Source organism: Bacillus inaquosorum KCTC 13429, assembly GCF_000332645.1.
Classification (GTDB): Bacteria; Bacillota; Bacilli; order Bacillales; family Bacillaceae; genus Bacillus; species Bacillus inaquosorum.
The window spans coordinates 1-57671 of the sequence record NZ_AMXN01000004.1; the positions used below are offsets into that span (position 1 = coordinate 1).

General features: G+C 42.5%; 58 protein-coding genes and 1 pseudogene (1 of these 59 running past the window's edge). 13 read left to right on the top strand and 46 right to left on the bottom strand.

Annotation, left to right across the window (positions count from 1 at the left end):
* The 5 genes from ade to abhA form a co-directional block, all read right to left on the bottom strand.
* Positions 1-1661, bottom strand: a 1661-nt coding sequence (gene ade, locus BSI_RS0121195; protein WP_032732094.1) for an adenine deaminase, incomplete at its 3' end; no start/stop codon positions are given.
* Between the two features lie 157 nt (positions 1662-1818).
* On the bottom strand, positions 1819-2484 hold the full coding sequence (gene ktrC / locus BSI_RS10710) for a Ktr system potassium transporter KtrC (protein WP_003222311.1): 666 nt from the start codon (positions 2482-2484) through the stop codon (positions 1819-1821).
* Between the two features lie 71 nt (positions 2485-2555).
* Complete coding sequence (locus tag BSI_RS10705) at positions 2556-3383, bottom strand: gamma-glutamylcyclotransferase family protein (RefSeq protein WP_003238861.1); 828 nt, start codon at positions 3381-3383, stop codon at positions 2556-2558.
* Between the two features lie 15 nt (positions 3384-3398).
* Positions 3399-4685 (bottom strand): two-component sensor histidine kinase KinC, encoded by a 1287-nt coding sequence (kinC, locus tag BSI_RS10700; protein WP_003238862.1) that lies wholly within the window; start codon positions 4683-4685, stop codon positions 3399-3401.
* A gap of 191 nt (positions 4686-4876) precedes the next feature.
* A complete protein-coding gene (gene abhA / locus BSI_RS10695; RefSeq protein ID WP_003238863.1) occupies positions 4877-5155 on the bottom strand; it encodes a transcriptional regulator AbhA in 279 nt (92 codons plus the stop codon).
* Positions 5156-5437: 282 nt separating this feature from the next.
* Here abhA and mreBH point away from each other — a divergent pair, with 282 nt between their 5' ends.
* From mreBH to BSI_RS10680, 3 genes are all read left to right on the top strand, one after another.
* On the top strand, positions 5438-6445 hold the full coding sequence (gene mreBH, locus BSI_RS10690) for a cell shape-determining protein MreBH (protein ID WP_029316824.1): 1008 nt from the start codon (positions 5438-5440) through the stop codon (positions 6443-6445).
* A gap of 99 nt (positions 6446-6544) precedes the next feature.
* Positions 6545-6679 carry a protein YkpC gene (locus BSI_RS10685; RefSeq protein ID WP_003238865.1) on the top strand — a complete coding sequence of 45 codons (135 nt, stop codon included), beginning with the start codon at positions 6545-6547 and terminating at the stop codon, positions 6677-6679.
* Positions 6680-6790: 111 nt separating this feature from the next.
* Entirely contained in the window at positions 6791-8023 is a 1233-nt protein-coding gene (locus BSI_RS10680) for an aminopeptidase (protein WP_003238866.1), read from the top strand.
* 28 nt (positions 8024-8051) lie between these two features.
* Here BSI_RS10680 and BSI_RS10675 read toward each other — a convergent pair whose 3' ends face one another.
* Together BSI_RS10675 and BSI_RS10670 are read right to left on the bottom strand one after the other, a co-directional pair.
* Positions 8052-8963, bottom strand: coding sequence for a ketopantoate reductase family protein (locus BSI_RS10675; protein ID WP_003238869.1), 912 nt, complete (start codon positions 8961-8963; stop codon positions 8052-8054).
* A 59-nt stretch (positions 8964-9022) separates the two neighbouring features.
* The gene (locus BSI_RS10670) at positions 9023-10642 is read right to left on the bottom strand and encodes an ABC-F family ATP-binding cassette domain-containing protein (RefSeq protein ID WP_003238870.1); all 1620 of its coding nucleotides are present in this window, start codon (positions 10640-10642) and stop codon (positions 9023-9025) included.
* A gap of 178 nt (positions 10643-10820) precedes the next feature.
* On the opposite strand from BSI_RS10670, the gene BSI_RS10665 reads away from it, so the two are divergent.
* Positions 10821-11090 carry a hypothetical protein gene (locus BSI_RS10665; protein ID WP_003222329.1) on the top strand — a complete coding sequence of 90 codons (270 nt, stop codon included), beginning with the start codon at positions 10821-10823 and terminating at the stop codon, positions 11088-11090.
* A 35-nt stretch (positions 11091-11125) separates the two neighbouring features.
* Here the strand turns inward: BSI_RS10665 and sipT are convergent, their stop codons facing one another.
* From sipT to BSI_RS10585, 16 genes are all read right to left on the bottom strand, one after another.
* The gene (sipT, locus tag BSI_RS10660; protein WP_003238872.1) at positions 11126-11707 is read right to left on the bottom strand and encodes a signal peptidase I sipT; all 582 of its coding nucleotides are present in this window, start codon (positions 11705-11707) and stop codon (positions 11126-11128) included.
* A 144-nt stretch (positions 11708-11851) separates the two neighbouring features.
* Entirely contained in the window at positions 11852-13759 is a 1908-nt protein-coding gene (locus BSI_RS10655) for a PTS fructose transporter subunit IIABC (RefSeq protein WP_003238875.1), read from the bottom strand.
* A gap of 14 nt (positions 13760-13773) precedes the next feature.
* Entirely contained in the window at positions 13774-14685 is a 912-nt protein-coding gene (gene pfkB / locus BSI_RS10650) for a 1-phosphofructokinase (protein ID WP_003238876.1), read from the bottom strand.
* On the bottom strand, positions 14682-15437 hold the full coding sequence (locus BSI_RS10645; protein ID WP_003218720.1) for a DeoR/GlpR family DNA-binding transcription regulator: 756 nt from the start codon (positions 15435-15437) through the stop codon (positions 14682-14684). The genes pfkB and BSI_RS10645 overlap by 4 nt, the downstream gene beginning before the upstream one ends.
* Positions 15438-15716: 279 nt before the next feature.
* Entirely contained in the window at positions 15717-16910 is a 1194-nt protein-coding gene (gene skiZ, locus BSI_RS10640) for a sporulation-delaying-protein transporter subunit SkiZ (protein ID WP_003238879.1), read from the bottom strand.
* Positions 16907-17599, bottom strand: a complete 693-nt coding sequence (gene yknY / locus BSI_RS10635; RefSeq protein WP_003238881.1) for an ABC transporter ATP-binding protein YknY — start codon at positions 17597-17599, stop codon at positions 16907-16909. The genes skiZ and yknY overlap by 4 nt, the downstream gene beginning before the upstream one ends.
* Positions 17600-18733, bottom strand: a complete 1134-nt coding sequence (locus tag BSI_RS10630) for an efflux RND transporter periplasmic adaptor subunit (protein WP_003238883.1) — start codon at positions 18731-18733, stop codon at positions 17600-17602.
* 4 nt (positions 18734-18737) lie between these two features.
* Positions 18738-19433 (bottom strand): YknW family membrane protein, encoded by a 696-nt coding sequence (yknW, locus tag BSI_RS10625; protein ID WP_003238885.1) that lies wholly within the window; start codon positions 19431-19433, stop codon positions 18738-18740.
* Between the two features lie 112 nt (positions 19434-19545).
* A complete protein-coding gene (locus BSI_RS10620) occupies positions 19546-21360 on the bottom strand; it encodes an ABC transporter ATP-binding protein (RefSeq protein ID WP_003238886.1) in 1815 nt (604 codons plus the stop codon).
* 10 nt (positions 21361-21370) lie between these two features.
* Positions 21371-23128: an ABC transporter ATP-binding protein gene (locus BSI_RS10615; RefSeq protein ID WP_003238888.1), complete on the bottom strand. Its 1758-nt coding sequence runs from the start codon at positions 23126-23128 to the stop codon at positions 21371-21373.
* Between the two features lie 222 nt (positions 23129-23350).
* Positions 23351-23584, bottom strand: coding sequence for a molybdopterin converting factor subunit 1 (gene moaD / locus BSI_RS10610; protein ID WP_003238889.1), 234 nt, complete (start codon positions 23582-23584; stop codon positions 23351-23353).
* Positions 23577-24050 (bottom strand): molybdenum cofactor biosynthesis protein MoaE, encoded by a 474-nt coding sequence (locus tag BSI_RS10605; protein ID WP_003238892.1) that lies wholly within the window; start codon positions 24048-24050, stop codon positions 23577-23579. The genes moaD and BSI_RS10605 overlap by 8 nt, the downstream gene beginning before the upstream one ends.
* On the bottom strand, positions 24050-24571 hold the full coding sequence (gene mobB, locus BSI_RS10600; protein WP_003238894.1) for a molybdopterin-guanine dinucleotide biosynthesis protein B: 522 nt from the start codon (positions 24569-24571) through the stop codon (positions 24050-24052). The genes BSI_RS10605 and mobB overlap by 1 nt, the downstream gene beginning before the upstream one ends.
* On the bottom strand, positions 24532-25824 hold the full coding sequence (locus BSI_RS10595) for a molybdopterin molybdotransferase MoeA (protein ID WP_003238895.1): 1293 nt from the start codon (positions 25822-25824) through the stop codon (positions 24532-24534). Before BSI_RS10595 ends, mobB begins: the two co-directional genes overlap by 40 nt.
* 17 nt (positions 25825-25841) lie before the next feature.
* Complete coding sequence (locus tag BSI_RS10590) at positions 25842-26861, bottom strand: molybdopterin-synthase adenylyltransferase MoeB (protein ID WP_003238897.1); 1020 nt, start codon at positions 26859-26861, stop codon at positions 25842-25844.
* A 50-nt stretch (positions 26862-26911) separates the two neighbouring features.
* A complete protein-coding gene (locus BSI_RS10585; RefSeq protein ID WP_003238898.1) occupies positions 26912-27511 on the bottom strand; it encodes a molybdenum cofactor guanylyltransferase in 600 nt (199 codons plus the stop codon).
* A gap of 135 nt (positions 27512-27646) precedes the next feature.
* On the opposite strand from BSI_RS10585, the gene BSI_RS10580 reads away from it, so the two are divergent.
* Positions 27647-28612 (top strand): coiled-coil domain-containing protein, encoded by a 966-nt coding sequence (locus BSI_RS10580; RefSeq protein WP_032732099.1) that lies wholly within the window; start codon positions 27647-27649, stop codon positions 28610-28612.
* A 41-nt stretch (positions 28613-28653) separates the two neighbouring features.
* Here the strand turns inward: BSI_RS10580 and rok are convergent, their stop codons facing one another.
* The 3 genes from rok to ahpA all read right to left on the bottom strand — a co-directional run bounded on the left by rok (position 28654) and on the right by ahpA (position 30761).
* On the bottom strand, positions 28654-29238 hold the full coding sequence (gene rok / locus BSI_RS10575; protein WP_003238902.1) for a transcriptional regulator Rok: 585 nt from the start codon (positions 29236-29238) through the stop codon (positions 28654-28656).
* Positions 29239-29690: 452 nt separating this feature from the next.
* Positions 29691-30149, bottom strand: coding sequence for a TlpA disulfide reductase family protein (locus BSI_RS10570; RefSeq protein ID WP_003238903.1), 459 nt, complete (start codon positions 30147-30149; stop codon positions 29691-29693).
* Between the two features lie 69 nt (positions 30150-30218).
* Positions 30219-30761, bottom strand: coding sequence for a biofilm-specific peroxidase AhpA (gene ahpA / locus BSI_RS10565; protein ID WP_003238905.1), 543 nt, complete (start codon positions 30759-30761; stop codon positions 30219-30221).
* A gap of 244 nt (positions 30762-31005) precedes the next feature.
* Here ahpA and mscT point away from each other — a divergent pair, with 244 nt between their 5' ends.
* Positions 31006-31809 (top strand): small-conductance mechanosensitive channel protein MscT, encoded by an 804-nt coding sequence (mscT, locus tag BSI_RS10560; RefSeq protein WP_003238907.1) that lies wholly within the window; start codon positions 31006-31008, stop codon positions 31807-31809.
* 37 nt (positions 31810-31846) lie between these two features.
* Here mscT and BSI_RS10555 read toward each other — a convergent pair whose 3' ends face one another.
* From BSI_RS10555 to fadH, 14 genes and pseudogenes are all read right to left on the bottom strand, one after another.
* A complete protein-coding gene (locus BSI_RS10555) occupies positions 31847-32092 on the bottom strand; it encodes a YkuS family protein (RefSeq protein WP_003238909.1) in 246 nt (81 codons plus the stop codon).
* Between the two features lie 60 nt (positions 32093-32152).
* Positions 32153-33277, bottom strand: a complete 1125-nt coding sequence (locus BSI_RS10550; protein ID WP_003238911.1) for an N-acetyldiaminopimelate deacetylase — start codon at positions 33275-33277, stop codon at positions 32153-32155.
* Positions 33278-33346: 69 nt separating this feature from the next.
* Entirely contained in the window at positions 33347-34057 is a 711-nt protein-coding gene (gene dapD / locus BSI_RS10545) for a 2,3,4,5-tetrahydropyridine-2,6-dicarboxylate N-acetyltransferase (protein WP_003238912.1), read from the bottom strand.
* Between the two features lie 104 nt (positions 34058-34161).
* The gene (locus BSI_RS10540) at positions 34162-34617 is read right to left on the bottom strand and encodes a flavodoxin (RefSeq protein ID WP_003238914.1); all 456 of its coding nucleotides are present in this window, start codon (positions 34615-34617) and stop codon (positions 34162-34164) included.
* 15 nt (positions 34618-34632) lie between these two features.
* Positions 34633-35526, bottom strand: a complete 894-nt coding sequence (locus tag BSI_RS10535; protein ID WP_003238916.1) for a WD40/YVTN/BNR-like repeat-containing protein — start codon at positions 35524-35526, stop codon at positions 34633-34635.
* Positions 35516-35992, bottom strand: coding sequence for a flavodoxin (locus tag BSI_RS10530; RefSeq protein WP_003238918.1), 477 nt, complete (start codon positions 35990-35992; stop codon positions 35516-35518). The genes BSI_RS10535 and BSI_RS10530 overlap by 11 nt, the downstream gene beginning before the upstream one ends.
* A 110-nt stretch (positions 35993-36102) precedes the next feature.
* Positions 36103-36984 carry a transcriptional regulator CcpC gene (ccpC, locus tag BSI_RS10525; protein ID WP_003238920.1) on the bottom strand — a complete coding sequence of 294 codons (882 nt, stop codon included), beginning with the start codon at positions 36982-36984 and terminating at the stop codon, positions 36103-36105.
* A gap of 146 nt (positions 36985-37130) precedes the next feature.
* A complete protein-coding gene (cbpB, locus tag BSI_RS10520; RefSeq protein ID WP_003238922.1) occupies positions 37131-37574 on the bottom strand; it encodes a cyclic-di-AMP-binding protein CbpB in 444 nt (147 codons plus the stop codon).
* Positions 37575-37712: 138 nt separating this feature from the next.
* The gene (abbA, locus tag BSI_RS10515) at positions 37713-37904 is read right to left on the bottom strand and encodes an AbrB antirepressor AbbA (RefSeq protein ID WP_003218673.1); all 192 of its coding nucleotides are present in this window, start codon (positions 37902-37904) and stop codon (positions 37713-37715) included.
* Between the two features lie 139 nt (positions 37905-38043).
* Complete coding sequence (locus tag BSI_RS10510; RefSeq protein WP_003218672.1) at positions 38044-38562, bottom strand: ribonuclease H-like YkuK family protein; 519 nt, start codon at positions 38560-38562, stop codon at positions 38044-38046.
* Positions 38563-38673: 111 nt separating this feature from the next.
* Complete coding sequence (locus BSI_RS10505) at positions 38674-38913, bottom strand: YkuJ family protein (protein WP_003218671.1); 240 nt, start codon at positions 38911-38913, stop codon at positions 38674-38676.
* Between the two features lie 268 nt (positions 38914-39181).
* Positions 39182-39367, bottom strand: a pseudogene (locus BSI_RS23210) (manganese catalase family protein); the annotation flags it as partial.
* Between the two features lie 258 nt (positions 39368-39625).
* Positions 39626-40849, bottom strand: coding sequence for an EAL domain-containing protein (locus BSI_RS10500; RefSeq protein WP_003238927.1), 1224 nt, complete (start codon positions 40847-40849; stop codon positions 39626-39628).
* A 63-nt stretch (positions 40850-40912) separates the two neighbouring features.
* On the bottom strand, positions 40913-41677 hold the full coding sequence (gene fadH, locus BSI_RS10495) for a 2,4-dienoyl-CoA reductase (RefSeq protein WP_003238930.1): 765 nt from the start codon (positions 41675-41677) through the stop codon (positions 40913-40915).
* 142 nt (positions 41678-41819) lie between these two features.
* Between fadH and BSI_RS10490 the strand changes: the two genes are divergently transcribed.
* From BSI_RS10490 to BSI_RS10475, 4 genes are all read left to right on the top strand, one after another.
* Positions 41820-42680 carry a metallophosphoesterase gene (locus BSI_RS10490; protein ID WP_003238932.1) on the top strand — a complete coding sequence of 287 codons (861 nt, stop codon included), beginning with the start codon at positions 41820-41822 and terminating at the stop codon, positions 42678-42680.
* A 56-nt stretch (positions 42681-42736) separates the two neighbouring features.
* Positions 42737-43231 (top strand): L,D-transpeptidase family protein, encoded by a 495-nt coding sequence (locus BSI_RS10485; RefSeq protein WP_080030847.1) that lies wholly within the window; start codon positions 42737-42739, stop codon positions 43229-43231.
* 75 nt (positions 43232-43306) lie between these two features.
* Positions 43307-44599 carry an MFS transporter gene (locus tag BSI_RS10480; protein ID WP_003238936.1) on the top strand — a complete coding sequence of 431 codons (1293 nt, stop codon included), beginning with the start codon at positions 43307-43309 and terminating at the stop codon, positions 44597-44599.
* 125 nt (positions 44600-44724) lie between these two features.
* The gene (locus BSI_RS10475) at positions 44725-45189 is read left to right on the top strand and encodes a YkyB family protein (protein ID WP_003238939.1); all 465 of its coding nucleotides are present in this window, start codon (positions 44725-44727) and stop codon (positions 45187-45189) included.
* Between the two features lie 42 nt (positions 45190-45231).
* On the opposite strand, the gene cheV is transcribed toward BSI_RS10475, so the two are convergent.
* Positions 45232-46143: a chemotaxis protein CheV gene (cheV, locus tag BSI_RS10470; RefSeq protein WP_032732103.1), complete on the bottom strand. Its 912-nt coding sequence runs from the start codon at positions 46141-46143 to the stop codon at positions 45232-45234.
* A gap of 206 nt (positions 46144-46349) precedes the next feature.
* On the opposite strand from cheV, the gene BSI_RS10465 reads away from it, so the two are divergent.
* Complete coding sequence (locus BSI_RS10465; RefSeq protein WP_003238943.1) at positions 46350-46511, top strand: protein YkzT; 162 nt, start codon at positions 46350-46352, stop codon at positions 46509-46511.
* Positions 46512-46712: 201 nt separating this feature from the next.
* On the top strand, positions 46713-47894 hold the full coding sequence (locus BSI_RS10460; RefSeq protein ID WP_003238945.1) for an aminotransferase A: 1182 nt from the start codon (positions 46713-46715) through the stop codon (positions 47892-47894).
* Between the two features lie 9 nt (positions 47895-47903).
* On the opposite strand, the gene kinA is transcribed toward BSI_RS10460, so the two are convergent.
* Together kinA and BSI_RS10450 are read right to left on the bottom strand one after the other, a co-directional pair.
* The gene (gene kinA, locus BSI_RS10455; RefSeq protein ID WP_003238947.1) at positions 47904-49724 is read right to left on the bottom strand and encodes a sporulation histidine kinase KinA; all 1821 of its coding nucleotides are present in this window, start codon (positions 49722-49724) and stop codon (positions 47904-47906) included.
* Between the two features lie 163 nt (positions 49725-49887).
* Positions 49888-52008, bottom strand: a complete 2121-nt coding sequence (locus BSI_RS10450; protein WP_003238949.1) for a peptidoglycan D,D-transpeptidase FtsI family protein — start codon at positions 52006-52008, stop codon at positions 49888-49890.
* Positions 52009-52346: 338 nt separating this feature from the next.
* Between BSI_RS10450 and BSI_RS10445 the strand changes: the two genes are divergently transcribed.
* Entirely contained in the window at positions 52347-53153 is an 807-nt protein-coding gene (locus BSI_RS10445; RefSeq protein ID WP_003238951.1) for a CAP domain-containing protein, read from the top strand.
* A 522-nt stretch (positions 53154-53675) separates the two neighbouring features.
* Here BSI_RS10445 and BSI_RS10440 read toward each other — a convergent pair.
* The 3 genes from BSI_RS10440 to mcpC form a co-directional block, all read right to left on the bottom strand.
* On the bottom strand, positions 53676-54566 hold the full coding sequence (locus BSI_RS10440) for a Vgb family protein (RefSeq protein ID WP_003238953.1): 891 nt from the start codon (positions 54564-54566) through the stop codon (positions 53676-53678).
* Positions 54567-55157: 591 nt separating this feature from the next.
* Positions 55158-56024 carry an NAD(P)-dependent oxidoreductase gene (locus BSI_RS10435; protein ID WP_003238955.1) on the bottom strand — a complete coding sequence of 289 codons (867 nt, stop codon included), beginning with the start codon at positions 56022-56024 and terminating at the stop codon, positions 55158-55160.
* A gap of 148 nt (positions 56025-56172) precedes the next feature.
* Positions 56173-57671, bottom strand: the 3' portion of a protein-coding gene (mcpC, locus tag BSI_RS10430; protein WP_003238956.1) for a methyl-accepting chemotaxis protein McpC. The gene runs 469 nt beyond the window's last position; 1499 of the gene's 1968 nt are visible here — the last part of the coding sequence; its start codon lies beyond the right edge, outside the window; its stop codon occupies positions 56173-56175.

The following is a 57671-nucleotide window of genomic DNA, read 5'->3' on the forward strand; positions in this document are numbered from 1 at the left end:
AAAGAAAAAAAAAAAAACGACAGCAAAAAAAAGGAATAAACCCCGCCTGTGAAACCAACTAACGACAATTTATCATGCAGCGTCAGCAAGCTTTGATTCACATGCTCCGCAGATTGGTCGGATAATAACCCCGCAATCGGCAGCGGTACTGAATGAAGCTCTTCTTCATTTTTTATAATCGTTAATCCTCCGCCAATTTCCTGCAGCTTATTAACTGCAGCCGCGATATCGGCATCATTTGTTCCAACGGCAATAATATTGTGGGAATCGTGCGAAATGGTTGTTGCAATCGCTCCGCTCTTGAATCCAAATCCTTTCACCACACCAAGTCCGACTTCTTTTAATCCTTTATGCCGCTCAATGACTGCAATCTTTAACAAATCGAGCTCGGTGTCAGGCTCAAAAACGTGTACATCAGGAGCCGGAACATGTACCAATCGTGTTTCAAGCTGGTTTGGAATGATTTGAATCACATTGATTTGCTGATTTGAATTGATTGGCATATGAAAATTCTGTTCTTTAAGAGGAGCAGCAAGCTTAACAGAATCGAGCAGTGCCGGTTCTGGAGCTGCAGCTGGAGCGCTATCTTGATAGACTGCTTTTTTGCCTTCAGCAACAGTCTGTCCTTTTACCATCGTCATTGTGACTGTGACGTTTTCCAGATCAGAAACAAAGAGCAGATCAGCGTCAAAACCCGGGGCAATCGCTCCCCTTGTATCTAACCCGTAGCATTCGGCTGCGTTAAGGCTTCCTAATTGATAGGCTAAAAACGGGTCAAGTCCGGTTTGAATCGCCATTTTTACTTGATGATTTACACTTCCCTCTGACAATAAATCATCCACATGCTTATCATCTGTACAGAAAAAGAAACGGCGCGCGTTCTTTTCATTCACCGCGGGCAGCACTTTTAGAGTGTTTTTTGCGACTGATCCTTCACGCATCATGACATACATTCCCCTTCTAATACGATCAAGGGCTTCTTCCTTCGTCGTTACTTCATGATCGTTCAAGACAAATGCGGTTCTATAAATGTTAATGAGATCTGTTGATAAACCCGCTAAATGACCGTCAATCCGCTTTCCTGCAACGCGGGCATCGAGCAGTTTCTGAACCATATCTTCTTCAGCATGCTGAACCGACACATAATCCATGACTTCAGCCAGTCCCAATACTTCTTGCTCTTCGTAAAAAGGCTTTAAATCAGCAGCTTTGAGTACTGCGCCTGATCGCTCAAAGCTTGCAGCAGGCACACTGGAGGGAAGCATAAAATGGATATTCAGCGGTGTTTGCCGAGCCTGTTCAATCATAAATGCAATCCCTTTTTCGCCAGACACATTCGCTATTTCATGCGGATCGGTAACAACGGTTGTCACGCCATGCGGCAATACCGCTTTAGCGAACTCAATCGGTGTAACCATTGAAGACTCAATATGTACATGTCCATCAATAAAACCCGGAACAACCATTTGTCCCTCTGCATCAATGATTTTTTCGCCTTCATACTCGCCGAGGCCTACAATGACTCCATCTGTAATTGCAATATCTTCATATATCCACTCTTGATTAAATACGTCCATGATTTTTCCGTTCTTAATGACGATATCAGCTTTTTGTCTTCGGGCTGAAGCATTCAGCCTATTGACCAGCGTTTCTTTATTCAAATAGGCCCCTCCTCTTTTTTATTATATGGTACAATATGCTATCGGAACGCCTATGCTTAGTCAATAAAATTTTAAGAAATTGGCGCTCACTTCATTAAAGTTGTTATATTCTGATAATATTAAAAGCCGCCCCTTTGGGACGGCTTTTGTTTTACTGCTATTTTGTATGGAGAACTCTTTTTTCAAAACGGGAAATGTCTGTAACCGAACCAATAACGATGAGAATATCTTCTTGATGTATGACCTCGGTTGCAAGCGGCGATACGATAACTTCCTTGCCCCTTTTGATGGCTACGATGTTAATACCGTATTTCGCACGAATATCTAAATCGAGAAGCGTATTTCCGGCCAGGCGGCTGTTGGCTACGATTTCAACAAGACTATGCTCTTCAGACAGCTCTAAATAATCCAGTACGTTGTTGGATACGATGTTATGCGCAATTCGCTTTGCCATATCGCGTTCCGGATGGACGATGTGATCTGCACCAATTTTAGACAGCACTTTTTCGTGATAATCGTTCTGGGCCTTAACTGTAATGGTGTGAACGCCCAGTTCTTTCAGAATGAGAGTCGTTAAAATACTCGCTTGGATATTTTCTCCGATGGCTACAATGACGTGGTCAAAGTTTCGCAGACCTAAATTTTTCAGGACAGATTCGTCTGTTGAATCACCGATAACGGCGTGAGATGCGATCTTGGCATACTCGTTGACTTTATCTTCATCGATATCCATTGCCATAACCTCTACGCCTTCTTCGCTTAATGCTTTGCAAATACTGCCACCAAAACGGCCTAGTCCAATTACCGCAAATTCTTTTTTCATAGTGGTGCTCCTTTACCTGACATCATATTGATCAAATTTTATCATATTCTTTTGTAACAGTGTTAATTTCGTTAACCTTTTGGCAGCGAATTCATATGCCGCTTAAGCTTGTCAGCAAACCCCGGTGACAAATACAGCTCCGCTCCGCGTTCAATTTCAATCTGGTAGTGCTCAGGCGGGGCAGTTTCCGCTGCTTTTTGAAGGACGAGAAAGGTTAAACAGTCCGTGTAGCGCCTTCCGCCTGCTTCAACATCTACAAATGCCGGCCGATACGTAAGAGATTCAACGCCCTCCCTTTTATATAGATAGGAGAGAGCAGAAAAAGGGATACGGTATAAAAAACCTTCTGTTGTTCCTCCGTCTTCCATCAGATCCGCTCTTGAGCCATCCTCTCTTTTTAGCGTAAAGCGGGTTGTGTATCCTTTTAAAACAGCTCTTCCCACTGGATCTTGAAAATAGTGATCGACTCCCGCCTTTTGAAAGCGGGCATTGTCCATGCAGGACCCATAGGCAAAATAATAAACAGGATTTTGCGATTTACTGATCATCTGATGTTCTTTCCAGTCGCCGCTGCTTATTTTCGGAAAGCCGGCACACTTGTCTTTGTTCATAAAATAAATAAGCGCTTTTTTGATCCCGGTATCCGTTTCTACAAGCACCGTTTGTTGATCATAGCCTTGAAAAAACTGATCGAGCTTATGTATATACAATTCATCTGCTTCATATACTTCGCCGCATATATAGCCTTCATCTTCAAAAACGGCTGCGGGCCCCTCTATTGTAGCAAACAGACATCCCTTCGTTCTGGCCTGCTCATTGATACATGCCGATTGTGCCAGCAGATGATGATTTTTTTCATGCTTTCTTAATGTCCCGTATACAAACAGAAGCGAGTTCATTTTATTTTTCCCCTCTCAGCTGTCTGATGTTAAAGGCAAAACCACTTGAAAGACGCTGCCTTTTCCAGCTTCACTTTCGATTTTCAATTCCCCGTCATGTTCCTTCAAGATTCTCAAACAAATGGCAAGCCCGAGTCCGGTGCCCTTTTCTTTTGTTGAATAAAAAGGTTTGCCTATCTGCTTAAGCTTTTCCTGCGGCATGCCGTTCCCTTCATCTTTGACGCTTATGACTGCATGAGAGGCTGTCTTAGCAGTCGAAATGGTAACGACACCGCCTTTTGGCATTGCTTCAATCCCGTTTTTAATAATATTGATAAAGACCTGCTTCAGCTGATTTTCGTCCCCGTTAATGATACAGCCGTCTGTCTCTTCGAAATTTTTTTCTATGACAATATTGGACAAAATAGCATTGGTATCAAGCAGTGTCGTAACTTGTTTCAAGATCTCATTGAGATGATGTGTTTTAAATGTGACCGCCTGCGGTTTTGCCAGCAGCAACAGCTCGCTGAGCACCAAATCGATTCTTTTAATCTCTGAAAAGATGATGTCAAAATAGCCTTTTCTGTCCGGATATTGTGTTTTCATAATCTGAAGGAAACCGCTGACAGATGTTAAAGGGTTTCTGACCTCATGTGCAATACCGGCGGCAAGTTCACTTGTGATTGACAGTTTCTGTGATTCTCTTGCCAGCCGTTCATTAATCTCAATGAGCTCATCTTCAGCCTCTTTACGCTCTGTGATATCTGACATTGTGCCCAGGCTGCCTGTAAATTGGTCATCCCGGTCGTAGTAAAGCTTATAATGAACTTCTCCCCAAAAAATCGTGCCGTTCTTTGTCACGTATTTTGCCGTAAACATGCCAGAAGACGCTTTGTTTTGGATTTGGGTGTTAATGTGGTCGGCTACGTGCTTTTCTTTTATGAAGTAATCATTATACATCGTTCCCATACATTCATGGATTGAAAAGCCGGTTATTGATGCCCACGCTTGGTTTAGATATGTAATTTCGCCTTTTGCATTCGTTTGAAATACGATTTCCTGCAAATTATCCATGATGCGGTTCTTTTCTTCAGAGAGCTGCTTATACTTCCATTCATTATCCTTCATTTTCTTAACCAGCTGCTGTTTCTCATCAATATAATAAGCCAGCATCCAGACACTTACTATCGTGACCGCAGTATACACAATATCAACAGGCCAATTAATCGGGTTTTTGCCTATAAAATAAAATAAATAATCCCAAAACATAATAAAAATCATTGCCAAAATGATGGAAATGATACGTGCTTGATATTTTCTCATATGACCACCTGCCGCTTGTGTTTCTCTATTTATTGTACCATTCTTCGACAAAAAATTGAGTAAAATATGTAAAGTATCCCAAATCATTCATTACCTGATGTTCATGATGTCGTATCTTAGGCGGCGGTAATCAGAAATTGGCACGCAAAAAAGGCGGAGATTGTATCGCTCCGCCTTTTTTCAACATGATATTATTCTTTTAAAGCGGCTTGAATTTCTTCAAGAAGCAGCTGTGCACCTTCTGGGCTTAACGTAATTTTACCGTTGCCGTATTCTTTATTATCTGAAGTGATTTCTCCGGTCATTAAACAAACACCATGAGGTTTGTACTTTTTCAAGATAATTTTATCTCCGTCGACAAAAAATTCAATACTGTCTTTTATGGCAATATCCAGTGCCCGTCTTAATTCTATCGGCATAACAATACGGCCTAATTCATCTACTTTTCTCACAACACCTATTGATTTCATAAAAACCCTTCTTCCTTTAAATGTTTCTTTTCTCATGTAATGTTTAAGGATGTACCTCAATATATCGTAGACGTACGAAACTAAGAAAAAGTTTCCCGCTTTCTATAAGAATTACAAGATATTTTTTCCATAAAACCGAGAAATGTATTACTTCTGTTACACAGTTCCGCGTTTTTTTACAAAAACATTTCTTTCCCGACGCACACCCCCAAAAATCGCTTCATTTCTTAGAAACTTTAAATGTAGAATCATATAAAATCAGGATAGAGATTGGGTGAAGACATGTTTCAATCAACTGAAATCGGGATTGACTTAGGAACAGCTAATATACTTGTTTACAGCAAAAATAAAGGAATTATCTTAAATGAACCATCTGTTGTTGCCGTGGATACAACGACAAAAGCAGTACTTGCTATCGGAGCTGACGCAAAAAACATGATTGGCAAAACGCCGGGAAAAATTGTCGCTGTCAGACCGATGAAAGATGGCGTTATCGCAGACTATGATATGACAACTGATTTGTTAAAGCATATTATGAAAAAAGCCGCAAAAAGCATCGGCATGTCGTTCAGAAAACCGAATGTAGTCGTTTGCACACCGTCAGGCTCAACAGCAGTAGAACGCCGCGCCATCAGTGATGCAGTGAAAAATTGCGGCGCGAAAAACGTCCATTTAATTGAAGAGCCAGTAGCAGCCGCAATCGGAGCGGATTTACCGGTTGATGAGCCGGTTGCCAATGTGGTAGTAGACATCGGCGGAGGGACGACAGAGGTCGCCATCATTTCCTTCGGCGGCGTTGTTTCCTGTCACTCTATCAGAATCGGCGGAGACCAGCTTGATGAGGATATCGTTTCTTTTGTCCGGAAAAAATACAATTTGCTGATCGGGGAACGCACAGCTGAGCAGGTGAAAATGGAAATTGGCCATGCCCTGATTGAGCATGTGCCGGAAGCAATGGAAATTCGGGGACGCGACCTCGTGACAGGCCTTCCAAAAACCATTATGCTTCAATCTAACGAAATTCAAGATGCCATGCGTGAATCTCTCCTGCATATTCTTGAAGCCATCAGAGCTACACTTGAAGACTGCCCGCCTGAATTGAGCGGAGATATTGTTGATCGCGGCGTTATTTTAACGGGCGGCGGCGCGCTTCTTAACGGGATAAAAGAATGGCTCACAGAAGAGATTGTAGTGCCTGTACACGTGGCGCAAAATCCGCTTGAATCTGTGGCAATCGGCACAGGCCGTTCTTTAGAAGTGATCGATAAGCTTCAAAAGGCGATAAAATAGTCTTTTCCTGCAAAAATCTCACATGCAGAAATTTCTTGCTTCTTTTTTCCTCACTCCCTTCATATTGTGGGAAATGGAGAAACGTTAAGGAGGAAACAGATGCTAAGAGATTTAGGAAGAAGAGTAGCGATCGCAGCCATTTTAAGCGGAATCATTCTTGGAGGCATGAGCATTTCTTTGGCAAATATGCCCCATTCGCCTGCAGGCGGCACTGTAAAACTGAATCATCCATAATATCGAAAAACCCAAGACATGTTGTTTTGGGTTTTTCACTTTGGCCTCCTTTCTTTCCTTTATAGGATTATATTTGATATGATGAGAAAAAAGCTTGAGGAGGAATGATTCATGGATTCATTTTCACAGAAATTAAATACATATGCACAACTGGCGGTAGAAGTCGGCGTAAACGTCCAAAAAGGCCAGTATGTAGTCGTAAATGCTTCAACAGATGTACGGGATTTTGTCCGCTTAATTGTGAAACATGCATATGAAAAAGGCGCAAAAAATGTAACGGTGAATTGGCAGGATGACGAAGTCGCCAAATTCAAATATGAACTCGCGCCGTTTGAAGCATTTGAAGAATACCCTGAATGGGAAGCAAAAGGCAGAGAAGAGCTTGCTAAAAAAGGAGCTGCTTTCATCTCTGTCGTGTCGTCAAACCCAGACTTACTAAAAGGTGTAGATTCCAAACGGATTGCTGCATTCCAAAAAGCAGCAGGCAAAGCATTACATACATACAGACAATATATTCAATCGGACAAAGTCAGCTGGACTGTCGTAGGTGCGGCATCAGCAGGCTGGGCTCAGAAAGTGTTTCCTGGCAAATCAGAAGAGGAAGCGATTCAGCTTCTGTGGGAAGAAATTTTTAAAGCAACGCGCGTAAACGAAGACGACCCGGTACAAGCTTGGATCAAGCATGATCAAAATCTTCATGAAAAAGTTGACCATTTGAACGAGAGACATTATGCTGCTTTACATTATCAAGCAAAGGGAACTGATTTAACCATTAAGCTGCCGAAAAAGCATGTATGGGCAGGCGCGGGCAGCGTAAATGAAAGCGGCCATGAGTTTATGGCCAATATGCCGACAGAGGAAGTATTTACGCTGCCGCAAAAAGATGGAGTCGACGGAGTCGTATCGAGCACAAAACCGTTAAGCTACGGCGGAAATATTATCGAAAACTTCAGCCTCACTTTTGAAAATGGCCGTATAGTCGACATTAAAGCCGAAAAAGGCGAGGACATTTTAAAAGAACTGGTGGAAACAGATGAGGGTTCTCACTATTTAGGTGAAGTGGCACTTGTTCCTTACGATTCGCCTATATCACAATCAAATATTCTTTTCTATAACACATTGTTTGATGAAAATGCGTCAAATCATTTGGCGATCGGCAGTGCCTATGCCTTTAACATTGAAGGCGGAAAGCAGATGTCTCGTGAGGAGCTTGTCAAAGAAGGCTTAAATGAAAGCATTACACACGTGGACTTTATGGTTGGTTCTCAGGATATGAACATTGACGGAATTACAGCAGACGGTAAAAGAGAGCCTATCTTCAGAAACGGAAATTGGGCTTTTTAATAAACAAAAGGAGGCTTTCGCCTCCTTTTTATTTTTCTGCTTCATACATTTGCAGATTGGCATAAACCGTTTCTAATATAGGTGCCGCAAGAGATAAACGCTTTGCTTTTTCAAGTAAAAAGCCGTGCAGGTGGTGGCCTTCAGTCGTTTGTCCCTTTTCCATGTCACGAAGCATGGAGGACTTCATATGATAAGACATGCTTAACATCGTCCGGAAGCTCTCTTCCTCAAGACTCGGATCAGCCGGAACGCCGTCTTTTCGCAAAATAGAGCCAATCTCTCCAATAAGAGTTTGAGCCGTGTGACGTCCGCCTTCTGTTTCGAGGATCGGGCCAAGCGGCCTTTGAAATAACGTTGTGATCCCCGATTGCGCGGCAATAAACAGATACTTTTTCCAAATGTCCTTCTCGATATGATCGCTGATGATGACTTCTGCCTTCACGCCTGAAAACGCCTCTTCAAGCGCTGTTATTCGTTCCGTACGCTCACCGTTCCATTCTCCGAATACAAAACGATGCGATGCGCTCGTATGATGAATTTCTCCCTTGTTGTCTAGGGCACTTTCTATAAAACACAAACCGCCCAGCACCTGTTCTTTTGAAAATGCCGCAAACAGCTGCTCGTAGTGTCGGTACCCGTTTAAGAAAGGGATAATGACAGATTCGCGATTGATAAACGGTTTGACATCGTTTATCACTTGACCAAGTGAATATGCTTTAGAAGCGATGATAACGACATCAAACTGCCCTGTTTCTCCAGCACTGATTAATGCGGGCTGAAATGATACATTCCCCTTTTCACTATGAATGGCAAGCCCGGTTTCTTTTAACTGCTCAGCTCTCTTTTGGCGTACGAGAAATGTCACATCATTGCCTTTCTCTGCAAGCCGTCCGCCAATATACCCGCCTACTCCTCCTGCTCCGACAACTAAAAAATTCATGTCGTATCCCCTTTCATATTTATGTAGCAAAAAAAGCAGAGGAATCTCTGCTTTTTTTATCACGCGTATAGTTCAGTCAATTTTTTCTGCACATCAGCATTTTCAAGGAACTCATCATAGCTCATTTGCTTATCGACGATGCCGTTAGGTGTAATTTCTATAATTCTGTTGGCAATGGTCTGTACAAACTGATGGTCATGGGATGTAAACAGCATAGCGCCTTTAAAGCTGATTAAGCCGTTATTGAGCGCTGTAATGGATTCTAAGTCTAAATGGTTGGTCGGCTCATCCAAAATTAAAATATTGGCGCCAGAAAGCATCGCTTTCGAAAGCATACAGCGAACCTTTTCTCCCCCGGATAGTACATTTGCTTTTTTGTGGACTTCTTCGCCGGAGAACAGCATGCGACCTAAGAATCCGCGTAAAAAGCTCTCACTTTGGTCGTGAGGAGAATATTGGCGAAGCCAGTCTACAAGATTCAGATCACTGCCTTCGAAATATTCGCTGTTGTCTTTTGGAAAAAACGCTTGAGATGTTGTAACGCCCCATTTATACGTTCCGCTGTCAGCTTCCATTTCCCCGGAAATGATTTTAAACAGCGTAGTAACAGCCAGTTCATTGCGGCCAGTAAAAGCAATTTTATCTTCTCTATTCATAATGAAGCTGACATTGTCGAGCACTTTTACGCCATCGATTGTTTTCGTTAAGCCTTCCACCCGAAGAACATCATTTCCGATTTCCCGTTCCGGCGTAAAGTTAACGTAAGGATAGCGGCGGGAAGACGGTTTAATATCATCCAGCGTAATTTTTTCAAGAAGTTTCTTTCTTGATGTTGCCTGCTTAGATTTAGACGCATTGGCGCTGAATCTAGCGACAAACTCTTGAAGCTGTTTAATTTGCTCTTCTTTTTTCTTGTTCGCTTCTTGAGAAAGCTTTAACGCCAGCTGGCTTGATTCGTACCAGAAATCATAGTTTCCGACATAGATTTGGATTTTGTTAAAATCAAGGTCAGCGATGTGTGTACACACTTTATTTAAGAAGTGACGATCATGGGATACAACAATAACTGTGTTTTCAAAGTTAATCAGAAACTCTTCCAGCCACTGAATCGCCTGAAGGTCCAAGTGGTTCGTCGGCTCATCAAGCAGCAGAACATCCGGCTTGCCGAATAATGCCTGGGCCAAGAGCACTTTTACTTTCTCTGAACCGCCAAGGTCTTCCATCTTCTTCGTATGAAGATCTTCTGAGATTCCAAGGCCTTTTAGAAGGATCGCAGCTTCACTTTCCGCTTCCCATCCGTTCAGCTCTGCAAATTCACCTTCGAGCTCAGCAGCACGAATTCCATCCTCATCTGAGAAATCAGGCTTCATGTAAATAGCGTCTTTCTCCTGCATGACTTCATACAGGCGTTTGTGACCCATAATGACCACTTTCAGCACTTCATACTCTTCGTACTCAAAATGGTTCTGCTTCAAGACGGCAAGACGCTCGCCAGGACTCATATGAACGTCGCCTGTCTGAGGCTCAATTTCGCCTGATAACACTTTCAGAAACGTTGATTTACCGGCACCATTTGCACCAATTAACCCATAGCAGTTGCCTGGGGTAAATTTAATATTGACATCTTCAAATAACTTGCGATCTGCAAACCGCAAGCTTACATTATTTACAGCAATCATTTATTATCCTCCATCATGTCTATCATCAATAAAAGTATACCATGAATGCAGGGCAAGAGAAATGATTCCCTGATAAAACAGAGAGAAAACACTTATACACTCAAAGCGGCCAGCTATGTTACAATGAAGCAGAGAGAATGCATCCGGCTGGAAAATTACACTCTCATGGAGGAACACGTTGAGGCTTTTAACACTTACTGAATACTGCTTATTAATCTTTTTTACGGGCTTTTACCTTGCCGTAACAGGCTTTACCGCCAAAGATATCGGCTTATATATTGGCATAGCCCTTATTTACATATTTTCGCACATTTTCTCTAAACGACTTTTAGAAAAGCGCGGAAAAGAGAACAAACAAGTTCACCTTTTCTTCAGTGTGCTGGCCATTATCGGTTCAGTGTTCATCACGGTATTATGCATTGCATTAGTTGCTTCTTTTTCAAATTAAAAAATGCCTGCTGTCCAAAGGCCAGCAAGGCGTTTTTATTTTGTTTGACGCATTTCGTTAAACGGGAAAAAGACAAACTTCGATGTACCGACAATCCGGTCTTCCGCAATCAGTCCCAGCCCGTTTCGGCTGTCCATTGAATTCAGCCGGTTATCTCCCATGACAAAATATTTGCCTTTTGGAACCTTAACCGGTCCAAAGTCGCCTGTCAGACTGACACCAAGTTTTTCTGCTTCCTTTTTGTTTTTAGACAAGTAAGGCTCGGCTACTTTTTTTCCGTTTATATAAAGCGTGTCATCCTTCATTTGAACGGTTTCTCCAGGCTTTCCGATCAATCTTTTTACATAATGGATTTTTGACGTCTCACCGTTGATAATGACGATATCTCCGCGCTGCAGTTCGCCGATATAGTTGACTGTTTTATTCACAAACAGCCTTTCTCCATCATGTAATGTGGGATACATAGATGAACCTTCAACTAAATAAGGCTCAAACAAAAAGTGACGGATCAGGAGAGCCAGCAGAACAGCGATGACAATCGCTTTTCCCCATTCCAAGTACGTATTGGTTTTTTTCTTCGCCGTTTTTTCAGTTTTCGTGTTTTTTTCCTCGGTCAAAGTGTTTCCTCCTAGACGATTGCTATGTCAGTTGTTTCCCTTCTTTTACTTTATCATAAATGATGATAAAGTACATAACTTAACCGCGCTCCCGCCAGCAGGATAAAGAAAAAGCGTCCTTTCGAATGAAGGACGCTTTTTTTCTTATTTCTCTGTAACAGGTTTTTTTAAGATACCGAGGATAATTGCCATCACGACAGCACCGATCACGATACTTAATAGGTAAAGCAGCGGGTGGTTTGTAATGAAGGCTACGAATACTCCTCCGTGAGGGGCCGGAAGCGTTACACGGAAGAATTCTGTTAATCCGCCGGCAACAGCTGCACCAACGACAGCAGCTGGAATGACGCGAAGCGGATCAGCCGCAGCAAACGGGATCGCTCCCTCTGTTACGAAGGCAGCACCCATGAAGTAGCATGTAATACCTGCTTCACGGTCACGCTGAGAGAACTTGTTTCGGAAAATTGTTGTTGCAAGTGCGATACCAAGCGGAGGAACCATACCGCCGGCCATGATCGCTGCATGAGGCGCATAGTTGCCTGCATCGATCATCGCGATACCGAACGTAAAGGCTGCTTTATTAAGCGGGCCACCCATATCGATCGCCATCATACCGCCCAAAATAATACCCATTAATACTAAGTTTCCAGTACCAAGGCTTTCAAGCCAGTTTGTTAAGAAATCCATAAATGCCGCTACCGGTGTATTCACAACGAAACGCATGATAATACCAGTTAAGAAAATACCAAGCAGCGGATAAATTAATACAGGTTTCAGTCCGTCAAGTGACTGCGGAATAAAGACGAATGCTTTTTTCAAAAGAACAACGATATAACCAGCCAGGAATCCGGCAATTAAACCGCCTAAGAATCCAGCATTTGCTTGAGTTGCCATAAATCCGCCGACCATACCAGGCGCAAAACCAGGACGGTCTGCAATACTCATTGCGATGAATCCGGCAAGAACAGCCACAATTAATCCTAATGCATTGTCACCGCCGATAAACTTAAGAGCTGCAGCAAACGTATTGTAAGTAGGATCATCCGGATTGGATGAATTAATTCCCCAGAAGAATGAAATGGCAACGAGGATACCGCCGCCGACTACGAACGGAAGCATGTTGCTGACACCGCTCATCAAATGCTTATAAAATGCGCTTCCGATGCTGTTGCCAGACTTGCCTCTTGCTTCATCTTCATCGTTTGAAGCTGAAGAAGCACCGCCGCTTCCTTGATAAATCGGCGCATCTTGATTCATCGCTTTTTCGATAAGCTCTTGCGGGCGTCTGATACCTGCTGTAACAGGTACTTGAAGCACGCGCTTGCCTTTAAAGCGCTCCATTTCAACCTGCTTGTCCGCTGCGACAATGATTGCAGGTGCCTCTTCAATTTCTTGGGCAGTCAACTTGTGCTTAATACCGCTTGACCCATTTGTTTCGACCTTAATGTCCACACCAAGCTCTTTCGCTTTTTCTTTAAGGGCATCAGCAGCCATGAATGTGTGTGCAATACCTGTCGGACATGCAGTAACTGCTAAGATTTTTCCTTTTCCGGCAGGTGCTGGTGCCGCTTCTTCTTCCTCTTCCTCATCGTCATCATCTTTATCGTGCTGATTAATAATGTCGATGATGGCATCTTCTGACTCAGCTTCAAGGAGCTGCTTGCGGATTTCTTCACGCATTAGCAGCGTTGAAAGTCTTGACAATGCTTCAAGGTGAGTGTTGTTTGCGCCTTCAGTCGCAGCAATCATGAACACCAAGTGAGCCGGCTGACCGTCTAATGATTCATAATCGACACCGTCTTTAGAACGTCCAAACGCAATCGCCGGGTTGATAACGCTTGCCGTTTTCGCATGCGGGATAGCGATTCCTTCACCAATACCCGTTGAGCTCTGGCTCTCACGATTTAAAATGGCTTCTTTGTAGGCTTGTCGGTCATTTAACTTTCCAGCCTTATCAAGAACAGTGACCATTTCGTCAATAACATTTTCTTTTTCTTTGCTCTCAATATTAAGCTTTATCGTATGCTTCGTTAAAAGCTCAGTTATTTTCACTTTTGTTTCCTCCTCTATAGACGTGTGACCTTAACTTCAGGAAGAAGCTGCTGGACAAATTCTTCTGTTCCAAGTTCTTCAGAGAACGCGGTAGCGCTGCCTGATGTCACTCCTAAGCGGAATGCTTCTTCAAGCGGCAGCTGTTTGGAAATACCGGCAAGGAACCCTGCAACGACGGAATCTCCCGCTCCGACTGAGTTTACCAATTTCCCCTTAGGCACGTTAGCAAAGTAAACGGCTTCGTTCGTAAACAGAAGCGCTCCGTCTCCGGCCATGGATACGATTACATGTTCAGCGCCTTGTTCTACAAGCTTTTTCCCATAAGGAACTGCTTCTTCAACAGATGTAATTGTCGTGCCGAACATTTCTCCCAGCTCATGATGGTTAGGCTTCATCAAAAACGGTTTCATTTCTGTCGCTTTTAAAAGCGCCTCGCCTGAGATATCCAGAACAACTCGCGCGTTCTGCTGTTTGCTGGCCTCTGCGATTTTTTCATAAGTATCGTGAGGCAGTGAAGATGGAATGCTTCCTGCAAGGACGACGATATCTCCCTCTTGCAAAGATTGGAACTGTTCTAAAAAGGCTTTGAAATCTTCATCCGAAATTGTCGGTCCCTGCCCGTTAATTTCAGTTTCATCACCAGTTTTCAGCTTTACATTGATACGGGTATCTTCTTTTACTTCAGAAAAAGCTGTTTCCAGGTTTTCTTCCCGCAAAAACGTTTTGATATATTCTCCGGTAAATCCGCCGACAAATCCGAGCGCTTTAGACGGTACATGGTGTCTTTTCAGCAGTCTCGATACGTTGATGCCTTTGCCCCCTGGATACTTTGTATCGTATACGGAACGGTTCAGGCCTCCTACAGTAAAATCTTCAACGTGAACAATATAATCGACAGATGGATTAAGTGTTACAGTGTAAATCATGGTTTCACTACCTTTACGACAGTTTTTTCTTGGTAATTATCGAATGTAAGCTCTTCAGCGTCAGTCGTAATGATTGTTGCGTCGCCTATTCCGGCGAATGCCGAAAATGAAATTTCTCCGAATTTCGAAGGGTCTGCTAAGACGTAAGCGTGTTTTGCCTGTTTGACAGCTTTCTGTTTTAAAAGGGCCTCATCAGGGTCCGGCGTTGTGAATCCAGCCTCTGTATGGACACCGTTTGTCCCCAGAAAACTCTTATCGAATCTGTACTGATCCATGGCAATCAGTGAAGCGCCTCCAATAACCGCGCCCGTTCTGTGCTTTACGTATCCTCCAAGCAGATAAAAAGAAATTTCTTTCCTTATTAATGCTTCGATATGCATCACCCCGTTTGTAACAACGACAATATCTTTGCTTTTATCCATAAAATCAATCATGTGCAAAGTCGTCGTGCCTGCATCAAGATAAATGCAATCCCCTTCTTCTAAAAGTGAAGCCGCTTTTTCAGCAATCTTCAATTTATCGTGAAGGTTTTTGGATGATTTTTCAAGCATATCGGGTTCAAGTCTGATATCGGAAAGCTTGGCGGCTCCCCCATGAACACGCTTTAAAAAACCGCGTTCTTCAAGTGTCGATAAATCTCTTCTGATTGTTGATTCAGAAGCATTTGTCAGATTTATGAGCTCTTGAATTTTTACCACATCATACTTTTCTATTTGATCAATAATCAATTGATGCCGTTCAGGAGTTAGCATGCTTCACCTCCTAATGAAAACGTATTCATTTTGAATACAATTTCATTGTAAACGCTATTTTCAGTTTAGGCAACTAAAATCATTCAAATTCATTCAATAACTATCAAAATCTTTCACGTTTCTCCATATTAACGCATGTCTATAGGGTTTGTAAACTGTAAATTCGACAAAAATAAGGACAATTGTACGACATTTTCTTCTTATTTTAATGAAAAAAGTCTTTTATATTCGTAGTAGAAATCACTAAACATAAAAAAGCCTCATGCATGTTGCATGAGGCTACTCGTAACGCAGAGCTTCAATCGGATCAAGCTTTGCGGCTTTATTTGCAGGAAGCATGCCGAAAATAACACCAATGAGCATACTGAAAAGCACGCCCCCGCATACAACCTGCCAGGATATGAGTGACGGCCAGCCCGCAATGGCAGAAACAAGCGCGGCCCCTCCGTATCCGATTCCAATCCCAATCAGTCCGCCGATAAGCGTCAATACGACTGATTCAATTAAAAACTGAGTCAGAATCTGCCCCCTCGTCGCACCGAGTGATTTTCTGATTCCGATTTCTCGCGTCCGTTCTGTGACTGATACGAGCATAATATTCATAACACCGATTCCGCCGACCAAAAGAGAGATGCCTGCAATTGAGCCGATAATTGTCGTCATAATCGCCGTTACTTTGCCAATTCCGGCAGCAATCTCTTCCATGTTCATCACTTGATAAGAATCCTCTGTCCCATGATTGTTATTTACCAGCTGTGCAGCTTCTTTTCCAGCTGACTTTATGTTGTCTGCTGATTCGACTTGCAATGATACGTTACTGAAATCACTTGTGCCAAAAGAGGATTTCATCATATTAAATGGCACATACATTTCACTTAAACCGAAAGAAAGCAAGCCTGTTTCTTTTTTCAGCACGCCGATAATTTCAACAGGCTGTCCGTTGACCCAGACTACTTCACCGAGAGGGGAGGTTTTATCAAACAGCTCTTCTGCCATCTTTTGAGAGATGACTCCGGCTCTTTTCCCCGCGAGAAAATCATTGTCGGTAAAGGTTCTGCCACTTTCTATTTTTAAAGAATTGACATTCATGTATCCATCGTTTATTCCGTTAATCGTAACATCCGTTTCTTCCTCATGATAACGCGCTGTCATACTCTCAGAAGTGGAGGCAACGACTTGTTTGATGCCCTCTATCTCTTTTAAACCTTTAATATCGTTTTCTGTAAACGTAGATTCTGCTGCGGCGTTCGGATTGCTTGCAAGCTCCTCATCGCTTGGCATGTAGTACAGCTCCACGGTATTTCCCGGACCGCTGATCGACTGCTTCAGCATTTGCTCGCCGCCCTGCCCTACCGCAACGACAACAATGACAGAGCCTACACCGATGATAATACCGAGCATCGTTAAGATCGAACGCATTTTATGAGCAAGGACAGAGCTTAGAGCCATTCTGATATTCTCTAACAGGCTCATTCTCCCACGCTCCTTTGCCCGGAGCTTGCAGGAACAATGTTTCCGTCACGCACCATGATGATCCGATTCGTGCAATCTGCAACCTCCGGCTCGTGAGTAACAAGAACGATTGTCGTCCCCTCGGCATTTAATGCTGTAAATTGATCCATAATCGCCGCGCTTGTTTTCGTATCAAGCGCGCCGGTCGGTTCATCAGCTAAAATCAATTTTGGCTCATTCACGATCGCCCTCGCAATCGCCACCCGCTGCTTCTGCCCGCCCGACAGCTCATTGGGCATGTGGAGCATTCGATCAGCTAACCCGACTTTTTCCAACGCTCTCTCAGCCCGCTCTTGACGTTCTTTTTTGCCTATCCCGGAATAAATCATTGGCAGCTCGACATTTTTTTTTGCATTCAGCCGCGGGAGAAGCTGAAATTGCTGAAATACAAAACCGATGGACCGGTTACGGACTGCCGCCAGTTCTTTATCTTTATAAGAAGAAATATCTTCGCCGTCCAATTTATACGTACCGGAAGTCGGCCGGTCAAGGCAGCCGATAATATTCATGATCGTCGATTTCCCTGATCCAGACGGCCCCATAATCGAGACATATTCCCCTTGATGGATGTCCAAATGAATAGAATGGAGGACATCAAACGTTTCCCTGCCGATCTGATAGCTTTTTCGCACATTAGAAAGCTGAATCATTTATGCTTTCACTTCCGTTCCATCGGTCACCTGATCAGAAGGATTCAAAATGACTTGATCATCTTGAGAAATTCCTTCTTTAATTTCGGTCAGATCATCTGTTACTTCACCGATTTTGACATCAACTCGTTTTGCTTTTCCGTCTTTTACTGTATACACATAATATTGATCATCTTCTTTTTTAACTGCCTTTGAAGGAAGCGTATTTGCTTTCCGCTTATCTGTTTCAATATTCATGATGAATTTAAAGCCAGGCTTTCCTTCTGGAAGCCTCCCTTTTATTTTCACTTGAAGAGGGTATTGGACTGCTTGTTCTGTTCCTTGTGCCGCAGTGCTTTCCTGCTGATCCGGAACAAGTCCGACAGCTGAAACTGTGCCTTTCCATGTTTTATCCTGGATAACATCTGAAGTGAGTGTGACCTTCTGGCCTTTTTTGACTTTCAGTGTATCGTATTCAGACAATTTCCCTGAGACGACAAGGTCTTTTGGGTTGCCGATATGTATGACAGGCTCTTGAATATCTGATTTTTTGGATGCCGCTTCTTGGTTGACAGAAATAACAGTGCCTTCGATTTCGCTTTTCACTTCAAGATCTGATACCCGACTGGCAAGTGACTGCCGCTGAAGCTCGGTTTGTTTTAATTCGATCTCAGCGGTTTTTTCCTGCATTTGAAGCTCCGTTCGCTCAGATTCAATTTGTTTTGCTGCTTCTTTCTTTCCAACCTGTTTTGCCAGTTCTTTTTCTTTATTGTCTAACGCTTTTATCTTTTCTTGAATTTGGTCAATTTGAAGCTGATTCGATTCAGCCGTTAACTGGTTCTGTTCTTTTTCCAAGCTCAGCTGCTCATTTGTATAGGTGACTAAAGGCGTGTCCTTTTTAACTTTATCGCCTTCCTTCACTTTAATGTCTTCTAATGTCCCTTTATCCGCTTCATAGAACACATACTGTTCATTTGAAAATTTAAGTGTGCCGGGAACCATAACCGTTGACGAGATTTCTTTTTCTTCGAGTCTTCCCGTCTGTATATTCTGGCCGGCGCTGCCGCTTGTCGGAGCGGCAGACCGGTATATATTTATTCCAATAAAAAGAGCGACTAAAGCGGCGATTCCAATTCCGATCCAAACTTTTTTCATGAGTTTATGCACCCGCCACAGAATTGATTAAACCTGAAAAGAACGAAAATGCGACCAAAATCCCGAAAAGAACAATCACTGAAATCCATCCTGCTTTTTTTGAGATGCCGCCTGTTTTGTGAAGTCCGATTGCTAGTAATACATAGCTCCATATGCTGAATATCTCAAAGGTGTTCAACACACTGGCGAGAGCTCCGTCAGACGGAATAATTCCTGCCAATGACGTCATACTGTAAAGAGAGCTCGCATCAGTTGTAAAAGCAACGATTCCATTAATCAATAATCCAAGGCTGCTAATCAAAGAGACAAATAGACCGAGAGAAAGCATTTTTTTGTATGACGTAACCCCGCCTGATATTTTCACACAGAGCCAATAAATAAGAGGGGCAATAAATAACGCTGCGATACCGCCTAAAATAGCCCCTGCCATTCCTCCAAATTTGGTTATGGTTGCGACAGTTTCAATTTGTTCAGCTGATAACCCTTGAGTGTCCCCGTTTTTCAAAAGCTCACTATAATCCGTACCGAGTGATTGCAACACCGCGCCAACGATGATAATCGCTGCAACAATAAAAAGCGGTCCCCATACAGCCGGCCTTTCTCTTATTCTTTCAAATTGAACGGCCGGATTTGTGATCACTCCGAAAAGTGACGGCTTTTCAGTCACCATTCCGCTGTTTTTTTCTACATTTGTTTCCATTCCAAAACCTCCTTGAGAATATCTAACAGATCATACGGGAGAAGTATCAAAAAGTTTCATGTTTTTCTAATAAAATTCGAAAAGCCTGCAGTATAACTGAAGGCTTTTGCTCTTATTCTATCGCTGTACTGTATTGCGCTTTCACAAGCCCGGCATAGATGCCTCCTTTAGCGAGCAGCTGCTCATGGTTTCCTTCTTCCATTTTCCTGCCGTGATCAAGAACAATGATGCGGTCGGCGTCGCGGATCGTGGACAATCTGTGGGCGATCATCACTGCTGTACGCCCTTTCAGCAACGTTTTCAAAGCTTGCTGAATTTTCACCTCCGTCTCTGTATCAATACTTGCCGTTGCTTCGTCGAGGATGATAATAGCCGGATCGGCAAGCAATGCTCTTGCAAAGGAAATGAGCTGGCGCTGTCCGGCAGACAGTACGCTGCCCCTTTCCTCCACCTCTGTTTTGTATCCTTCTGCTAAACCAGATATAAACTCATCCGCTCCGACCGCTTGGGCAGCTTTCATCACCTCTTCGTCTGAAGCACCCGGCCGTCCAAAACGAATATTTTCCATGATGGTCCCGGAGAAAATAAATGTATCTTGCAGCACAATGCTAATCTGAGAGCGCAAACTGGCAAGAGAAAGATCCTGAATCGGAATACCGTCTATTTTAATCGCGCCTCCCGTGGCATCATAAAAACGGCTGATTAAGTTGGCGATCGTCGTTTTCCCGCTTCCCGTATGCCCGACAAGCGCAAGCGTCGAGCCCGCCGGGATAGAGAAGGAAACAGCGTGAAGGGCTTTTCGTTTTTCATCATAGGAAAATTCAACCTCTTCAAAGCTGATCTCTCCATTTATCGTTTTCTTATGAATGGCATCCGGCTTCTCCTTGACATTTGGCTGTTCGTCCAGAAACTCAAAAATCCGCTCTGATGATGCCATCCCCATTAACAGCTGGTTGTAGACCTGGCCCAGTCTCGAAATAGGTTCCCAAAACATGCCCAGATAGAAGGCAAAAGAAACGAAGACGCCAATCGTGATGGTTTCATTCATGATGAGTGTGGCGCCATACCAAATTAAGACAGCTGTTCCAATCGCATTCGTCATTTCTACCAGAGGACGGAACATGGCATTTTTTCTTGTTGCTTCCTGCCAAGATTGATAGTTCTCGTGATTAACGCCGTCAAAATACGCCATGTTTTCTTCTTCCTGCGTAAATGCCTGTGTGACACGGATGCCCTGAATGCTTTCATTCAAATGAGAGTTTAGCTTCGATTGCTTTAGACGCACCGATTGCCAGGAGCGGCGTATTTTTTTCCTTAGACTTGTTGAAATAAAAAACATAATCGGCAGTGTCACCATGATGGCGATAGTCAGCTCAGGACTCAGCGTAAACAAAATGATAATAACGCCGGCCAAAAGCAGCAAGTCCGTCAATAAGTTGATGACTCCGCTTGTAAAGAGCTCCTGAAGAGAGTTAATATCATTCATAACCCTGACCAAGATCGACCCGGCCGACCGCTGATCAAAAAATCGGTGGGATAAGCGCTGCACATGGGTAAATAAATGCTGCCGCAAATCGTATATCACATGCTGGCCAAGCTGATTCATCCACCTGATTCTTAACACATTGGCGGCATAATTGAGGACATATAAACCGCTAATGATGAAAATGAGCTGGATCAGCAGTCCCGAGTTTCTCGCTGTAATGGCTTGATCGAGAACATAAACGCCGATCAGAATAGGAATCACAAGCTTTACAGCAGTCCCAATCAATACGGTGAGAAAGGAAAGCGGCAAAATTGTTTTTCGATATGGTTTGACATAGCTCAGCAGCCGCCACATTTGAGCCCAGTTAAACGGCTTTTCAATGATTTCATCTGAAGAATAATAGAAACGCTCCAAAATCCCCTGTTTTTTTGCTTGTTTCATATGGCCCTCCCTATCCGACCTGATGCGGCTCATTGATCAATTTGACATCACGGTATTGCAAATCGTAAATCTTTTTATAATAGCCGCCTTTTTCAAGAAGCTCTTGATGTGTTCCCCTTTCACAAATGCGCCCCTTATCAAAAACGAGAATTTCATCGGCGTGTTTCAGTGAAGAAATGCGGTGAGCGATGATAAAGGTTGTGCGGTTTTTCATGACTTCTTTTAAGGCAAGCTGTATGCTGTGCTCCGTTTGCATATCTACTGCACTTGTGGCGTCGTCCAATATTAAAATGCTCGGGTTCAAGCAAATGGCTCTCGCAATGGCAATACGCTGTTTCTGTCCGCCGGAAAGCCCCATTCCCCTCTCTCCCAGCATGGTGTCATATCCGTCAGGAAGCTCCATAATAAAGTCGTGAGCCTGCGCCCTTTTTGCGGCTTCGATGATGTCTTCCATTGAGGCATCCGGCCTCCCGTACGAAATGTTTGCTCGAATCGTAGATGAAAACAGAAAAGATTCTTGAAGTACGACCCCGATATTGGAGCGAAGGGTTTTTAATGAATAATCTGTGAGGGGCTTGTGATCAATGGTAATCATTCCGCCAACAGGGCTGTAAAATCTGGTGAGGAGCTGTGTAACTGAGCTTTTGCCTGAACCTGTCGGGCCCAATAGTCCGATTACCTTCCCGCTGTTTGCCTCAAAGCTTACATTGCGCAGCGCGTTTGTTTGTTCTTTTCCGTATGCAAGAGAAACATTTTTGAAATGGACATTGCCGGTTAATTTTTGTTTATGCAAAACATGAGCATGGTCTGTGATGTCTTCTTCTTTTTCCAGAATTTCCAGCAGGCGTTCACCTGACGCTTTTGCTTGAGAGAACATATTGATTACAAAACCTAAGTTCATAATCGGCCACATCATATAATTCACGAGGCTGAAAAAAGCGACAAGCTCGCCGGGATTAAGCTGATTTTGCATGACCAAGTAGCCGCCATATGAGAGGAGAGCTACAATACAAATATTACCGATGAACTCCATTAAAGGGAAATACGCAGACCAAATGGATGATGTTTGTAAATACTGTGCCCTGTATTCCGCATTAGCCTTATTAAAAGTGCTGATCTGAAAATCTTCTCTGGAAAGAGATTTCACCGTATTGATGCCGCTGATATTTTCCTGAACTTTTGTATTGAGTGTTGCAAACGATTTGCGGATGCCTCTAAAGGCCGGATGGACCCTTTTGTCAAACTGATATACAGCAACAGCGAGAAATGGCAGAACAGCTATTGTTACAAGCGTAAGTGGAACAGAATAGTAAAACATGACCGACAGGCTGATGGCGACCAGCAGGACGAATCGAATGAGCTCAGCGAGACCGTATGATAAGAAAAAACGAAGCCCTTCAACATCAGCTGTCAGCCTGGACATCAAATCACCTGTTTTCGCGTTATCATAATAAGAAAAAGAAAGCCGCTGCAGTTTTTCATAGAGGCCATTTCTCAGCCGATAAACGGATTTGATCCCGAACATATCACCTAAATATTGGTGAAAAAAAGTGGCGGTTCCTTTCATGGCCATTACCGCAATAAATCCTAAACTGACCCATGCTGCAAGCTGATACTGCCTCCCCAGCACGATTTCATCAATCGTAATTTGCAGGATAATCGGGTAAACGACAGTAATCGCAGTCATCAAAAGCATGGCGAGAAGCGACCACATAAACACCTTTCTGTACGGCCAATAAAACATTTTTAATCTTTTAAATGTCTCCATATCCAGCACCTTTCTCGTTTATATCTTCTTTACTATATCGATACCCGAAATAAATTTCTATTGTTTTTCAAAAATTCAGTCTAATGTTGGAGTGAGTCTCTTACTTTATAGGGAGTCCCTTATGTAAAATAAACGCTTACAGAAAATCATTGTATGCTGGGAGTACTTGGGGATATGCGAATGAAGCACAAAAAAACCGGACGGCTGAGTGCCGTCCGGTTTTCATCCACCGCTGACCGGCGGAATGATGGCTACCGTGTCACCTGAAGATACAGAAGTATTTTCCTTTACATAGCTTTCATTAACAGCAATCATAGCTGTATCAATGGATGCAAGGCCGTATTGTTCTTTTAGATTCGCTTTTATTTCGTCTGTAGTTGCTTGTTCCATATCTATTTCCAATGCTTGTTTGCCAGCCTGTTCAGCAAGCCCTGCAAATAAAAGAATTTTAATCATGCTGCTCTCCCCCGCTTAGATCTGGTTTTCCGTTCGGATAAGCTGTTGTTTCAAGCTGATCGCCGATCCATTGCTCACCGTCTTCCCAAATTTCTTTTTTCCAAATCGGCACAATCTGTTTAATTCGTTCGATCGCATACTCATTGGCTTCATAAGCAGCTTTTCGATGGGGAGATGATACAGCGATCACTACCGCTGCTTCACCGATATCCAGCACACCTATACGGTGCGTGATCGCAGCTGAAGCACCTTCCCATTTTTCTTCGATTTCAGCGCCGATTTGAGCCAGCATTTGTACGGCCATCGGTTCATATGCCTCATATTCCAGCCGAACCGTTCTTTTTCCGTTTGTCCATTCCCGAACCGTGCCAATAAATGTCGTAATTGCCCCTGCTTCCCGTTTCTCCACTTTTTTGATAATGTCTTCAGTAATAATAGGTGTTTTCGTGATCTCAAACCGTTCCATTATGCAGATTCCCCCTTCAGCTGTGAAAGCACAAAATCCACGGCAACCGGATCATCCGCATGAAAAACGGGTAATCCCTGATGCTCTATCATATGCTCTTTTTTTCTATAGATGATGGCGATTGTATTTACTGCCTGCAGCGCTTCTAGATCTTCCTCTTTGCTTAGTATAACCACTTTAGGATAAGGGGCTTTTTTAAAGCCTTCAATCAGAAGGCAGTCTGTTTCTAAAAACCGATATAACTCAATCAGCCGCGGCAAATCCCAATTGCGGCGGGCTGTCAGCTGTAACACACCAGCACCTTCTACTGCTGTCACATCAGCACCTGCCGCTTGATAACGGTCAGTGTCTTTTCCTTCAGTGAACGTTTGCGGTTCACCGCCATGACCGTGATGCTTCAGGCAGCCTAATTTGAGCCCCTGTTCAAAGGCTTTTTCAAGGATGCGCTCGATAAATGTTGTTTTCCCGCTGTTTTGAAATCCTACAACTTGGACGATCGGGAAAGGACGGACCAAGGCCATTCACTTCCATTCTCTTCTCTGATGAGCAGCACTTGAACCGTTCTGCCTGATTCATATCCTCTCGTGCCGCCCGGCAGGATAATAAACGCATTTGCTTCTGCAAGTGACGTGACGGAGCTGGACTTATCTAATCCGACGGGTTCCGCCAACAGCTTTCCCTCCTGATGATATACGAAAGCACGAACAAATCGGGTAAAGGGGTTCGGCTTTGGAAAATCCTTAGTCAAAACAGCTTCCGCACAAATCGAATGAGGTTTTTCATTGAGAAGCCATGTCTGGATCATCGGTTTGACAAACAGTTCAAAGCCGACATAGCATGCCGACGGATTACCCGACAGGCCAAACAGCAGCATTTCGTTTGCATGCGCCACCGTCGTCACGCTGCCCGGTCGCATGGCAACTTTATTAAAGAGCACGTCCGCTCCGAGTTTTTCATAGATCGCAGGCAAAAAGTCAAAATCACCAACCGACACACCGCCAGTTGTAATCAGAAAATCAACCTTTTTCATCGCTTCTTTGACCGCGGCAAAGCTTTTATCCAGATCATCAGAAATTTTCCCTAAATAAAGCGGTGATGCGCCTGCTTCTATTACTTGCGCATACACCATACTGGCATTGCTGTTGCGGATTTTCCCCGGCTCCAGCGGATCACTGACATTCAGCAATTCGGTACCGGTTGCGATAATCCCGACAACAGGCTTTCTCACGACAGGCACAGATGCGTATCCGAACGTTGCCAAAAGCGCAGTCACTCCTGGTGTCACTCGGGTGCCCTTTCTCAATAAAACACTCCCTTTTTGAGCGTCTTCACCTGTTTTTGAAATATTATCCCCTGGCTGAAAACGGCGTTTTAAAGACATAAACGCCTTCCCATTCTTCTCAAAGGGTTGAGTCAGCTCAATCATGACGACAGCATCAGCCCCTTCAGGGATTTGCGCGCCAGTCATAATCCGCACGGCCTCAAACGGGCCAAGTTCTTTTTCAGATACAGCCCCCGCTCCGATATGGTCAATGACTTCAAACCGAACCGGGTTCTCACGTGAAGCTTCAGCCGTATCGCACGCTCTGACGGCAAAACCGTCGTATGGTGAACGGTCAAATGCGGGTACGTGGTGATCTGCTGTTACGTCTTCAGCTAAAAATCGATGAAGGCTGTCTTCAAGCGCCACCCATTCTGTTTCCCCTTGTTTTTGAAAATGGCAGACACGCCGAACTGCCTCGTCTACCGGTATCGGTGTTCTTTTCTCCAGCATTCTGACCCCTCCAGTTGTTACAATCCAATTACTCTTGCCAACACGGAATTGGCTTCTTTCACATCATTTGTTCCATGCACCAGTGCACGTCCGTCATTGAAGATGACGATTCTGAAATCCTCGTAAAAAATATGCAGCAAAAACGCATTGGCCTCGACCTTGCCAATTGTTTTCAGCCGCTTGATGAGCTCCTGTTTCGGAATTCTTTTTAATGACTCCGACCTTACCTGAACTGTATCACGGCCGCACAGTACAGCGGCTTTTGGTGTGTTCCAGTCTTGGAGATAAGGATAAACCGCATGTGTTCCGCAAGACGGGCAATCCTCACGGCGTACATGATTAACGTTAATCTTCATATGCGAGTTGTTCCAGACATCGAATGTCACAAAACCGCGCTGTATCGCGTCTGTTTGGCCGGTTAGCAGCTTTAAAGCCTCAGCCTGCTGATAGGCAGAAACGATATGCACAGCGGGCGGAATGATGCCAGCAGTATCACACGTCGCCCCCCCGACAGGAATTTGCTCAAACAAACAAGATAGACAAGGGGTTTCTCCCGGAATAATCGTCATGAACATCCCTTGGCTGCTTACACAAGCGCCATAGACCCACGGTGTCTTTGTTTTCTGGGCAAGATCGTTTATCAGCATGCGGGTTTCAAAATTATCTGTCGCGTCGATCACGACATCTGCTTTTTCAATCAGCGGTTCAAGCGTTTCGGCCGTTCCTTCGGCAACATGGGCCTCAATATGTATTCCGCTGTTAATCACTGAGAGATGCTCTTTGGCAGCCATGGCTTTCGGCATGCGGAGCTTGGCATCGCTTTCTGTATAAAGCTGCTGCCTCTGCAGATTGCTCCACTCCACATAGTCACGGTCAATAATGGTAATGGTGCCGACTCCCGCTCTCGCAAGCCCTTCAGCTCCTGCAGTGCCAAGCGCCCCTGCTCCGACAACCAGGACATGGCTGTCTCCCAGTCTTTTCTGGCCCTTTTCCCCTATTTGTTTAAATCTGATTTGCCGTGAATAACGCTCCTCCATCAAACCTGTTCTCCTTATCTTTTATGTCATCTTAACATGTTTTTGCCCCATCAGTCCCACCTGAAGGAGTCCGTTTTTTCTTCCAAACAGTTAAAATCCTCACGTGTATTAACGTTGATAAACTCAGCCGGATTTGCCCCAATTTCTTCAGCGTGTACGTAACAAACCGAAATTCGATCTAACAAATCTGAAATTCTTAATCTCTTCTCAGAAAGCTGATCATATAGAATGGGCATGATTCTTTTATGGTAAATTGCAATCAATGGCTGCTCCCGTCCGTCTGAAATCGGGACGACTGCGTCCGTACCGACAGTCATCAGACGCTTGAGCTCCAGCATCGTCCTTCTTTGTATCAGCGGCGTGTCACAGGAAAGAACAGTATAAAGATCACCGTCTGTCTTTTTAAAAGCGGTATATATACCAGCCAATGGCCCCATGCCTTGAAAAGGCTCAGCATCTTGATACACTTCATTTTCACCGTTTTCTTGAAATCTATCAATAAACTCAGGACGGCTGATGATAACCATATGTTCTCCAAGCGCCCTTTTGGCCCATTCGTAAAACATCTGGCCCTTCCATTTCACAAACGCCTTCGGTTCTCCGAAGCGCCGTGAGGCTCCCCCTGCCAGCAGTACGTTTATATGCTCCATGTCATCTCACCTCTAGTTCGTTAAAAGCATAGCAAAAGCAAAGCCCCGACGCCACTGCTTGTCTGTTTATTAAAGAGGAATAGCTGTTCAGTATTTGCATATTGTAGTGTTAACATCATGAGGGAGATGGTTCGAATGAAAAGATCAGGTCCTTTTTTCCACGACGTGTCTCAGGAGAACCTTTACTTAAAATCAGAGCTTTCAAGGTGCCATAAGCTGATTGCCGAACTTGAAGCAAGCTACTTCCATCAGAAAAATAACAAACTGCTCAAAGAAAATAACGATATGAAAGAAAAACTCCAGCAGCTGTCTGCCGAATTAACAAACATGTCAACGAAAGAAAAACACGCCTCCCATACCAGCCATACCCTGCACCAAATAAGAGCTGAACTGCTTGATAAAATCGTTGCTTTGCAGGAGCTACTTTCTGCTGAAACCTACAAACGCAAAGCCGAAATCCAAGAAAAACATAAACTTCATATCGCTAAAATTAAAATTGAAGAAGAAAATAAACATCTGCATCAACGAATCAGCCATCTTCAGGCCTCTATTGAGCAGAAACAGAACTCACTGCTTCAAGCAAAACAGCAAACCGAAATGATAAAAGCCGAAAACGGCCGTCTAAAAGAGCAAATGGTAGAAAAAGAATATCAGCTAAAACATATCAAAATAGAAGTTGATCATATGAAAGACCGAATCATAGAAACGAAAGAAAGGCTGCTCGAAATAGAAAAAATGAAAGAAAAATTATTTCACGAAACTATTATATCGTATAAACGGCAGCTTGATGAAAGCGATGCCTGGATTGCTTCTCATTTTGCCGATATTGATGGCGGCACGAAACAAACAGAAAAAACGGAAGAAGAAGCTCCAGCGGTCTACGCGCAGCCAAATCATGTAGAAACCATACTTGAAGATGTCACCAAACAGATACATGCACTTCAAAAACAGCTCGTCCGCGCTCAATCATCAGACCAGTCCATGAGTCATACAATCGAAGAGCTGAAAAGCAGAGCCGCTGAGGAAAAACCTTATCAAAAGTGGGTATATAAGCTCAATCTTGAAAAAGAAAACAAACCTTCACAGAAAAAAACTCAATAAAAAACTGCTTGAGCACTACGCCAAGCAGTTTTTCTGTATGTTTATTCATTTGCTGATTCTGCAGATTCAGCTGATTCGATTTCACCTTCTAAAATGTACTGGCCGCGATACGGTTTTTTCACTTCCGGGTACATTTTAATTAAGCTTTGCATAAACGTTGTCATATTAGGGATTTCAAGACCGCTTTCTTTTTCAATCTCTTTTTGAAGCTCGGAGCTCTTAATCGCCGCGTTGTGGCGTTTTAATGTTTTAATGGCAGCTTCACGCAGCTTAGCTGCTTTCGATCCCGGTCTTGCCGTTCCTCTTCTTCTTCGTGTTGTTCCGTCAGGTATACCGGCAGGAAGAGAGGAAATAGATTGAAGCTGAGGCTGTACAGACTGCTGTTGTGATTGCGGCTGATAGCTTCTGATTTCCTGAGCCGCAAGCTCAGCAAGAACCGGCAGAGAGTCAGTTTTTCGTTCAGAACGGAAATCCTTTTTGACTTCGGAAGGGCTTCCATTTCTGTCCAGCTCTCTTAATTTTGCGTATATTTTATCACGTTCGATTTGATATTCACGAATGACTTTCACTTCAGCTTCATTTAATTGTTCTAATCGTAAGCGCAAAGCTTCTCTTTCATTAAACATTCCTCAATGTACCCCCTATCAAAATTAACATCTTTAATTAAGATATTAGATTACAAAAGTAATTTTATCAACTATTATTTTAGCATTTTACTATTATATTTACTCTATGAAAAATTCCTTATTTTCTGAAAATGTTTCATTTTTCAAAAGAGTCCTTTATTCACAAGGGGTTGAGGGTCTTTCGAATTCAATTGGTATAATGTTGAAAATATATATTTTACTTACTTCTTTAATGAAATTTAGTGTAATATCTACAATTTTCGAGTTATGGGATATGAAATTTATCTAAAATTGAGGAAAAACATAAAAAATTAGCAGTTTTTTTTGCGTATCAATCAAACAAATCACCATTTCCTATGCCTAAATTTGGAAAAATAAGCTTCTTACTCTTCTCCGATTACTTTCTTGCACAAATAAAAAAACCTGAAGAGATCAGGTTTTTTTATGAAGAGCTATTCAGATGCCTGTTCTGTTTCAGCGAGAACGCGATTCACACGTTTTTCAAGCATTTTCATGCCGCTCCCTCCGGCTTGGAAGTGACGGAGCTGTCCTGTTTGATCAAACACATAGTATGCAGGCACATATTCATTTTCAAATGCATCGGTTAAAGCATGATCACTGTCGACAAAAATCGGCTGAGTAATGTCGTGTTCAGCAGCTACATCTTTAATTTTTTCGAGATCAAGGTCATCTTCGGAACGAGGCATATGCACAGCTACAACGTTCAGTTTATCTTGATATTTATCACGAAAATCATTCACTTGCGGCATCACTTCTTTGCACAGATGGCAGCTGATGGACCAGAAATGAATAAGCGTCGGCTTTTCCCCGATCAATTGCTCTCTCGTTACTTCACCATTGAACCAAGCTTTTTCCCCTGTTAATTCAGGCATTGGCTGACGTAATTTCATTGCTTTTCCCTCCTATTAAACAGAAAGGCCTAACGAATATGTTAGACCCTTTTTCGTTCTTAGAAAGAATTAAAGTGTTTTTTGGCCTGGTTTCCAGTTGGCCGGGCAGAGTCCGCCAGTTTGCAGCGCTTGAAGAACACGAAGCGTTTCATCAACATCACGGCCAATGTTATTATGGAAAACCGTTTGATATTGGAGCTCGCCTTCAGGATTGATAATAAACAATCCCCGCAAGGCCACACCTTCTTCTTCGATTAATACGCCATATTCACGGGATACCTCGTGGTTTGTATCAGCAGCAAGCGGATATTTCAGCTGGCCAAGGCCGTTTTCTTTTCGGTCTGTATTAATCCACGCCAAATGAGTATGGATTGTATCAGTAGAAACCCCGATTACTTCTGCATCAAGATCTTCGAATTCGTCATAGCGGTCAGACATTGCTGTAATTTCTGTCGGACAAACAAAAGTGAAATCCATTGGATAGAAGAACAGCACTGTCCATTTGTCTTTTTTCATGTTTTCCTCAAGACTGACTTTGCCAAATTCTTTACTTGCAAGGACTGCTTCCATTTCAAAACGAGGAGCTTGTTTACCTACCATACGTTCCGCCATATGTATCCCTCCAATTTATAGTTTGGCTTAAACAGCCGGATTCACATGAAAATAAAGGATTTTTATCCATATTACGTTAATAACATCACAATGCCCATTATATAGGAGGAGATTTCCTGAGTCAATTTTTAACAAATCTTGCATGTCTTTGGCTTCGACATTTTCAAATAAAACGTTTAACATGTTCATGTATAGGGTAACAAATCTCAACGTGCAGCAATCAATTCAGAAAAGGAGCACCAACATGGATTTTATTAAACAATACGATTGGGCGGGACTGATTACAAATGCAGGTGTTCTGCTCATTAAACTCGTCATTATGATATTGCTCTATTTTATCGTTCGATCATTAGGCATGAAAATCATTAAACATCTGTTTGCAAAATTCGAGGAGCAGAACAGCTTGTCTATCGGACGTGCACATACGCTCCGAAGCCTGACTCTTAACATATTTGCTTACATACTGATTTTTATATTCTTCGTCATGGTTCTGGATCTGTTTCATTACGATCCAAGCGCCCTTTTAGCGGGAGCAGGAATTGTCGGACTGGCTGTCGGATTTGGCGCCCAAGGGCTTGTCAGCGACATCGTGACAGGTTTTTTTATTCTGCTTGAAAAACAATTGGATGTCGGAGATTATATTACCGTTTCCACCTTTAACGGAATTGTCGAGCAGGTTGGCTTAAGAACAACTCAAGTCCGCAGCTTTGACGGAACACTGCATTACATCCCAAACAGAAACATTACAAACGTGAGCAATCATTCTCGGGGAACAATGCAGGCTCTGGTTGATATTAAAGTGCCGACTGAAAGAAACATTGATGAAATGATCCACATTTTACAGCAAGTATGTGATGAAACGGCAGCCGCTCTCCCGCAAATAAAGGAAGGCCCCAATGTCATCGGAATCCAAGAACTGGGAACCTCTGAAATTGTGATCAGAATCATCGCCAAAACAGAAAATATGGAACAGTGGCGGGTCGAGCGAGTGCTGAGAAAAGAAATAAAAAACGCGCTTGACCGCGCTTTTCCTAAAGAAACAGAATAAATAAAAAGAACCGAAGCTCTTTGCTTCGGTTTTTATTTTACTGAATTCTGCTTTCAACTTCGCTGCAAATTTCTTCAGCAGTCATCCCGGAAGCTGTAATGACAGGTGCTTGTGTTACCGTATCGGCTATCCCTTGCACATTATTATCAAGACCTGTTACGACACAGCAGTCACAGCCTTTTGCATCGGCAGGGCTTTTCATCATTACAACGTCATATCCTTTTTCTTTTAATGCAGCTTCTACATCTGATAACGATTGTTCAATTCCTATTTTTTTAGCCATATTGAACACCTCCGTTTACTAGAGTGCTCATTTTATGGAATTTTATTCTTTCATTTGTACTTAATTGGCATAAACAGAAAAATAACCTGTCATGACGTTAACCGCTGTTTCTATCGCATTTTCATCAGGATTCAGCTTTGCGTGATGAAGCCCGTGTTCAGAATCAGCGCCGAGCCAAAACATGAAGCCGGGATATTTTTTCAGCATGTAGCCAAAATCCTCTCCAGTCATTGCTTCTTTTGCTTCAATTACTGTTGCCAGTTGATGTTCAGCAACGAAAGACATAAATTCTTCTGTCAGTCCGCTCGTATTGTAAACTTGGTGATACACAGACGGATATGTCACTTTTCCTTTGCAGCGGAACCCAATTTCAATTCCTTTTACCAAATCTTCAATCCGTTCCTTTACCTGCTTCATCGATTCTTCAGAAAGCGTACGGATCGTGCCTTCCAGGTGAGCTGTTTGCGCGATGATATTTTGCGCTGAACCGCCGGTAATGGTACCAACTGTAATGACGGCACTGTCCAGCGGATCTGTGTTTCTAGAGATGATCGTTTGCAGCTGGGTGACAAGTGTGCTTGCTGCTACAACCATGTCCTCAGCCAAATGCGGATAGGCTGCATGTCCCCCTTTGCCTTCCAGATCGATGACAAGCTCTGATGTATTCGCAAAAAGGAGGCCGCTTTTTGTCGAGATGGTGCCTACAGGCAGCTCTGGAGCAATATGCAGCGCAGTGATGAAATCAGGCTGCCACTTTTTTAATACATCGCTCTCGAGCATTGGTTCTGCACCGCCAGGCCCTTCCTCTGCGGGCTGGAACAGAAAAAGCAAATCATGTTTGACCGGGTGGTGAACAAAATGGTCAATAATGCCGAGTGCAATCGTCATATGCAAATCGTGTCCGCAGGCGTGCATGTTGCCGTGATGCTCTGATGCGAATGGAAGACCGGTCTGCTCTTCAATGGAAAGTGCGTCGATATCCGCTCTGTACGCCAGCATTTTTTCCGGCGCCGTCCCGTTCACCTTTACAAAAAGCCCTGTTCGCCATTTCTCAATTTCAACTCTGTCTTGCGGGTACTGTTCCAAGACATTTAATAAATACTGTTGGGTTTTGAACTCCTGAAATCCAAGCTCCGGTATACGGTGCAGATCTCTGCGGATTGCGATGAGCTCCTCTTTCTTCATTTTCATTCCTCCTGCCTATACGAATAAGGCGTGGATATATTATCCACGCCCTTTTTATCAAATCATTCCTTACAGCTGGCGTAATTCCTGCTTGATTTCAGTTTTGCCTTTTGTTTTCTCATCAATGTCCTTGATTTTTTTAGCAGGTGTTCCTGCAACAACAGTGTATGGCTCAACATCGTTTACTACGATCGCTCCCGCAGCAACAACGGCTCCTTTACCTACTGTTACGCCTTCAAGCACAACGGCATTTGCGCCGATCACAACGTCGTCTTCAATGACAACCGGTTTAGCGGATGGCGGCTCAATAACGCCCGCAAGTACAGAACCCGCGCCGATATGGCAGTTTTTACCGACAGTAGCTCGTCCGCCCAGTACAACGTTCATATCAATCATTGTACCTTCACCGATGACTGAGCCGATATTGATAGAAGCACCCATCATGATGACTGCGTTATCACCGATTTCAACTTGGTCGCGGATGATCGCGCCCGGCTCGATACGCGCTTTGATATTTTTAAGATCAAGCGTTGGAATCGCAGAATTGCGGCGGTCATTTTCAACCACATAGTCTTCGATTTTGCTTTGATTTTCTTCAATTGCTGTTTGGATTTCGCTCCATTCACCGAAAACGACACCAGTGTTTCCGTTGATAAAAGCTTTCGCAGATTCGCCGAAATTGATTCCTTCCAGCTCACCTTTCACGTAAACCTTTACAGGTGTAGATTTTGTACTATTTTGAATAAATGAAATAATTTCATTTGCGTCCATCATTTTCATATGTAAAGTCCTCCTCCTGATTTTCTACCTCATTACTGTATCAAAGGAAAGATACAAAGACAAGAAAAAAAGGAACAGCCGCTTTAGCAGTTCCCATTGGGTGATCAGACAGCGCATCCGCTTTTCTTTGCGAATTGTCTCCCGAACTCCATTAATTCTTCCTCTTCTTCACCTTCTGGATTATTTTCGATTTTTACCGAAGGCAGAACAATTTCGCCTCCGCGTTCTTTTATTTTTGCTTCAAGCGTATCAACCGCTCCGCAGAAAAATTCATATGCTGTATCACCGGAACCGAATACAGCGCATGTTTTGCCGGAGAAATCAATCTCATCCATGTCTTCAGCAAGGTCTAAAAATTCATCAGGCAGATCTCCGTCACCCCACGTATAGGTTCCCATAATGATATGATCATAGTCGTTAAACAGCTGTGCATCATCAATATCCATCGCTTCGAAACGGTCTGCTTCCGCTTCCGCCTCCTGAAGCCCCTTTTCAATCAAATCAGCCATTGCTTCAGTGTTGCCTGACATTGTTGCATAAACGAGCAATATCTTCCCCAATTCTATTTTCCTCCTCTAATGAATCATTGCTGAAACTTCGTACGGTTGGACAAATTTACATTCATACAAGCCTGCACAAAAGAAATTCTCTTTCTGATTGGCCACTCTCCACCCATGCCCTTTAATGGTATCGAACCATTTTAACGCCCTGGCTTCGAGATCAGCCTGGTAAATTCTCGAATAACCATTTTCATCTTGCGTGGTGGTAACATATATGATTCCATCATCCTCTGAAATATCAAGAAATGATTCTTCTTTTCTGATCATGCTGGATTGTATGGTGAATTCTTCGTCAGTCAAAATATTCCTAACAGTGACAGCACCGTGCTTTCCTTTCACAGAACCCAACGCCGCCACCAGCCAATTTTCATTGAACAAGAGCATGGATGCCGTCATCCGGCTTTCTTCTTTCTTAACGATTTGGACAGTGTCACGTTTAAAGTCGTAAGCCCAAATGCCTCCAAAATATTCGTGTATTTGTGTGCCGATGAAAAGACTGCCGCCGTGCACGCATAACGAACGGATAACAGGCGGGTTATCAAAATCCGCAAAAGGCTTGGCTACACGCCACGAAACCCCAAAATCATCCGATACATAAATGCAATGCTTGCCGTGGGCGCAGACAAACCCGTCGTTTCGCCCGGTAATCGCCCACACTGTTGCATTTGTCGGAAAGCTAGACATCGTCCAGGTTTTCCCTTCGTCAGACGAGCGAATGACCGTTCCCTTTTCACCTACGCCAAATAAGTACGGCCCTATGTAACTGATGCAATGAATTTTGCTTTTCAAACGAAAAAGCTTTCTCCAGCCCTGCTCCAAGGAATAATGAAAAATGCCTTCTCTTTGTACCGCCACAAAATAACCAGAAAATGCCGACGCCGTGACAGCAGTCGCTCCTTTATGAAACATGGCTTTTTTCCTTGTTCATATAATCTGCCCATGCAAGAAAACCTCTCGCAAACGCTCGGCAGCTTTCCACATCTTCATCTGTCTCAGGCGCCAGTTCGATTTTTAATGTTTCCTGATAAACAGCTGCTCCCGCCTCTTGCAGCATGGCACTGAACAAATTGACCGCTTCACAAAACTTTGGATAAGAATAATCACCAGATCCGAAGCAGGCTGTTTTTAAGCCATTAAGCTGAAGCTGTTTGACCTCATCAAAAAAATCCTCCGCTTCGTAAGGCAGGTCGCCGTCGCCCCATGTATATGTGCCAATCAGCACATAATCATAGGATGTCAGAACAGACACATCCGCATCATCTATCTCGACACAATCGATATCCAACTCATATTCCTGAAGCGTTTCTTTTATAATTGCAGCAATGTCTTCTGTATTTCCTGACATGCTGGCATATGTAATCAAGGCTTTAGCCATGTTATCACCTCATCAATTGATAATGATTTTCAATATCATATGTATCACTTTAAATGATAATGATTTTCATTGTCAATATATAAATAAAAAAAGACAGCATATCGCTGTCTTTAAAATGGATTTTCCTGATCCAGCATATCCTTTATCACTTGTACAAAAGCTTGAACTTGCTTCAGCTCAAAGGCAGGTTCATAGCCTAATAGCCATGTATCCCGTCCGATTGGTTGCTCCTTCGTGTCTAACAGAGGCATTTTGTTGACTTTATCTTCGTTTTGCAGGGTAACAGACGGCAAAATGGCATAACCAATTCCGTGCAACGCCATCTGTTTGCACGTTTCAATCTGATCAACCAATATTGTCTGTTTTGGAGACGTTTTAAATTTTTGATGCCACCAGTGCTGAATTTCCTGAAAATAAGTGCTGTCGCTTTTAAATTGGATAAACGGCCGTTCTGTATGGGCAATGTCTTCGATGCAGGAAATTTCAGTGTCCACTAAATAAAGGTGATCTGTCATTAAGTAATCTTTACGGCCCTTCCACTCAGGGTTGCCTCTTATAATGCCGATATGAACCTGATCCTCATATAAGCTTTTCAGCATTTCGCTGCTCCAGCCGGTAATGAGCGAGACCTTTGCATTCGGATACTTTTCCACATACGTCTTCAGGACTTTAGGGAGCCAATGCTGGCCGATTATGGAGGCGACGGCAAGCTTCAATGTGCCGTGAATTTCACCTTCAAGCTCATCAATATTTTCTCTTATTCTTTCCTGCTCTAACGTCACATCATTCGCAAACTGAATGATTTTCTCACCGGCCGGCGTTACCGTTAATCCTTTTTGGGATCTTAAAAAGATTTTTGTGCCCCACGCCTTTTCAATTGTTTGTAAGCGCTGAGATAAAGCCGGCTGAGATACAAAAAGCCGTTCCGCCGCCTTTCTCATATTTAACTCCTCAGCTAAAACTACGAGCATATGAAGCTCTTGAAGCTGCATGTCGTCCTCCTTTTTATGATCAATAAGTTTTTCTTATCTCCCATTCTAATAAAATCTTTGTTTCTGATTCAAGCCCTATTCTGGTTTAAATTATGTATGCGCTTTCTTTGTTGCTCTGCCAATATAATAAAAATAGGCCGTAAAGCCTACTTGTTTAATGAGCGTATGTGCTTATTCAATTCCTTCAAAACCACTCTTCTCGTAAAAATTCCTTCAAACACCTGTTCATCATTTTCAACACAGACAAATCCGTTATTAATGACCATGCCGAACCCCTTCATAATTGGATCATTTATATGAAGACGCGGAATATCGGTGACCATGACTTCCTCGACAGTAATCTGGTCAAGCTTTTCAAATTCAATTCGCTCAAGTCCGAAAATGCTGTTCATGATCATATTTGTACCGATTAAACCATGTAAACGATAGGAAGCATCAAGAACTGGAATGGCTGTGTATCCGGTTTTTGTCAGCACTAATAATGCGTGCTCAAGGTTATTGCCGACTTGAACGTGCGCTACTTTGTCCGCCTCAATCATAAATTGTCCGACTGTTGCCTCAAGAAGCTGGTCTGATTGTAAGCTTATCATGTTTTCGACCCCTTTTCATTTTCATCAACAATACATTCCCTATATTACAATAATATAAACTTTATCAGTATTTGTCGAAAAGTTTCCTTTCAATAAAAAAGATACTCTTTGTGCGAGTATCAATTATAGGGTGCTCCATTAATTTTCAAATCGAAATCGGTCGTATAGCGTTACAAGTTTTTTGTAGGTGGTTCCGTCAACGTTTTTGGTTCCTGTCTCTATATCGTTGATCTCACTGCTTAAAAGCTCGATGGCATATTCATGGTTGATCAGGATATTCAGCAGAAGTTTTTGTTCTTCTTCTGTAAATCGTTCACCGATAAGACTCATTCGTAATCAGGCCCCCTGTTTTATACTGAATACCTCTGAAAGCAAGACAACTTACTTTCAGCTCTACCGCTAGAATAAGTAATCAGAAAACAAACGTCAACCGCATAATTCGACATTTCCCTTGGCTTTTCAGCCGGAATTATTTTGTGAAACGATTTGCATAGCTGAAGGCAGTGTATGAATCCGGCTTTATTTTCGCCTCAATCCCCATGGAAGTAATACGTCCTGTCATTTCTTGGATCAGTTCTTTTGTAAGCCCTTTTTTCCCAATATCCAAATGAACCTCAAAGGTAAGATCCGCCCCCTCACCGGTAAAGGGCAGGAGCAGATCGGTAATATCCATTAAGTGCCCATCAAGAATATGAGCGGCCGTTTCTTGGCTGTACGCCGTTTCTAACGAAATCTTCTCCCGAAGGCTATGTATGGGTCTGTCGACTGTATGATTTTTCAAGCAGCCCCAAGCTCCCTTGCCTGTACGATGCAAATGCAATGCGGTAATAAACTTTGTGTAATCGCGGTAGACCTGTGAATCGGTTCCGATCGATAACACATAGGAAGAACGGGGGTCCTTTCGAACAAAGGCTTTAAGCCGTTCCATCACATCTTGAAAGGTCATCTGTGCTTCTGAAAGATTATAAAACAGAAAAGAATCAGCCATGACGACACTCCTTTTCAAGGATTTACAACCATGAAACAAGTATGTTCCTTATCGTTTATTGCGATTACTTTTTTGCAAAAGCGGAAGCTTGTTCACCCTATATCAGGAATCTTACTGAAGAAGTTCAAAGATTTCGATGGAAACCATGTCGATATTATCAAACGGATATGTGTTAGGTTTTTCACCTTTTTGGAAAACCGTCAGCTCAAACGTTTGATTTTTTTCGAAATATTTAACACTGCATATTTTCTCACCATTTACTTCGAAATAACGCTGCATTGGCTCGTTAGCCGCTTCCGCTGTTTCTTGCAGACTTTGCAGCCGTGTGATGATACCCATTAATTGTGACATTCTAAAAAAAGACTCCTTTCAAAAAGCAACTTCAAATCAACAAGTATTTATTATAATACAAGTTCTATTGAGCATCATACCATAAAGTCGTACAGGATGGCATTTTCACTGCTGAATTTAAGAAAAGAAAAAATGTGAAAAAACTATTTTTAATTAGTTTGAGGCTTTTTTTGGAATGTCATGCACACAATTATGATTTTTTTCATATGCCCTCAGAGTCAAGAAGCTTTTTTGCAATTTCAGCAAATTTTTTTTGAAATTCCTGGTGAAGTTCCACGTGGCCAAACTTCTCAGCAGTCATACTGGATACGAGATCGCAAAGCGGCTTTCATGTTGTTCTTGCTTCGTAAATTAAACGATTAGAATATGTAATGATCAGAGTGGACATCTTGCCGAATTTGCCGCCTAATAGCTCTTGCACGGCCGCTGCTGCATTGAGTCGGGGTGTTCGCACGCTGAAAGAACATTTTTGTTCCTCCCAGAACGTTTTCCACTAGTAAGGTTTATTGTTTCGTTAGATTGTCTTATGCTTTGGCAAATAAAAAAACTTGGCGGGGGTAGCGCCAAGCTTTTTCGGATCTTGATCTGATAGAGGGGTTGGGGAACAGAGAGTAGCTTCTCTCTATAATTAAATGATAATGATTCTCAGTATCAATGTCAATCGTTTTTTGATATTTTTTTCAATTCATAAAAAAAACGGCCATTCAGCCGCTTAAATCAGTCCATCCTGTTCATATAAATAAGAATAAGGCAAGTCTATAAATAAATACATCTGATCATCCATCGGATACGAAAACGTTCTAATCATTTCACCTGTTTCCAAATCACTGTACAAATCACTGAAAAATCCTTTTCTGAGATTTCTCATTCTCATAATGTTCTCCAGAAAATAAGGTCGCCAGCTCCAGTTCTTTTCCGCATATTCCGGCTGGTAAACCCATTCTCCATCTTGTTTAAACACATTTCCCGTCAGCTGATCGCCTTCTTCATCACACATGTAAATTCTAAAGCTGCAATCTGTCAGCTCTTCCGCCAGCTTTTTAATAAAGTCATCATCAGAAGATAGATTGTTTTTTCGCAAAGACGTCACAGCCTGATGCACTCGTTTGTAAAACTGTTCAGAGTGCTCATAGACGGTTTCAAGCTTCTTTTTCTCATGTGTGATAAATTGGTGAAATTCAGTTTTAAGTCTTTGTTTCAATACATCTCTCTCTAGAAACGTTTCAGACGGAGACACCAAGTAATAGCCCTGAAAATAGCGGCCCCCGTTTCTCCAAGCGTATTGAAGCTGGAAGTTCGCCTCAATGTCTTCATACAGCAACGCCGCACCGATTTTTCTCGCTAATAAAGATATGCTGTACAGCACATGCTCATATGACGGTGATGGCTGTGATACTTTCAGCGCCTGCAAATCGATTTTCAACAGATCTGGTGAGAGCAGTGCGATTCTGTCCAAGTTGCTGCTTTCTTTTCCGATGTTATCAACTGCGATTTTAATTCCGTATGTACGATAGTAGGCAAGCATATGGTAGAGCTGCTCAATATCCCCTTCAAAATTGTGCTCTGTAATTTCAAGCACAAACCGATGGAGTTCGATTCCCTTTGCTTCATATTCTTTCAGAAGCTCCAGAAAGCTTTCACCATGATCAAGCATTAGGAGATTGGCATCCTGATTCATAAAAATCAGCAGATCAGAATCCGCTTCTAAAAAACGGTCCAGAGCCTGGCGGATAATTCTGTTATCAACCTCTAGTTTATATTCTTCGGGTATCCCTGCATCTAAAAAGAAAGGCCCGAGACTTTGGATTTCTGAATCTGCCAAAATTCGTCCGAGCACCTCATATCCGACGATCTTCTGTTCCTCGGCACTGAAAATCGCCTGGTAATATGGAAGGACATCATCAATGTTCGTTAAAATATCAAGTGGATCCAACATGTTATCACCTGCTTCTCTATCTTTGTCTGATTATACCACATTGAATCCATAGATTAATATGCTTTAAAACGGATAAGGATTCAGCCATTGCCCCCCATCCATTGTGATACAATCCCCGTTTATATAGGATGCTTCGTCAGAAAGCAAAAACGCGGCCAAAGAAGCGATTTCCTCCGGCGTGCCCAGCCGGCCCAGCGGTACACTGTTCATTGTGCGGGCCATCGCTTTTTCCGATTCAAAAAGCTTTTCCGCACCTCCTGTTCGTTCAATTGGGCCGGGTGCGATGGCGTTTGTTCGGATTCCGTATTGGCTTCCCCACTCAACGGCCAGCGTTCTTGTCAGTGACAATACCCCTGCTTTAGCCGCAGCGGAATGAACGACCCCCGCTCCCGCTCCCCAAGCGTATGTGGCGGCCATATTTAAAATGACGCCCTTCTGCTGCTGCTCGATCCAATGCTTTGCCGCGGCTTGGCTGCAAAAGAATGTGCCGTTTAAAACAATCTCAATGACGGCTTTCCATCCATTGGGCGTCAGCTTTTCTGCCGGACAAATAAAGTTTCCGGCCGCATTGTTAATCAGCGCGTCAAGCCGGCCAAAGGCTTTTATCGCTTCTGTAATCATTTCTGAAGCGGCCGAATCAGAACGGACATCCATTTGAAAACATGCGACCTGCCCCTCAAAGGTCTCAATTTCTCTTTTCGTTTCCTCAAGTGCTTCCTGGTTCCGCCCTGTCACCATGACGTACCAGCCTAATTCAGCCTGTTTTTTTGCCATTGCTTTTCCCATGCCGCTTGACCCGCCGGTAATGATAACCGCCTTTTTTTCCATGATTCTCCCTCCTGTTATGAATGAGTATTCATTCAATATTATTCTATCATTATATGCCTGCTTCTGTCAGTACATGCTGACATGAGATTTTTTTAAGATACAGATGATATAATAGAAAAACTCTATTAAAGGTTGGTTTGAAATGAAAAAGATGTCCAGAAGGCAATTTCTAAAAGGAATGTTCGGCGCTCTTGCCGCCGGGGCTTTAACGGCCGGCGGAGGATACGGCTATGCCAGATACCTGGAGCCGCATATGATTGAGACAACCGAACACACAATAAAAAGCTCTCTCATCCCGCATGGATTTGACGGTTTTAAAATCGTGCAGTTCAGTGATACGCACTTGAGTGATTATTTTACTCTTGAAGACTTAAAAACTGTCATTCTGACAATTAATGAATGTAAACCTGATCTCATTGTTTTTACCGGTGATATCATCGATAATCCTGATACGTATCTGCAACACCAGGCAGTGATTCCATTATTGAAAAAACTGAATGCGCCCTTCGGCAAGCTTTGTATTTACGGCAATCATGATCACGGAGGCTATGGAACTGCCGTATACAAAAGCCTGATGACAGCCGGCGGTTTTACAGTATACCGCAATGGCTATCAAACATTGTCGCTCACAGATGGCAGCGAAATCGAGATTGCATTTCTTGATGACTTAATGCTCGGAAACCCAGATTATGAAGGCATCCTATCAAGGCTAAGCGACAGACTTTTTTCCATTCTGCTCGTCCATGAACCTGATGCAGCCTTGAACACAACAAGCTATCCGGTGAATCTTCAGCTTTCCGGCCATACACACGGCGGCCAGATTCAGCTGCCTTTTTACGGACCGATTATTACGCCTCCCTATGGAAATGTCTACACAGAGGGAATGTATCAAACAGGCAGCACTCATATTTACGTAAATCGCGGCCTCGGGATGACCAGATTGCCTTTGCGGTTTCTGGCCAAACCTGAAATCACTGTCTTTACCTTAAAAAGCACAAATTAATGTAGCAGGATGGGCTCCTCATCAATACTTATAAGTAAAAAGAGAGGGTGAGGAAACTGCTTACGTACCAGGTGAAGCAAGGTGATACACTGAACAGCATCGCAGCTGATTTCAGAATCAGCACCGCTGCATTAATTCAGGCTAATCCGTCACTGCAGGCAGGGATCACTGCGGGACAACGCATTGTCATACCCGGTCTGCCAGACCCCAATACGATTCCGTATCATATCGCAGTCTCAATCGGAGCGAAGACCCTTACGCTGTTCCAAAATAATCGGGTAATGAAAACCTATCCCATCGCCGTAGGTAAAATACTGACGCAAACGCCCACTGGCGAGTTTTACATTATTAACCGCCAGCCCAATCCCGGTGGCCCATTTGGCGCTTATTGGCTAAGCCTTTCAAAGCAGCACTACGGAATACACGGGACGAATAATCCCGCTTCGATTGGCAAGGCTGTTTCTAAAGGCTGCATTCGCATGCATAACAAAGACGTGATCGAACTCGCTTCAATTGTGCCAAACGGAACAAGAGTCACCATTAACCGGTAATGTTTTCTTATTTGTTTCAAAAACAGGCGGTTTATAATATGATAAAGTGGGACCTTTAGGGTAAGGAGCGTTTTTATGGATATATTTAAAAATCGTAATTTTGTTCGTCTATTTTTCGCAGCACTCGCTTCTCAAATGGGCACGACAGTAGGCAACATGGCATTTGCTTTTTTCTTGCTGGACCGCTTCAGCAGCCAGCCTTCATATACGACCTTGGCGGAGCTGATGTATTCTCTTCCTACCGTATTTGTATTTCTGATCGTGGGAGTCGTCGCGGACCGTTTTGACAGAAAAAAGGTCGCGGAAAACTGTGATTGGATCAGAGCCGGCCTGACTGTCGTTCTTTTTTTCACTTTATTTACCGGCAATATTCCTCTTGTTTTCTGTATTTTATTTGTCAGAAGCGCTGTAACGAAGTTTTTCTTTCCGGCAGAAAACAGTTTGGTACAAGCTATCTTGCCGAAGGAGCATTATGCGAAAGCAGCAGGGCTTAACCAGATGCTTTTTAGTATTTTTATGGTGTTCGGAGTCGGAATAGGCGCTGTTATGTACAACACAATTGGAATTGAAGGCGCCATTATTCTTGATTTTGTCAGCTTTATCATTTCCGGGCTGCTGATCCGCAGCTGCCGGATTCCGAAAGAAGCCCGACAGCCAAACGGTGCATTCAGCTGGAGAAAAGCTTCTGTTAAAGATTCAATAAATGATTTTAGGGAAGGCATTCTCTATATTTTAAAAAACAAACTGCTGGCATCTCTTATTTTCGGTTTCTTCATATTTGGATTTGTCAACGGAGGATTCGCCGTATTGCCGATGTTTACAATGAAATACGGATTGGCGCCTGACCGTTATGAGTGGCATACATCTGTATTTACGATCGCACTCGGGTTTGGGCTGCTGGCTGGAAGTGTAATAGGCACGATCATCTCTAAAAAAGTGAAGCCGCACTTTTTAATGTCGATACCGATTTTCATTGCAGGCTTGCTGATTTTCATCCTCGGCTACACGAATGTTTTATGGGTGTATTACGCGGCAGCTTTTGCCCTGGGAATGTGCATCGGACCGATCAACATTGCAATCGGAGGATGGATGCCAAAGATTGTTCATCCAAAGCTGATGGGACGTGTAAGCGGCTTGCAGGACCCTTTTATGATGTTTGCACAGTCTTTGACACTCGGCTTAGTTGCGCTGTTATTCCCTAAGTTCGTTTCAAACATTGATTATCTTTATTACGGCATGGGCATTATCATCCTGCTTGTTTTTATTTTTTATTTTGTTGCACTGCCAAAATACAGTGCACAGGCTGCGGAAGTGAATGTTCAGGAAGCATTTCAAGAGCAGCCGAAGAAGAAAGTAAGATCTGTATAATATACGTTAAAAATGCGCTTTTTTCCTCAGAAAAAAGCGCATTTTTACATTCAATATTTGCATTTCAACTTTAAAAAAGTATAATCTAATCATATAGAATTTGATAAGAGCAAAGGAGAGAAATAATGGACGACCATGCATATACGAAAGATCTGCAGCCAACCGTAGAAAATCTTTCAAAAGCAGTTTACACTGTGAACCGCCATGCAAAAACCGCCCCCAACCCTAAATACCTATATCTGCTGAAAAAACGGGCTTTGCAAAAGCTTGTCAAAGAAGGTAAAGGAAAGAAAATAGGGCTTCATTTTTCAAAAAATCCAAGGTTCAGCCAACAGCAATCGGACGTGCTTATCTCAATCGGAGACTACTATTTTCACATGCCTCCAACTAAAGAAGACTTCGAACATCTTCCGCATTTAGGTACACTTAATCAATCGTACCGAAATCCTAAAGCTCATATGTCTTTAACAAAAGCGAAACACCTATTGCAAGAATATGTCGGCATGAAAGAAAAGCCGCTTGTGCCAAATCGCCAGCAGCCAGCTTATCATAAACCTGTCTTTAAAAAACTTGGCGAGAGTTACTTTTAAAATAAAAACAGCCGTGCCCCTTCAGGCACCGGCTGTTTTTATTTATTCAATCACATACGTATCCACTTTTTTAATCAAATCACTGATCTCAGGCTTGCTGATTTGCTCATCTGCGCCAACGACTTCTCCACGGTGACGCAAATCATCCGTAATTAATGATGAGAAAATCATAACTGGCACGTCTGAGCTTTTCGGATTTTCCTTCAGGAGCTTTGTGAGCCTGTGCCCGTCCATTTTTGGCATTTCAATATCAGTGATGATCATATCAATCTGTTTTGATAAATCAGTTTCGTTTTCAGCAAGGTTCATAATGTAGTCATATGCCTCTTTTCCGTTTTCAAACGAAGAGATATTGTTGTACCCTGCTTCTTTTAATTCATCCTGCAAGAGGCGCATCAAGAGCGGTGAGTCCTCTACAATGATAAGCTTTTTATCAGTTCTTCTTTCATCGAAGCCCTCGGTATGCATATTGTACGTTTCCACACCTGAGTCTGATTCGATGTCATAAATAATTTTTTCATAGTCAGGCAAAAAGATCATCAGGTCTTCGAGCTTAATAATTCCGGTAAGGTGCCGCTCCATTCCTTGATTTAACGATGTCGGCTTTTCAATTGATTCCCAAGACACTCGGTGAATTTGAGAAACAGATCCGACATGAAAAACAATTTTCCGTTTATTAAATTCAGTCACGATATATTTCTCGTCTTTTGATCCGTCAGGCTCAACTCCAAAAAATGAGAAGAGGCTGATCACAGGAAGAATTTCTCCTCTGAGCTTAATCATTCCTTCTACATGCTGATGGGAGTGAGGCACTGATGTCACCTCGACTGGCTGAATAATTTCCCTTACCTTCATAACGTTAATTCCGAAAGCATTATCGCCCACGCCAAACTTCACAATTTCTAATTCATTTGTACCAGAATCCAATAAAATTTCGTATTGTTGTAACGACAATTCAATCCCTCGCTATTCGCATTCAGTATTGTACTGTATATATCGGCGTAAATTGTAAAAAGTGAATGGCATGGCACTTCAAAATCGGATTCTGGGAGCGTTACGCCGCGATTCTCAAAAAAAGAAACTTTTTTCCTAATAACCATTGACTTTCCAACTAACAGTGATAAAATAGTCAAGGATTTTTCCAAAGAAGGGTGTAAATAATGGGTACCTTAGTAATATTTAAAGAAAATGAAATGACTGTTTTAGAAGATATCAGTGAAGAGACTTATCTGCATATGAAGAAAGAATCAGCTGACCTTCAAGAAGAGCATCCCCCGTATATGATTTGGCACGAAGACCTTCATTTTGATTATGGTTATTAATGAAATTGGCACATATAAACAATAATAGAACATGATACAATAAAGACAATCAAATCGCTGGTTGTCTTCTTTTTTTCTGAAAAGAAAGGTATGTTTAGAAAATAGGCGCATACAATCGAAATATATCGGCTAAACAGGTGACAAATGATCAGCTAGTGGTAAAATAGGATAAACTCATTATATTTGTTAAGGTGATGAATTATGGAACATTTGCTGAATCCGAAAGCAAGAGAGATTGAAATTTCAGGAATACGCAAATTCTCAAATCTTGTAGCTCAACACGAAGATGTCATTTCACTTACAATCGGCCAGCCTGATTTTTTCACGCCGCATCACGTGAAAGCTGCCGCAAAAAAAGCCATTGATGAAAACGTGACGTCATATACGCCGAACGCCGGCTACCTCGAGCTGAGACAAGCTGTGCAGCTTTATATGAAGAAAAAGGCGGATTTCAACTATGATGCTGAATCTGAAATCATCATCACAACAGGCGCAAGCCAAGCCATTGATGCTGCATTCCGGACAATTTTATCTCCCGGTGATGAAGTGATTATGCCAGGCCCGATTTATCCAGGCTATGAACCTATTATCAATTTGTGCGGCGCCAAGCCTGTCATTGTTGATACTACGTCACACGGCTTTAAGCTTACTGCCCGGCTGATTGAAGATGCTCTGACTCCTAACACCAAGTGTGTGGTGCTTCCTTATCCGTCAAATCCTACCGGCGTGACTTTATCTGAAGAAGAGCTGAAAAGCATCGCCGCCCTTTTAAAAGGCAGAAATGTATTCGTATTGTCTGATGAAATATACAGTGAATTAACATATGACAGACCGCATTACTCTATCGCAACCCATTTGCGGGATCAAACGATTGTCATTAACGGCTTGTCAAAATCACACAGCATGACCGGATGGAGAATTGGATTTTTATTTGCACCGAAAGACATTGCAAAGCACATTTTAAAGGTTCATCAATACAATGTGTCATGTGCGTCTTCGATTTCCCAAAAAGCCGCGCTTGAAGCTGTGACAAACGGCTTTGATGACGCCCTGATTATGAGGGAGCAATACAAAAAACGTCTGGACTATGTGTATGACCGTCTTGTTTCCATGGGACTTGACGTTGTAAAACCGTCTGGCGCGTTTTATATTTTCCCTTCTATTAAATCATTTGGAATGTCTTCATTTGATTTTAGTATGGCTCTTTTGGAAGATGCTGGTGTGGCACTCGTGCCAGGCAGCTCGTTCTCAAAGTATGGTGAAGGATATGTGAGGCTGTCTTTCGCATACTCGCTGGACACGCTAAGAGAAGGCCTGGACCGTTTAGAATTATTTGTATTAAAAAAACGGGAATCAATGCAGACGATAAACAACGGCGTTTAAGCCGTTGTTTTATTTTTTGGGAAATGAAATTTTAAACGCTGTGCCTTTTTCGGGATGGCTGTCTACATGGATGACTCCCTGATGATTTTCAATAATATTAAATGTCACCATCAGTCCAAGCCCCGTGCCTTTTTCTTTTGTCGTTAAAAATGGTTCTCCAATCCGGTTCAGCACCTTTTCAGGTATGCCTTCCCCTTCATCTTTGACAGTGACATGAACAGAATGCTCATCCTCCGTTATGATAATGTCTACTGTTCCCCCGTCAGGCATTGATTCAACTGCATTTTTAATTAAATTAATGAATACCTGCTTTAATTGGTTTTGATCTCCGTTTATATAAATGCTGTCTTTTTCATAACTGGTTCTGATAAAAATGCCATTCAAATTTGCCTGCGTTTCTAACAGGGCCGATACCTCACCAATTAATTTTTTCAAGTTCAAATATTCTTTAACGGCATTTTGCTGGGGTTTTGCCAGCATTAGCAGTTCACTGAGTATTAATTCGATGCGGCTGAGTTCAGAAAATACAATATCAAAGTAGTGGTCATTCCCTTCCATTGTCGGTTTCATCAGCTGCAAAAATCCTTTGATCGCTGTCAGCGGGTTGCGGATTTCATGGGCGATTCCCGCCGCAAGCTGACCTGCGATTGATAGTTTTTCCGATTTTAGCATCAATTCTTCTGTTTGTTTTCTCTCTGAAATGTCCCGAAGAATGACTTGGACAGCCGCTTCACCAAAAAAGGTCGTCGGAATGCAGACCATCTCCGTATAGATGACCCTGTTCTGGAAGGTGAACCAGGATTGCTTGACAATTTCTGACTCTGTTTTTTGCTCGGCGATGTTTCGGATTCTCTCTTTTACATCCTCGTGATCGCAAGGATGCAGCTGATCGTATATGTTTTTGCCAATTAAATCCTCATAGGTAGCCGCTTCAAACAGTGAAATTCCCGACTCATTCATAAATACCCATTTGCCATTATGAATCACCGCAATGGTATCGATTGAATTTTGAATCAGCAGCTGATATCGTTCACGGCTTTTTTGCAGGATGGTTTGGAATTTTTTCCTTGAAGAGATGTCGATCAGCAGCAGCAGTTCAGCCTGCTGGTTTTTGTAGACGGTCGGGGACGCTTTCACTTCTAAATGAACAGGTGTGCCATCAAGCCTTTTCCACGTCTGTTCGATCATTCCGACTTCCATTCCTTTTTGCATTCGTATAATCCTGTTTCTGACGATATCATGATATTCTTCTTCAATAAATTCATAGGACCATTTTCCAATAATAGCATCCTTGCTTTTCGCTCCCAGCATTGAAAGCATCGCGCTGTTTACATAGACGATCTTACCTTTGACACTGATGCATAGCGGACTCGGGAGATTTTCAACTAACCGTTCATAATCATCCGTTATATATGTAGTCGATTCCGGGCTTGCAGGCTCGATTTCATGTTTTTCGCAGTTTAGGGATTGATGGCCTGTTTCTTCTTCAAGAACCTTCATTTTCAAAATGATTTCGCGTTCTGTCCGCTCAGCTCTTGTCGTAACGATTTCTACCGCAGCCTCCACCCACACAATCGTGTGATCTTTTTTAATAAAACGAAAGGTGCACGGCATCAGATGATGTTCATTATAAAAATAGCTTTCAACTAAAAATTGGTCTTCCTCATGCAGAAACGTTTTGAGGAATGATCCAATCATCTCTCCTTGGAGATAGCCCAAATGCAGTTTAGAGTTGGCAGATATATAAATGATGCGTCCATTAGAGGCCAAGACTGCATGAATATCGGTTTTTGTTTGAAATGGTTTAACATGCTGCGTATCCTGTTCCACAGAATCCCTCCTTTGCATGATCATCGTGTTTCGATATATACAGATTGACTTTTACCTAGTATGATTCGCTAGAAAATGAGTATTCTCCTTCTATTCTTATGTTGATCGTCAATTTTTGAATAAAAGAAAGGGCACACAATCTTTCAGATGTGCACCCTCTTTTTTATTTTTTGCTATGTTTCTTTTCGAGCTCTGCGTAGGCGTGTATAGCTCTTTTGGCAATAATTTTATTGATCTTATCATCATCATCTACTGATGGAACAACAACACTAAAAGCCACTTTTGGATTTTTCGACGGGTAATAGCCGACAAAAGTCAGATTGTATGTTTTTTTCCCCCACCAGTTGCGATTCGTGCCGTAGTAAAATGTTTCCGCTGTTCCCGTTTTCCCTGATACATCTTCTGTAAACGTATTTTTAGCTGTCCCTGAGGTTGTAACGAGCTTCATTCCGGTCTTTACTTGCTGGATGTCACTTTCTGAGTTGTTAATTTTATTGAGAATGTTTGGCTTTCTTTGTTCAATGGTCTTCCCAAGGCCCTCTTTATTGCTGGGCTCATGAACACTTGTAACAATTCTTGGCTGAATACGGTAGCCCCCATTGGCAATGGAAGAGATGTACTGCGCCATTTGAAGGGGGGTATATGTATCGTATTGTCCAATGGCCAAGTCTAAAATTAACCCCCCCACCGCATCAGGTGTAGTTTGCATGCCGGCTGATTCCTGCGGAAGATCAATACCTGTCTTTACACCCAGGCCAAATTGGCTGTAGTAATTTCTCATTTTGTTCAAATCCTTCTGGTCAGCGGGAAGAGGTCCATGCGGCTTGTATGTAACACCGGCAATATGCATGGCGACATTAAACATGTATACGTTTGAGCTTTTTTGCAGTGCGGTTAATTCGTTAATAGTTCCCATATTCATATAGGACTTCTTAGGCTTGTTACCGTTTCCTGCAAAATAAAGAGGTGTATCCACAAAATATTTATAATGCGGAATCCCGTCCTGATAGCCGGCAAGTACGGTGGCACCCTTCACTGCCGAACCCATTTCATATTGGGTCGTAAATGCGCCTATCGCATAATCTTGAATTTTGTTTGTTTCTAAATCTATCTTTTTTCCCGCCATCGATAAAATATCGCCGTTATTCGGGTCCATCATCACGACAAAGGCTCTGTCAAGCATATAGTTCCCACGTGCACGGCTGTTTCTCACTTCTTCTTCAATGATCTTTTCCACTTTTGCTTGGAGCTCCATGTCGAAAGAAAGCTGAAGATCGTATCCCCTGCTGCCTTTGTCAATGGTTTTTTGGCTGACGACATTTCCTTTATTGTCTACTACGTATTGCACTTTTTCTTTATGCGAATTTAAGTAGTCCTCATATTGATACTCTAAATAACTTTTTCCCACCCTGTCATTATTCGCATAGCCTCTAGTTAAGTAGAAATCTTTCCGGTCGCTCAGCAGGCCCTGATCAGGTGTCGTGACGCCCCCGAACACGGAATAGAGGGTTTTGTCATAAGGATATTTTCGTGTCCAATCGTTGACGATATCGATTCCAGGAAGCTCCTCTAAATGCTCAGAAACAATTGAAATTTCATCATATGTTAAGTCATTTTTTGGCCGTTGCGTGGAGCTTTTCTTCTCATCAAGCAGCGTCCCGTTTTTTCCATTGCTATTGCTTTCATTTGGATTCATCGCTTTTACAATTTGAGGTTCGTAAGCATTTCCACTTGAAAACCTTGTATATATCGCAGCGGTTTCCATTTCTTCGTCATCTTGCTGAATAGCCTTCAATTCTTCATCCGGAACACGCTCAACCTGGAGCTTGTAAGCCTGGTCCCCTTTCAGGTTGCTTTCCGATTCCTTTAGCAGAGCGGCAGCTTTTTTCGGATGAGATGCAATCCAGTAATCACGCAAATCTCTTTCCTTCAAAAATTCAGTATCAATATGAATGAAAGCAGCAAGCCGCTTCGCTGTTTTGATTTTATCTTCTGTTTTTGTGCTCAATGTTGAAACATATACAATTTCAGGCACGCTCTGGTTATCGACAGCTACTTTCTGGTTTCTGTCGTACATCTTCCCTCGCGGCGCCGGATAGTACGCTGTTTTTGCATTTGCTTTCTCAGCGTCTTCTTCATGCTGTTCGCCTTCAACAATTTGAACAACGCCAAGCTTAAAGATTAATGCAGTGAATAGAACAAAGACAGCAAGGAAAAAAAAGTTCATTCTAATTGCCCGGTTTCCTTTGCGCTTTTTCTTTGGTTCACGCCCTATTTCAGTCACTTCTGGTTACCCCTCTCAAATCATTCAATATATTTACATATACTGAGATTAATTGTAACACCTTTGTAACAGTTGTTACAGCAAAAAGGGATAAAAAAAGCTGTCAATATAAAAACACATTAAAATATAACTAACGATTCAAATAAAAGGAAGCTATGTAACTGTACGATAATATTATGAAATGCAGCTGATTCCCTTCTTCTCAGCGGTTCAGCGCATATTGGTTACGAAAATGACAATCTCTCATTGTCAAAGGAAAGTGATGGATACTTTATGACAAAAAAGCTATGTTATGATTTTTTTTGTAGAAACAAACAACTCTAGGAGGTTATGAACTAATGAAGAAAGCATTTATTTTATCTGCTGCCGCTGCGGTTGGATTATTCACATTCGGGGGCGTACAGCAAGCATCAGCGAAAGAACTCTCCTGCCAGCATGTGGTAACAGTAAAAACGGGGAACACTGTGCAAAACATGCCCCTTAACGATGCAGTGAAAAAACTGCATATGAAAACAAATATCAAAACATTAGACGCTGCAAACGAAAAAGAGATCAAGCAGCTTCTTCAAAAATATGCGAAGCAATCTAACATGAACATTCAGGATGTTCAAAAGACTGAAACTGCAAAACCTGCGCAAAAGTCTGCTGAAAAAGCAGCTGCTGAAAAAAACACTGCTTCTAAAGCACCAGCTGCTACTGAACAAAACACTGCTTCTAAAGCACCTGAAGCTGAAAAAACAAACACAACTACATCTGCGCCTTCATCTGTAAGCGCATATGAGAAAAAAGTTGTTGAGCTTACAAATGCAGAAAGACAAAAACAAGGCTTAAAACCGCTTCAAATTGATGAAACGTTAAGCAAATCTGCACGCGCAAAATCTCAGGACATGAAGGACAAAAACTACTTTGATCACCAAAGCCCAACTTACGGCTCACCGTTTGATATGATGAAATCTTTCGGAATCAGCTACAAAACAGCAGGTGAAAACATTGCTAAGGGCCAAAAGACACCAGAAGAAGTAGTAAAAGCTTGGATGAACAGTGAAGGACACAGAAAAAACATTCTAAACCCTAACTTTACTCACATCGGTGTAGGCTACGTTGAGTCTGGAAGCATCTGGACACAGCAATTCATCGGAAAATAATAAAAAATATCCTGTACGATACAGGTAATCTTCAGCTTGTAGAAAAAACCATGTTTTTTCTGCAAGCTTTTTTTGATTTATACATTTTCATACACCAATTGATCTGTTTCTAGAAACAGAAAAAAAGCACCTACATATCTGACCCTGCTTGGCTAGGTGTATGGCAATCTTCTTCATATTCGGGTGCGCGGCTGCGAGGAGAACTTGTTCGCTCACATTCCGTTTTCCCTGAAACAGACAAACGATTTTGTCTCCATACATGCGGGGTGATTTACATGATGGCCTTTGCGGTCAGTTGTTGAATGCGTAAATGTGCTGGTTCAGACAAATGCACCTGTCTTTTTTACTGTCGTAATGAAATTTCCATTGTGGAAACAAACTTCAGGGCAGGATGATAGCGCCTATAAGTGTTTTCACCAAAGATATCACAGTCAGATAATCCTTTAGAGATTGGGGTCGTTAAGTAACAAGATTCGAAAGCGACGGCGACAGCCTAAGGAGCAAAGGATAGCTCCTTTTTCATTATTTTGTTAACTTTAGTTTTCCTAATTTGTTACATTCTAAGGCAAACCACACTATTCCATCATTATCGCATCCAATGCCATGAGGTTCAGCATTAGGTGTGTTGATTGTATATTCTTCAATTGTTTGATCACTTGTCAGCCTTCCTATTTTATTTGCCCCCCATTCGGTAAACCATAAATCAGATTTCACTCCTGCAGCGATAGCGTGGGGACGTGCATTTGGTGTAGGGATGTCATATTCAGTTATTTCACCAGAAACCGTAATCTTACCTACCTTATTACCCATGATTTCTACAAACCAAAGCGCATCGTCATGCCCCTTTGTAATCCCTATTGGTCCTGATGCTGGTGTAGGAATTGGATATTCCGTTAACTCTCCTGATTCGGTTATTTTGCCGATAGCATTGTTCTGGTTTTCAGTGAACCAAAGTGACTGATCCGAACCCAACGTAATAAAAGAAGGGTATGATCCTTCATTAAGCAGTTCGTATTCATGAATCTTGCCCTCTGATGTCAATTTACCTATACGATTTCCATTCATCTCAGTAAACCAGATATCGCCGTTTGGACCTTCCGTAATCCCATATGGGGCTGAATTTGGATGTGGCAAAGGATATTCTATGAATTGCCCTTTTGTTGTCAGTTTTCCTATCTTATTAGCTCTATTTTCTGTAAACCAAATATCTCCTTTTGAAGACATCGCTAAACACATGACTCCAGCATCAGGTGTCGGAACAGTATACTCTTGAATTTGTCCCTTCTTATCAATACAACTAATCTTGTTTGCCTTATGTTGAGTAAACCATACCATTCCTTCGTGTGAAACTGCTATCCCATAGGGACCTGAATCAGAATGAAGAATATTTATTTCTTGCTGTTCAAACTTCATATCAATTCCCCCATCAATAATAATCTACAAAAAAAGCCTCCTATACTCACTTTTCTGAGATAGGAGGCAATGCTTACATTCATACCTAAATAGGCTTCACTTCAAAGCCGCTTTAGTCAGTATAAATAAAGAACATTACCCCATAATCCTATCTCAGAAAATGAATCAATAAACAAAACAAATAAGCATTCAGATCATCGGAAAAATAGTACTGAAGTTAAATGTATAGGTTAAGCTATTGATTCTTTCTTAAAGCTAGGGTTATAGAATCATGTTCTTATTTTCACCCTTCCGTTTTATGTTAAGGCAACAGTAAAATACTGTCTTAGTTTTGTCAACTGCTAAAAATAAAAAAACAATGTATGCAGGAGATGATGATATTTTTCTCCCCCAAAAAAAGGCGCATGATCGAAAGAAGTGTGCTTTTCGAACAAAAATAAAATAATGCGGATCAGTGACAGCAGCATTGTAAATCGTATGCCTTAAGTTGTAAAAAGAGTAAAAACACGATTGAATTAAAAAAGAGAAGGATAAATCCTTCTCAGAACGAATATCAAATAAGGCTCACAGCCTGAAGGCATGCAATCTTTTTTATTTCACCCATAGCTTATATATACTTTGTGTTCCGCTGTTTTCTTCGCCTTGTGCAGCGAGCTTGTCATATAAGGATTTCGCAAGCGACAAGCCTGGCATTTCTTCCCCCATTAATTCCGCTTCCTCAAGCGCAATTCCCATATCTTTAATAAAATGTTTCACATAAAAACCTGGTTCAAAGTTGCCTTGAAGCATACGGGGAGCAAGATTTGACAATGACCAGCTTCCGGCTGCGCCCGTTGTGATGCTTTTCAGGACATTTTCCGGCTGCAGGCCTGATTTTTGAGCATAGGCCATCGCTTCAGCAACACCGATCATACCAGCTGCGATTGCAATCTGATTACACATCTTGGTATGCTGGCCGCTTCCAGCCGGTCCTTGATACTGAATGTTTTCTCCCATTAAAGAGAAAATCGGCAGGCAGGCTTCAAATGCTTCTTTTTCTCCGCCGACCATAATCGCGAGAGTTCCGTTTTGTGCACCGATATCTCCGCCGGAAACAGGGGCATCTAAAGCGAACAATGCTTTTTCTTTGGCCGCTTCAGCAATCTTCTTCGCAAGCGAAGGTTTAGATGTCGTCATATCAATGAGATATGCGCCTTCTTTTGCATTTTCAATAATTCCGCTGCTTCCGAAATACACTTCTTCAACATCACTGGGATAGCCGACCATTGTAATGATAACATCCGCTTCTTTTGAAAGATCTTTGACCGTTTCTTTCCATACCGCGCCTTTTTCAAGTATGCTGTCTGCTTTTTCTTTTGTCCGGGTGTACACCAATACAGGATGGCCGTCTTTCAGAATATGTGATGCCATGCTTTTTCCCATCACTCCAAGACCGATAAAACCAATTGTTTTTTTCAAGGTCATTCCTCCCAGATGCTTTGTTTGATTTTAGTTAAAATTTATCATTTTTCCTTCATTTTCTAGACTACCATATCTATTCATCATATAGTAGACTCTTAAAATGAAAAATCCCCAAAACATATCATGTTTTGGGGATTTGATTGGATTACAATTTGAATTTCTGAATTGTGTTCATAAGCTCTTGGCTTGCATGTTTTAACGTTTCCGTTGAGTGTTTGACTTTATCAAGGGTAATCAGCTGTTCATCGGTTGATGCGTTCACTTCCTCTGCTGCAGCGGCCGATTCCTGTGATATGGCTGATATGCTTTGAATCGCTTCAGAAATTGCGAGCTGTTCATCACTCATTCTTTGAATTTCTTCGTAAATGTGATCAATGCCTTGTACCAGCGATTGCATTTCTGCGGTTATCGTGTTTAATACCTCTCCAGTCTCATGAATGGCACTGTTTTGTTCATCATTCATTCTGCTTGCCTCAACCATTGCGTGAGAGGCCTCTTTTGTCTCAAGCTGGATAAGCTTCACAGTCTCGCTGATATGCTTTGTAGAAAGTGCTGATTGCTCAGCAAGCTTCCGCACTTCATCGGCTACAACGGCAAAGCCGCGTCCGCTTTCTCCGGCTCTGGCTGCCTCAATGCTGGCATTTAAGGCAAGCAAGTTGGTCTGGTCAGAAATATTCGAAATGGCTGTAACGACCTCTTCAATATTCTTTGTTTGATTTTCCAGATCAAGCAGCATCGTTTCAACCTTTTTTGTTTCCATGTTGGCTTCGTTTGACTTCATCAATAGCTGGCCGAGCGCGTCAAGTCCTTTATAGCTTGCATCCTCAGATGATTTTGAGCGCTCTTTAATTCCGCCCGCCTCCTCAGCGATTTGTCTGATTTTAGTTGACAGGCTTTCTGATTTTTCATTAATGGTCTCAACTTCAGAAGCCTGTTCTGATGCTCCTGCGGCTACTTCTTCAATTGCTTTTGCAATTTGTCCGCTTGTTTCATTTGTTTCCGCAGAGACAGCCGTTAATTGCTCAGAGGTATCAGATACTTTCCCTGAAGAGAGTCTTACTTGTTCAACCATTTCCTTCATATTTTCAACCATTTGGTTAAAGTCTCTTGTTAAAATACCGACTTCATCCTTGGATTTTGATTCAGCATGAACGGTTAAATCGCCTTCGGAGACTGCCTTCGTTTTTGCGATCAGCTGCTGTATCGGGCCGGTTATCGTTTTGGCCAGGAAATAGCTGAGAATTATCGTTGCGACAAGCGCGATCAGTGATATCCAAAGGTTCGCCCGATTCATTTTATCTGAAATCCACATTAATTTATCAGTATCAAATTGTGTTCCGACTTTCCAGCCCGTTTCACCAATCGTTTGGTACACAACCATTTTCCCATTTTCATCCTGTATCCCTTTTTTCTCAGATGCAATGGTTTTCAATGATTGATCCTTTGATATATTTTTTCCTTGGTTTGACGGGTGGGCTAAAAGATTGCCGCTTGCATCAGCTAAAAAGGCAAATCCATTGTAAGGCACCTTTTGCTTATTGACCATGCTCTGGATAGCAGAAAGTTTCAAATCGTAGCTGGCAACCCCTATCACTTTCTGCCCGTCAAGTACCGCTTTCGATGCAGTGACAATCATGTCTCCTG

What these genes read in the sequence shown, in the direction of transcription:
- ktrC (WP_003222311.1), bottom strand. Translation starts at nt 2,484, where the DNA reads ATGAAAAAAGAATTTGCGGTAATTGGACTAGGCCGTTTTGGTGGCAGT.
- BSI_RS10705 (WP_003238861.1), bottom strand. Translation starts at nt 3,383, where the DNA reads ATGAACTCGCTTCTGTTTGTATACGGGACATTAAGAAAGCATGAAAAA.
- kinC (WP_003238862.1), bottom strand. Translation starts at nt 4,685, where the DNA reads ATGAGAAAATATCAAGCACGTATCATTTCCATCATTTTGGCAATGATT.
- abhA (WP_003238863.1), bottom strand. Translation starts at nt 5,155, where the DNA reads ATGAAATCAATAGGTGTTGTGAGAAAAGTAGATGAATTAGGCCGTATT.
- mreBH (WP_029316824.1), top strand. Translation starts at nt 5,438, where the DNA reads ATGTTTCAATCAACTGAAATCGGGATTGACTTAGGAACAGCTAATATA.
- BSI_RS10685 (WP_003238865.1), top strand. Translation starts at nt 6,545, where the DNA reads ATGCTAAGAGATTTAGGAAGAAGAGTAGCGATCGCAGCCATTTTAAGC.
- BSI_RS10680 (WP_003238866.1), top strand. Translation starts at nt 6,791, where the DNA reads ATGGATTCATTTTCACAGAAATTAAATACATATGCACAACTGGCGGTA.
- BSI_RS10675 (WP_003238869.1), bottom strand. Translation starts at nt 8,963, where the DNA reads ATGAATTTTTTAGTTGTCGGAGCAGGAGGAGTAGGCGGGTATATTGGC.
- BSI_RS10670 (WP_003238870.1), bottom strand. Translation starts at nt 10,642, where the DNA reads ATGATTGCTGTAAATAATGTAAGCTTGCGGTTTGCAGATCGCAAGTTA.
- pfkB (WP_003238876.1), bottom strand. Translation starts at nt 14,685, where the DNA reads ATGATTTACACTGTAACACTTAATCCATCTGTCGATTATATTGTTCAC.
- BSI_RS10645 (WP_003218720.1), bottom strand. Translation starts at nt 15,437, where the DNA reads ATGCTAACTCCTGAACGGCATCAATTGATTATTGATCAAATAGAAAAG.
- skiZ (WP_003238879.1), bottom strand. Translation starts at nt 16,910, where the DNA reads ATGAGCCTGTTAGAGAATATCAGAATGGCTCTAAGCTCTGTCCTTGCT.
- yknY (WP_003238881.1), bottom strand. Translation starts at nt 17,599, where the DNA reads ATGATTCAGCTTTCTAATGTGCGAAAAAGCTATCAGATCGGCAGGGAA.
- BSI_RS10630 (WP_003238883.1), bottom strand. Translation starts at nt 18,733, where the DNA reads ATGAAAAAAGTTTGGATCGGAATTGGAATCGCCGCTTTAGTCGCTCTT.
- yknW (WP_003238885.1), bottom strand. Translation starts at nt 19,433, where the DNA reads ATGGAAACAAATGTAGAAAAAAACAGCGGAATGGTGACTGAAAAGCCG.
- BSI_RS10620 (WP_003238886.1), bottom strand. Translation starts at nt 21,360, where the DNA reads ATGAAACAAGCAAAAAAACAGGGGATTTTGGAGCGTTTCTATTATTCT.
- BSI_RS10615 (WP_003238888.1), bottom strand. Translation starts at nt 23,128, where the DNA reads ATGGAGACATTTAAAAGATTAAAAATGTTTTATTGGCCGTACAGAAAG.
- moaD (WP_003238889.1), bottom strand. Translation starts at nt 23,584, where the DNA reads ATGATTAAAATTCTTTTATTTGCAGGGCTTGCTGAACAGGCTGGCAAA.
- BSI_RS10605 (WP_003238892.1), bottom strand. Translation starts at nt 24,050, where the DNA reads ATGGAACGGTTTGAGATCACGAAAACACCTATTATTACTGAAGACATT.
- mobB (WP_003238894.1), bottom strand. Translation starts at nt 24,571, where the DNA reads ATGGCCTTGGTCCGTCCTTTCCCGATCGTCCAAGTTGTAGGATTTCAA.
- BSI_RS10595 (WP_003238895.1), bottom strand. Translation starts at nt 25,824, where the DNA reads ATGCTGGAGAAAAGAACACCGATACCGGTAGACGAGGCAGTTCGGCGT.
- BSI_RS10590 (WP_003238897.1), bottom strand. Translation starts at nt 26,861, where the DNA reads ATGGAGGAGCGTTATTCACGGCAAATCAGATTTAAACAAATAGGGGAA.
- BSI_RS10585 (WP_003238898.1), bottom strand. Translation starts at nt 27,511, where the DNA reads ATGGAGCATATAAACGTACTGCTGGCAGGGGGAGCCTCACGGCGCTTC.
- BSI_RS10580 (WP_032732099.1), top strand. Translation starts at nt 27,647, where the DNA reads ATGAAAAGATCAGGTCCTTTTTTCCACGACGTGTCTCAGGAGAACCTT.
- rok (WP_003238902.1), bottom strand. Translation starts at nt 29,238, where the DNA reads ATGTTTAATGAAAGAGAAGCTTTGCGCTTACGATTAGAACAATTAAAT.
- BSI_RS10570 (WP_003238903.1), bottom strand. Translation starts at nt 30,149, where the DNA reads ATGAAATTACGTCAGCCAATGCCTGAATTAACAGGGGAAAAAGCTTGG.
- ahpA (WP_003238905.1), bottom strand. Translation starts at nt 30,761, where the DNA reads ATGGCGGAACGTATGGTAGGTAAACAAGCTCCTCGTTTTGAAATGGAA.
- mscT (WP_003238907.1), top strand. Translation starts at nt 31,006, where the DNA reads ATGGATTTTATTAAACAATACGATTGGGCGGGACTGATTACAAATGCA.
- BSI_RS10555 (WP_003238909.1), bottom strand. Translation starts at nt 32,092, where the DNA reads ATGGCTAAAAAAATAGGAATTGAACAATCGTTATCAGATGTAGAAGCT.
- BSI_RS10550 (WP_003238911.1), bottom strand. Translation starts at nt 33,277, where the DNA reads ATGAAGAAAGAGGAGCTCATCGCAATCCGCAGAGATCTGCACCGTATA.
- dapD (WP_003238912.1), bottom strand. Translation starts at nt 34,057, where the DNA reads ATGAAAATGATGGACGCAAATGAAATTATTTCATTTATTCAAAATAGT.
- BSI_RS10535 (WP_003238916.1), bottom strand. Translation starts at nt 35,526, where the DNA reads ATGTTTCATAAAGGAGCGACTGCTGTCACGGCGTCGGCATTTTCTGGT.
- BSI_RS10530 (WP_003238918.1), bottom strand. Translation starts at nt 35,992, where the DNA reads ATGGCTAAAGCCTTGATTACATATGCCAGCATGTCAGGAAATACAGAA.
- ccpC (WP_003238920.1), bottom strand. Translation starts at nt 36,984, where the DNA reads ATGCAGCTTCAAGAGCTTCATATGCTCGTAGTTTTAGCTGAGGAGTTA.
- cbpB (WP_003238922.1), bottom strand. Translation starts at nt 37,574, where the DNA reads ATGATAAGCTTACAATCAGACCAGCTTCTTGAGGCAACAGTCGGACAA.
- abbA (WP_003218673.1), bottom strand. Translation starts at nt 37,904, where the DNA reads ATGAGTCTTATCGGTGAACGATTTACAGAAGAAGAACAAAAACTTCTG.
- BSI_RS10510 (WP_003218672.1), bottom strand. Translation starts at nt 38,562, where the DNA reads ATGGCTGATTCTTTTCTGTTTTATAATCTTTCAGAAGCACAGATGACC.
- BSI_RS10505 (WP_003218671.1), bottom strand. Translation starts at nt 38,913, where the DNA reads ATGTCACAATTAATGGGTATCATCACACGGCTGCAAAGTCTGCAAGAA.
- BSI_RS10500 (WP_003238927.1), bottom strand. Translation starts at nt 40,849, where the DNA reads ATGTTGGATCCACTTGATATTTTAACGAACATTGATGATGTCCTTCCA.
- fadH (WP_003238930.1), bottom strand. Translation starts at nt 41,677, where the DNA reads ATGGAAAAAAAGGCGGTTATCATTACCGGCGGGTCAAGCGGCATGGGA.
- BSI_RS10490 (WP_003238932.1), top strand. Translation starts at nt 41,820, where the DNA reads ATGAAAAAGATGTCCAGAAGGCAATTTCTAAAAGGAATGTTCGGCGCT.
- BSI_RS10480 (WP_003238936.1), top strand. Translation starts at nt 43,307, where the DNA reads ATGGATATATTTAAAAATCGTAATTTTGTTCGTCTATTTTTCGCAGCA.
- BSI_RS10475 (WP_003238939.1), top strand. Translation starts at nt 44,725, where the DNA reads ATGGACGACCATGCATATACGAAAGATCTGCAGCCAACCGTAGAAAAT.
- BSI_RS10465 (WP_003238943.1), top strand. Translation starts at nt 46,350, where the DNA reads ATGGGTACCTTAGTAATATTTAAAGAAAATGAAATGACTGTTTTAGAA.
- BSI_RS10460 (WP_003238945.1), top strand. Translation starts at nt 46,713, where the DNA reads ATGGAACATTTGCTGAATCCGAAAGCAAGAGAGATTGAAATTTCAGGA.
- BSI_RS10445 (WP_003238951.1), top strand. Translation starts at nt 52,347, where the DNA reads ATGAAGAAAGCATTTATTTTATCTGCTGCCGCTGCGGTTGGATTATTC.
- BSI_RS10440 (WP_003238953.1), bottom strand. Translation starts at nt 54,566, where the DNA reads ATGAAGTTTGAACAGCAAGAAATAAATATTCTTCATTCTGATTCAGGT.